This window comes from Kribbella sp. NPDC000426 (assembly GCF_040300265.1).
Lineage (GTDB): Bacteria > Actinomycetota > Actinomycetes > Propionibacteriales > Kribbellaceae > Kribbella.
This window is the reverse complement of record NZ_JBEPDK010000004.1, coordinates 776,780-832,250: the sequence shown is the minus strand read 5'-3', so window position 1 is coordinate 832,250 and position 55,471 is coordinate 776,780. Positions and strand designations below refer to the sequence as shown.

At 68.0% G+C, this 55,471-nt stretch carries 54 protein-coding genes, 7 tRNA genes and 1 riboswitch (2 of these 62 cut by a window edge); of the genes, 28 read left to right on the top strand and 33 right to left on the bottom strand.

Going from position 1 to position 55,471, the window contains the following annotated elements; all coding sequences use genetic code 11:
• On the bottom strand, window positions 1-65 hold the 5' portion of the coding sequence (locus ABT313_RS23265; RefSeq protein WP_350857380.1) for a GbsR/MarR family transcriptional regulator. 406 nt of this gene lie to the left of the window's left edge; the window shows 65 of its 471 coding nt (coding positions 1-65); it begins with the start codon at window positions 63-65; the stop codon falls past the left edge of the window.
• Window positions 66-127: 62 nt separating this feature from the next.
• On the opposite strand from ABT313_RS23265, the gene ABT313_RS23260 reads away from it, so the two are divergent.
• Window positions 128-1,675: a DHA2 family efflux MFS transporter permease subunit gene (locus tag ABT313_RS23260; protein ID WP_350857378.1), complete on the top strand. Its 1,548-nt coding sequence runs from the start codon at window positions 128-130 to the stop codon at window positions 1,673-1,675.
• On the opposite strand, the gene ABT313_RS23255 is transcribed toward ABT313_RS23260, so the two are convergent.
• From ABT313_RS23255 to ABT313_RS23235, 5 genes are all read right to left on the bottom strand, one after another.
• Window positions 1,668-3,116 carry a glycine hydroxymethyltransferase gene (locus ABT313_RS23255; RefSeq protein WP_350857375.1) on the bottom strand — a complete coding sequence of 483 codons (1,449 nt, stop codon included), beginning with the start codon at window positions 3,114-3,116 and terminating at the stop codon, window positions 1,668-1,670. The genes ABT313_RS23260 and ABT313_RS23255 overlap by 8 nt on opposite strands.
• A gap of 28 nt (window positions 3,117-3,144) precedes the next feature.
• Window positions 3,145-3,227: riboswitch (ZMP/ZTP riboswitch) on the bottom strand.
• 42 nt (window positions 3,228-3,269) lie between these two features.
• Window positions 3,270-4,466 carry an ABC transporter permease gene (locus ABT313_RS23250; protein WP_350857372.1) on the bottom strand — a complete coding sequence of 399 codons (1,197 nt, stop codon included), beginning with the start codon at window positions 4,464-4,466 and terminating at the stop codon, window positions 3,270-3,272.
• Window positions 4,450-5,154 (bottom strand): ABC transporter ATP-binding protein, encoded by a 705-nt coding sequence (locus ABT313_RS23245; RefSeq protein ID WP_350857369.1) that lies wholly within the window; start codon window positions 5,152-5,154, stop codon window positions 4,450-4,452. Before ABT313_RS23245 ends, ABT313_RS23250 begins: the two co-directional genes overlap by 17 nt.
• Window positions 5,151-6,239 carry a peptidoglycan-binding protein gene (locus tag ABT313_RS23240; protein WP_350857365.1) on the bottom strand — a complete coding sequence of 363 codons (1,089 nt, stop codon included), beginning with the start codon at window positions 6,237-6,239 and terminating at the stop codon, window positions 5,151-5,153. Before ABT313_RS23240 ends, ABT313_RS23245 begins: the two co-directional genes overlap by 4 nt.
• Window positions 6,236-6,817 (bottom strand): hypothetical protein, encoded by a 582-nt coding sequence (locus ABT313_RS23235; protein ID WP_350857362.1) that lies wholly within the window; start codon window positions 6,815-6,817, stop codon window positions 6,236-6,238. The genes ABT313_RS23240 and ABT313_RS23235 overlap by 4 nt, the downstream gene beginning before the upstream one ends.
• Before the next feature lie 124 nt (window positions 6,818-6,941).
• On the opposite strand from ABT313_RS23235, the gene ABT313_RS23230 reads away from it, so the two are divergent.
• Entirely contained in the window at window positions 6,942-7,592 is a 651-nt protein-coding gene (locus ABT313_RS23230; protein ID WP_350857359.1) for a response regulator transcription factor, read from the top strand.
• A complete protein-coding gene (locus ABT313_RS23225) occupies window positions 7,589-8,902 on the top strand; it encodes a sensor histidine kinase (RefSeq protein ID WP_350857356.1) in 1,314 nt (437 codons plus the stop codon). Before ABT313_RS23230 ends, ABT313_RS23225 begins: the two co-directional genes overlap by 4 nt.
• Here the strand turns inward: ABT313_RS23225 and ABT313_RS23220 are convergent.
• The gene (locus tag ABT313_RS23220; RefSeq protein WP_350857353.1) at window positions 8,883-10,496 is read right to left on the bottom strand and encodes an acyl-CoA dehydrogenase family protein; all 1,614 of its coding nucleotides are present in this window, start codon (window positions 10,494-10,496) and stop codon (window positions 8,883-8,885) included. The genes ABT313_RS23225 and ABT313_RS23220 overlap by 20 nt on opposite strands.
• Window positions 10,497-10,559: 63 nt before the next feature.
• Here ABT313_RS23220 and ABT313_RS23215 point away from each other — a divergent pair, with 63 nt between their 5' ends.
• The 4 genes from ABT313_RS23215 (at window position 10,560) to ABT313_RS23200 (ending at window position 14,779) form a co-directional block, all read left to right on the top strand.
• On the top strand, window positions 10,560-11,807 hold the full coding sequence (locus ABT313_RS23215) for a YihY/virulence factor BrkB family protein (protein WP_350857350.1): 1,248 nt from the start codon (window positions 10,560-10,562) through the stop codon (window positions 11,805-11,807).
• Between the two features lie 148 nt (window positions 11,808-11,955).
• On the top strand, window positions 11,956-13,023 hold the full coding sequence (rsgA, locus tag ABT313_RS23210) for a ribosome small subunit-dependent GTPase A (protein ID WP_350857347.1): 1,068 nt from the start codon (window positions 11,956-11,958) through the stop codon (window positions 13,021-13,023).
• Between the two features lie 16 nt (window positions 13,024-13,039).
• Entirely contained in the window at window positions 13,040-13,783 is a 744-nt protein-coding gene (locus ABT313_RS23205; RefSeq protein WP_350857344.1) for an SDR family NAD(P)-dependent oxidoreductase, read from the top strand.
• A gap of 204 nt (window positions 13,784-13,987) precedes the next feature.
• On the top strand, window positions 13,988-14,779 hold the full coding sequence (locus ABT313_RS23200; RefSeq protein ID WP_350857341.1) for an EamA family transporter: 792 nt from the start codon (window positions 13,988-13,990) through the stop codon (window positions 14,777-14,779).
• Window positions 14,780-15,348: 569 nt separating this feature from the next.
• Here ABT313_RS23200 and ABT313_RS23195 read toward each other — a convergent pair.
• The 4 genes from ABT313_RS23195 to ABT313_RS23180 form a co-directional block, all read right to left on the bottom strand.
• Window positions 15,349-15,420, bottom strand: a tRNA-Val gene (locus ABT313_RS23195).
• A gap of 26 nt (window positions 15,421-15,446) precedes the next feature.
• Window positions 15,447-15,517, bottom strand: a tRNA-Cys gene (locus tag ABT313_RS23190).
• A 29-nt stretch (window positions 15,518-15,546) separates the two neighbouring features.
• A tRNA-Gly gene (locus ABT313_RS23185) sits at window positions 15,547-15,619 on the bottom strand.
• 166 nt (window positions 15,620-15,785) lie between these two features.
• Window positions 15,786-16,655: a sigma-70 family RNA polymerase sigma factor gene (locus ABT313_RS23180; protein ID WP_350857338.1), complete on the bottom strand. Its 870-nt coding sequence runs from the start codon at window positions 16,653-16,655 to the stop codon at window positions 15,786-15,788.
• Between the two features lie 102 nt (window positions 16,656-16,757).
• On the opposite strand from ABT313_RS23180, the gene ABT313_RS23175 reads away from it, so the two are divergent.
• Window positions 16,758-17,198, top strand: a complete 441-nt coding sequence (locus ABT313_RS23175) for a pyridoxamine 5'-phosphate oxidase family protein (RefSeq protein WP_350857335.1) — start codon at window positions 16,758-16,760, stop codon at window positions 17,196-17,198.
• 1 nt (window position 17,199) lies between these two features.
• On the opposite strand, the gene ABT313_RS23170 is transcribed toward ABT313_RS23175, so the two are convergent.
• Window positions 17,200-18,123 carry a hypothetical protein gene (locus ABT313_RS23170; RefSeq protein WP_350857332.1) on the bottom strand — a complete coding sequence of 308 codons (924 nt, stop codon included), beginning with the start codon at window positions 18,121-18,123 and terminating at the stop codon, window positions 17,200-17,202.
• A gap of 59 nt (window positions 18,124-18,182) precedes the next feature.
• Between ABT313_RS23170 and ABT313_RS23165 the strand changes: the two genes are divergently transcribed.
• A complete protein-coding gene (locus ABT313_RS23165; RefSeq protein ID WP_350857329.1) occupies window positions 18,183-19,148 on the top strand; it encodes an aldo/keto reductase in 966 nt (321 codons plus the stop codon).
• 30 nt (window positions 19,149-19,178) lie between these two features.
• Here ABT313_RS23165 and ABT313_RS23160 read toward each other — a convergent pair whose 3' ends face one another.
• From ABT313_RS23160 to ABT313_RS23135, 6 genes are all read right to left on the bottom strand, one after another.
• Window positions 19,179-19,742 (bottom strand): hypothetical protein, encoded by a 564-nt coding sequence (locus ABT313_RS23160; protein WP_350857326.1) that lies wholly within the window; start codon window positions 19,740-19,742, stop codon window positions 19,179-19,181.
• A gap of 192 nt (window positions 19,743-19,934) precedes the next feature.
• Entirely contained in the window at window positions 19,935-20,561 is a 627-nt protein-coding gene (locus ABT313_RS23155; RefSeq protein ID WP_350857324.1) for a hypothetical protein, read from the bottom strand.
• A 25-nt stretch (window positions 20,562-20,586) separates the two neighbouring features.
• Window positions 20,587-22,044, bottom strand: coding sequence for a hypothetical protein (locus tag ABT313_RS23150; RefSeq protein WP_350857321.1), 1,458 nt, complete (start codon window positions 22,042-22,044; stop codon window positions 20,587-20,589).
• A 13-nt stretch (window positions 22,045-22,057) separates the two neighbouring features.
• Complete coding sequence (locus tag ABT313_RS23145; protein ID WP_350857318.1) at window positions 22,058-24,463, bottom strand: ATP-binding protein; 2,406 nt, start codon at window positions 24,461-24,463, stop codon at window positions 22,058-22,060.
• Window positions 24,464-26,203 (bottom strand): ThiF family adenylyltransferase, encoded by a 1,740-nt coding sequence (locus ABT313_RS23140; RefSeq protein WP_350857315.1) that lies wholly within the window; start codon window positions 26,201-26,203, stop codon window positions 24,464-24,466.
• Between the two features lie 7 nt (window positions 26,204-26,210).
• Window positions 26,211-26,753: a hypothetical protein gene (locus ABT313_RS23135; protein WP_350857312.1), complete on the bottom strand. Its 543-nt coding sequence runs from the start codon at window positions 26,751-26,753 to the stop codon at window positions 26,211-26,213.
• Window positions 26,754-27,457: 704 nt separating this feature from the next.
• On the opposite strand from ABT313_RS23135, the gene ABT313_RS23130 reads away from it, so the two are divergent.
• On the top strand, window positions 27,458-27,610 hold the full coding sequence (locus ABT313_RS23130; protein WP_350857310.1) for a hypothetical protein: 153 nt from the start codon (window positions 27,458-27,460) through the stop codon (window positions 27,608-27,610).
• 152 nt (window positions 27,611-27,762) lie between these two features.
• Here the strand turns inward: ABT313_RS23130 and ABT313_RS23125 are convergent.
• Window positions 27,763-27,834: transfer RNA gene (locus tag ABT313_RS23125), tRNA-Val, on the bottom strand.
• 124 nt (window positions 27,835-27,958) lie between these two features.
• Here ABT313_RS23125 and ABT313_RS23120 point away from each other — a divergent pair.
• Window positions 27,959-28,525 (top strand): CGNR zinc finger domain-containing protein, encoded by a 567-nt coding sequence (locus ABT313_RS23120; protein ID WP_350857307.1) that lies wholly within the window; start codon window positions 27,959-27,961, stop codon window positions 28,523-28,525.
• A gap of 188 nt (window positions 28,526-28,713) precedes the next feature.
• Here ABT313_RS23120 and ABT313_RS23115 read toward each other — a convergent pair whose 3' ends face one another.
• Window positions 28,714-29,526, bottom strand: coding sequence for an aminotransferase class IV (locus tag ABT313_RS23115; RefSeq protein ID WP_350857304.1), 813 nt, complete (start codon window positions 29,524-29,526; stop codon window positions 28,714-28,716).
• Between the two features lie 166 nt (window positions 29,527-29,692).
• Here ABT313_RS23115 and ABT313_RS23110 point away from each other — a divergent pair.
• From ABT313_RS23110 to ABT313_RS23100, 3 genes are all read left to right on the top strand, one after another.
• Window positions 29,693-29,765 (top strand) — tRNA-Gly (locus ABT313_RS23110).
• Window positions 29,766-29,826: 61 nt separating this feature from the next.
• Window positions 29,827-29,897 (top strand) — tRNA-Cys (locus ABT313_RS23105).
• Window positions 29,898-29,929: 32 nt separating this feature from the next.
• Window positions 29,930-30,001, top strand: a tRNA-Val gene (locus tag ABT313_RS23100).
• A 616-nt stretch (window positions 30,002-30,617) separates the two neighbouring features.
• Here ABT313_RS23100 and ABT313_RS23095 read toward each other — a convergent pair.
• The gene (locus ABT313_RS23095) at window positions 30,618-31,124 is read right to left on the bottom strand and encodes a GNAT family N-acetyltransferase (RefSeq protein WP_350857301.1); all 507 of its coding nucleotides are present in this window, start codon (window positions 31,122-31,124) and stop codon (window positions 30,618-30,620) included.
• A 164-nt stretch (window positions 31,125-31,288) separates the two neighbouring features.
• Here ABT313_RS23095 and ABT313_RS23090 point away from each other — a divergent pair, with 164 nt between their 5' ends.
• Window positions 31,289-32,194, top strand: a complete 906-nt coding sequence (locus tag ABT313_RS23090) for a zinc-binding dehydrogenase (protein ID WP_350857843.1) — start codon at window positions 31,289-31,291, stop codon at window positions 32,192-32,194.
• Here the strand turns inward: ABT313_RS23090 and ABT313_RS23085 are convergent.
• The 3 genes from ABT313_RS23085 to ABT313_RS23075 are packed head-to-tail and all read right to left on the bottom strand — an operon-like array spanning window position 32,184 to window position 34,732.
• Complete coding sequence (locus tag ABT313_RS23085) at window positions 32,184-32,786, bottom strand: formylglycine-generating enzyme family protein (RefSeq protein ID WP_350857298.1); 603 nt, start codon at window positions 32,784-32,786, stop codon at window positions 32,184-32,186. The two genes, ABT313_RS23090 and ABT313_RS23085, sit on opposite strands and share 11 nt — an antisense overlap.
• Complete coding sequence (locus tag ABT313_RS23080; RefSeq protein WP_350857296.1) at window positions 32,786-34,237, bottom strand: ArnT family glycosyltransferase; 1,452 nt, start codon at window positions 34,235-34,237, stop codon at window positions 32,786-32,788. Before ABT313_RS23080 ends, ABT313_RS23085 begins: the two co-directional genes overlap by 1 nt.
• 12 nt (window positions 34,238-34,249) lie before the next feature.
• The gene (locus ABT313_RS23075) at window positions 34,250-34,732 is read right to left on the bottom strand and encodes an SDR family NAD(P)-dependent oxidoreductase (RefSeq protein WP_350857291.1); all 483 of its coding nucleotides are present in this window, start codon (window positions 34,730-34,732) and stop codon (window positions 34,250-34,252) included.
• 79 nt (window positions 34,733-34,811) lie between these two features.
• Between ABT313_RS23075 and ABT313_RS23070 the strand changes: the two genes are divergently transcribed.
• The 4 genes from ABT313_RS23070 (at window position 34,812) to ABT313_RS23055 (ending at window position 39,903) form a co-directional block, all read left to right on the top strand.
• The gene (locus ABT313_RS23070; RefSeq protein ID WP_350857288.1) at window positions 34,812-35,894 is read left to right on the top strand and encodes a GntR family transcriptional regulator; all 1,083 of its coding nucleotides are present in this window, start codon (window positions 34,812-34,814) and stop codon (window positions 35,892-35,894) included.
• A 34-nt stretch (window positions 35,895-35,928) separates the two neighbouring features.
• Window positions 35,929-37,485 carry a sensor histidine kinase gene (locus ABT313_RS23065; protein ID WP_350857285.1) on the top strand — a complete coding sequence of 519 codons (1,557 nt, stop codon included), beginning with the start codon at window positions 35,929-35,931 and terminating at the stop codon, window positions 37,483-37,485.
• Entirely contained in the window at window positions 37,482-38,147 is a 666-nt protein-coding gene (locus ABT313_RS23060) for a response regulator transcription factor (RefSeq protein ID WP_350857282.1), read from the top strand. The genes ABT313_RS23065 and ABT313_RS23060 overlap by 4 nt, the downstream gene beginning before the upstream one ends.
• A 190-nt stretch (window positions 38,148-38,337) precedes the next feature.
• On the top strand, window positions 38,338-39,903 hold the full coding sequence (locus tag ABT313_RS23055; protein WP_350857279.1) for a MinD/ParA family ATP-binding protein: 1,566 nt from the start codon (window positions 38,338-38,340) through the stop codon (window positions 39,901-39,903).
• On the opposite strand, the gene ABT313_RS23050 is transcribed toward ABT313_RS23055, so the two are convergent.
• Entirely contained in the window at window positions 39,887-40,747 is an 861-nt protein-coding gene (locus ABT313_RS23050) for a sigma-70 family RNA polymerase sigma factor (protein WP_350857275.1), read from the bottom strand. The two genes, ABT313_RS23055 and ABT313_RS23050, sit on opposite strands and share 17 nt — an antisense overlap.
• Window positions 40,748-40,812: 65 nt before the next feature.
• On the opposite strand from ABT313_RS23050, the gene ABT313_RS23045 reads away from it, so the two are divergent.
• On the top strand, window positions 40,813-41,475 hold the full coding sequence (locus ABT313_RS23045; protein ID WP_350857272.1) for an FMN-dependent NADH-azoreductase: 663 nt from the start codon (window positions 40,813-40,815) through the stop codon (window positions 41,473-41,475).
• Here the strand turns inward: ABT313_RS23045 and ABT313_RS23040 are convergent.
• From ABT313_RS23040 to ABT313_RS23030, 3 genes are read right to left on the bottom strand one after another with little or no spacing between them, the layout of a single operon-like run.
• Window positions 41,434-42,177, bottom strand: coding sequence for an ABC transporter permease (locus ABT313_RS23040; protein WP_350857269.1), 744 nt, complete (start codon window positions 42,175-42,177; stop codon window positions 41,434-41,436). The genes ABT313_RS23045 and ABT313_RS23040 overlap by 42 nt on opposite strands.
• Window positions 42,174-42,821, bottom strand: coding sequence for a DedA family protein (locus ABT313_RS23035; RefSeq protein ID WP_350857266.1), 648 nt, complete (start codon window positions 42,819-42,821; stop codon window positions 42,174-42,176). The genes ABT313_RS23040 and ABT313_RS23035 overlap by 4 nt, the downstream gene beginning before the upstream one ends.
• On the bottom strand, window positions 42,818-43,729 hold the full coding sequence (locus ABT313_RS23030) for an ATP-binding cassette domain-containing protein (RefSeq protein ID WP_350857263.1): 912 nt from the start codon (window positions 43,727-43,729) through the stop codon (window positions 42,818-42,820). Before ABT313_RS23030 ends, ABT313_RS23035 begins: the two co-directional genes overlap by 4 nt.
• Before the next feature lie 176 nt (window positions 43,730-43,905).
• Here ABT313_RS23030 and thrS point away from each other — a divergent pair, with 176 nt between their 5' ends.
• Window positions 43,906-45,927, top strand: coding sequence for a threonine--tRNA ligase (gene thrS / locus ABT313_RS23025; protein WP_350857260.1), 2,022 nt, complete (start codon window positions 43,906-43,908; stop codon window positions 45,925-45,927).
• Window positions 45,924-46,496, top strand: a complete 573-nt coding sequence (locus tag ABT313_RS23020; RefSeq protein WP_350857257.1) for an HIT family protein — start codon at window positions 45,924-45,926, stop codon at window positions 46,494-46,496. The genes thrS and ABT313_RS23020 overlap by 4 nt, the downstream gene beginning before the upstream one ends.
• Before the next feature lie 26 nt (window positions 46,497-46,522).
• Here the strand turns inward: ABT313_RS23020 and ABT313_RS23015 are convergent, their stop codons facing one another.
• The 3 genes from ABT313_RS23015 to ABT313_RS23005 form a co-directional block, all read right to left on the bottom strand.
• On the bottom strand, window positions 46,523-47,446 hold the full coding sequence (locus tag ABT313_RS23015; protein ID WP_350857255.1) for a hypothetical protein: 924 nt from the start codon (window positions 47,444-47,446) through the stop codon (window positions 46,523-46,525).
• Between the two features lie 13 nt (window positions 47,447-47,459).
• Window positions 47,460-48,386 (bottom strand): hypothetical protein, encoded by a 927-nt coding sequence (locus ABT313_RS23010; protein ID WP_350857253.1) that lies wholly within the window; start codon window positions 48,384-48,386, stop codon window positions 47,460-47,462.
• Window positions 48,387-48,447: 61 nt separating this feature from the next.
• Window positions 48,448-49,425, bottom strand: coding sequence for a hypothetical protein (locus ABT313_RS23005; RefSeq protein WP_350857250.1), 978 nt, complete (start codon window positions 49,423-49,425; stop codon window positions 48,448-48,450).
• A 109-nt stretch (window positions 49,426-49,534) separates the two neighbouring features.
• On the opposite strand from ABT313_RS23005, the gene pgsA reads away from it, so the two are divergent.
• From pgsA to ABT313_RS22990, 3 genes are read left to right on the top strand one after another with little or no spacing between them, the layout of a single operon-like run.
• Complete coding sequence (pgsA, locus tag ABT313_RS23000) at window positions 49,535-50,197, top strand: phosphatidylinositol phosphate synthase (RefSeq protein WP_350857247.1); 663 nt, start codon at window positions 49,535-49,537, stop codon at window positions 50,195-50,197.
• Window positions 50,197-51,069 carry a phosphatidylinositol mannoside acyltransferase gene (locus ABT313_RS22995; RefSeq protein ID WP_350857244.1) on the top strand — a complete coding sequence of 291 codons (873 nt, stop codon included), beginning with the start codon at window positions 50,197-50,199 and terminating at the stop codon, window positions 51,067-51,069. Before pgsA ends, ABT313_RS22995 begins: the two co-directional genes overlap by 1 nt.
• A gap of 10 nt (window positions 51,070-51,079) precedes the next feature.
• Complete coding sequence (locus ABT313_RS22990; RefSeq protein ID WP_350857242.1) at window positions 51,080-52,180, top strand: glycosyltransferase family 4 protein; 1,101 nt, start codon at window positions 51,080-51,082, stop codon at window positions 52,178-52,180.
• Here ABT313_RS22990 and ABT313_RS22985 read toward each other — a convergent pair.
• Entirely contained in the window at window positions 52,156-53,118 is a 963-nt protein-coding gene (locus ABT313_RS22985) for a helix-turn-helix transcriptional regulator (protein ID WP_350857239.1), read from the bottom strand. The genes ABT313_RS22990 and ABT313_RS22985 overlap by 25 nt on opposite strands.
• Window positions 53,119-53,180: 62 nt before the next feature.
• Between ABT313_RS22985 and ABT313_RS22980 the strand changes: the two genes are divergently transcribed.
• Window positions 53,181-54,323 carry an epoxide hydrolase family protein gene (locus ABT313_RS22980; protein ID WP_350857236.1) on the top strand — a complete coding sequence of 381 codons (1,143 nt, stop codon included), beginning with the start codon at window positions 53,181-53,183 and terminating at the stop codon, window positions 54,321-54,323.
• Here the strand turns inward: ABT313_RS22980 and ABT313_RS22975 are convergent.
• Window positions 54,316-54,720: an HIT family protein gene (locus ABT313_RS22975; protein WP_350857233.1), complete on the bottom strand. Its 405-nt coding sequence runs from the start codon at window positions 54,718-54,720 to the stop codon at window positions 54,316-54,318. The two genes, ABT313_RS22980 and ABT313_RS22975, sit on opposite strands and share 8 nt — an antisense overlap.
• Before the next feature lie 52 nt (window positions 54,721-54,772).
• Here ABT313_RS22975 and ABT313_RS22970 point away from each other — a divergent pair, with 52 nt between their 5' ends.
• Together ABT313_RS22970 and ABT313_RS22965 are read left to right on the top strand one after the other, a co-directional pair.
• On the top strand, window positions 54,773-55,207 hold the full coding sequence (locus ABT313_RS22970; protein WP_350857230.1) for a hypothetical protein: 435 nt from the start codon (window positions 54,773-54,775) through the stop codon (window positions 55,205-55,207).
• Window positions 55,204-55,471: the beginning of a tetratricopeptide repeat protein gene (locus ABT313_RS22965; protein ID WP_350857227.1), read on the top strand. 608 nt of this gene lie beyond the right edge of the window; the window shows 268 of its 876 coding nt (coding positions 1-268); the start codon lies at window positions 55,204-55,206; its stop codon lies off the right edge, out of view. The genes ABT313_RS22970 and ABT313_RS22965 overlap by 4 nt, the downstream gene beginning before the upstream one ends.

Below are 55,471 nucleotides of genomic sequence, written 5' to 3'. Positions count from 1 at the left end.
GCCAGCACGCCCGCGAACCGCTCGACGAACTGACTCACGGCCTCCGGGCTCGGTTCCTCCGCCATGGTTGAAGCTTACAGTAATCTGATCTATCGCAACTATCACAAAATTCTGATAATTTGAATCCATGACCTCGACCATCGACACCGGGGCGCCGACGCTTACCGGCGGCCGCCGCTTCGGCGTACTCATCGCTTTGTGTCTCGCCGTCCTCGTGCTCGGCCTCGACACGACCGTGCTCAATGTCGCGCTGCCGACGCTCGCGAAGGACCTGGACGCGTCGACCAGCCAGCTGCAATGGATGGCGAACAGCTACAACCTCGTCCTCGCGGCGCTCCTGCTGCCGGCCGGTCTGCTCGGTGACCGGTACGGGCGGCGCAAGATCATCGCGATCGCGCTCACCTTGTTCGGCCTGGCGTCGCTGGCCTGTGCGCTGTCCGACTCGGCCGGCCAGCTGATCGCGGCCCGCGCGTTCCTCGGGATCGGGGCGGCGATGATCGTCCCGGTCGCGCTGTCGCTGATCACCGTGCTGTTCCGCACCGAGGAGGACCGGAAGAAGGCGATCGGGTTCTTCGTCGTTGCCAACAGCATCGGTATGCCGCTCGGCCCGATCGTCGGCGGCCTGCTGCTCGATCACGCCGGCTGGCAGTGGATCTTCCTGATGAACGTGCCGATCGCCTTCGTCGCGGCGCTCGCGGTCACGCTGCTCGTCCCGGAGACACGCAGCTCGAACCGGCCGGCGATCGACTGGCTCGGCATCGTGCTGTCGAGCACCGGTCTCGCGGCCCTCGTGTACGGCGTGACCAAAGCCGGCGAATCGTCCTGGTCCGACGCCGTCACGATCGTGTTCCTCGGGCTGGCCGTCGTACTGATCGCCGGGTTCCTCGTCTGGCAGCGGCGTAACCGTGAGCCGTTGATCGAGCTCCGGCTGTTCGGCGAGCGGGTGTTCACCGGCGGCGCCGTACTGCTGACGGTGTCGGTGTTCGCGATCTTCGGGTTGCTGTTCACGATGCCGCAGTACTTCCAGGGCATCAACGGATCGGATGCGTTGCACACCGGACTGAAGCTGCTGCCGTTCATCGGCGGGATGACGATCGGCGCGAAGCTGGCGTCTCCGGTCGAGTCGAAGGTCGGCACCCGGCTGGTGGTGATGACCGGGTTCGTGGTGATGGCGGCCGGGTTCGCGCTCGGCGCCTTCACCGATCTCGGCACCGGGTACGGGTACACGGCGATCTGGTTCGTGGTGGTCGGCTTCGGGCTCGGGTGTTCGATGCCGCAGGCAATGAACGCGGCGCTCGGCGTACTCGATCCGGAGCGGGCCGGGACGGGATCAGGACTGCTGCAGGCGTTCCGTCAGGTCGGCGGCACGGTCGGCGTCGCCGTACTCGGGACCGTTCTCAACTCCGTCTACCGCCACAACATCGACACCACCGGCCTGCCCGCGCAGGTCGCTGAAGCGGCCGAGAAGAGCCTGGGCGGCGGACTCGCCGTCGCCGCCCAGGCCGGCTCCCCGGACCTGCTCGCCAACGTCCGCGACGCCTTCATGACCAGCCTGAACACCACGATGTGGGTGTCGACCGGCATCGCGATCGCCGGTGCCGTGCTCGCCGCAGTACTGATGCCGAAGAAGCAGGCTGCCCGCCCCCGGGAGGACGGGCAGCCGGTGATCAGTTGAGCTCGAGGCCCGGGTACAGCGGGTGCTTGTCGAGGATCTCGGCCGAGGCGGCGCGGGTCTTGTCGGCGACGCCGTCGGCGAGGACGTACTTCGCCTTCGAGGGGGCGCCCGCGGACGTGGTCGTCGGGGTGGTCGCGGACAGCACGTCCACGATCAGCTCGGCGACCCGGTCGAACTCGTCGGCGCCGAACCCGCGCGTGGTGAGGGCCGGCGTACCGATCCGGACGCCCGAGGTGTACCAGGCGCCGTTCGGGTCGCGCGGTACGGCGTTGCGGTTGGTGACGATGCCCGCGTCGAGCAGCGCGGACTCGGCCTGCCGGCCGGTGATGCCGTACGACGAGACGTCGAGCAGCACCAGGTGGTTCTCGGTGCCGTCCGTCACGAGCTTCACGCCGCGCTTCATCAGGCCCTCGGCCAGGACGACGGCGTTGTCCGCGACCGCCTGCGCGTACTCCTGGAACGACGGCTGACGTGCCTCGGCCAGCGCGACGGCCTTCGCGGCCATCGTCTGGCTGAGCGGCCCGCCCAGCACCATCGGGCAGCCGCGGTCGACGGACTCGGCGTACTCCGGCTGGCACAGCACCATGCCGCCGCGCGGACCGCGCAGCGACTTGTGGGTCGTGGTCGTGGTGACGTGGGCGTGCGGGACCGGATCGAAGTCGCCGGTGAAGACCTTGCCCGCGACCAGGCCGGCGAAGTGCGCCATGTCGACCATCAGCGTCGCGCCGACCTCGTCGGCGATCTCGCGCATCTTGGCGAAGTTCACCTTGCGCGGGTACGCCGAGTAGCCGGCGATCAGGATCAGCGGCTTGAACTCACGCGCCTTGCGGGCGACCTCGTCGTAGTCGAGCAGGCCGGTCTCCGGGTCGGTGCCGTAGGAATGCTGGTTGAACATCTTGCCGGAAATGTTCGGCCGGAAGCCGTGGGTCAGGTGACCGCCGGCGTCCAGCGACATACCGAGCATCTTCTGGTCGCCGAGCGCCTTGCGGAGCTTGGTCCAGTCGTCCTCGGACAGGTCGTTGACGTGCTTCGCGCCGGCCTCGGCGAGCGCCGGGGACTCGATCCGCTGCGCGAGGATCGCCCAGAAGGCGACCAGGTTCGCGTCGATGCCGGAGTGCGGCTGGACGTACGCGTGCGGCGCGTCGAACAGCGCCCGCGCGTGGTCCGCGGCGGTCTGCTCGACCGTGTCGACGTTCTGGCAGCCGGCGTAGAAGCGGTGCCCGATCGTGCCCTCGGCGTACTTGTCCGAGAGCCAGTTGCCCATCGTGAGGAGCGTGGCGGGGGAGGCGTAGTTCTCGCTCGCGATCAGCTTCAGCGAGGACCGCTGGTCGGCCAGCTCGGCCTTGATCGCGCCGGCGATCGTCGGTTCGACCGCGGCAATCACCTGCAGCGCGTTGTTGTACGCGGCCGACGCCGCGGCCGCATCGAAGGGTTGAGTCATCGTTGTCTCTCCTGCGGTTGCAGTGGGTCGAAGGCACCCAGGCGCACGGTGCCGACGGGTTTCGCTCCCCGGTGGTTCTCCACCTTCAGCGCGCCAGTCGCGACGCCCTCACCCTAGCGTGTGCGGGCACCCCTGGTGTGCGCGGTACACGGGTCAACCTGCGATCCGCAGAGCCGCCGCCGGAGCCAGTTGGGCCGCTCGCAGCGCCGGGTACAGGCCTGCGATCAGCCCGACCAGCACAGAGGCTGCCAGTCCGAGTCCCACTGGCAGCAGCGGGACCTGTACGGCGACGGCCTGGCTCATCGCGGCGACCCACGTGACCGCCAGCCCGGCGATGCCTCCTGCCAGTGCTCCGGACAGGCAGAGCAGCGTGGACTCGATCAGGATCAGACCGCCTACGAAGCCCCGGCCGGCGCCCAGCGCGCGGCGCAGACCGATCTCCGATCGCCGCTCGAGCACCGACACCACCATGGCGTTCGCCACCCCGACACCACCGACGAGTAGAGCCACCGCGCCGAGACCGAAGGCGAGATCGTTCAAGGCGTTCTGTGCCGTGAGGCGAGCGGCCAGGAGGTCGGACGGGCGGCCGACCTGCACGGCACCGGGGTCCTCGGGCGAGGTGGTCGCCGCGAGCAGCGCATGCACCGGCCCGACCTTGTCCGGATCGGCACGCAGGTAGATGCGGCTCGGGCCGCCGCCAGCGTCGAGCCTGGTGTGTGCGGCGCGGTCACCGATCAGCACGGCGCTGTCGAGTTCCGGCGCGAGCGGTGCGTCGGCCAGGATGCCGAGAACGGTCGCGACGACAGTACGGCGCCCATCCGCCGTACTCAGCGTGACCAGCCGGTTCGGTCCGGCCGTGCTCATTCCGAGCGCTCGGGCCGCGCCGGAGCCGAGTACGACGGCCGGGTAGCGGCTGGTGGCCGCGTCGAGGAAGGCGCCATGCGTCACGTGCAGGTCGAGGGTGGCGGTCAGGTCCGCCGAGACGGCGATCACCGCAAGCCCGTTCGTGTCGGCCACCGGTACGAATGGGGTACGCCGGGCGATCCAGCCGGACTGATACGCGACAGGTGACAGCTGCTGCACACCCGGGATGCGCCGGAGCATCGCAGGCGACTGGGAGGGCAGCGGCGCCGGCTGGTTGTCGATGGTGTTACCCGAGCTGACTGTCAGCAGGTTCCCGTCCTGACCGAGCTGGTTGAGCAAAGCCTGCCGAGTCGTTGCGGGGATCGCCACAACGGCGACCATCGCCGCCATACCGAGAGCGATGCCACCGGCGCACAAGGCACTGCGTAGCGGCCGGGCCCGCAGACCGCGGACAGCCTCACCGACGAGATCAAGAGTGCGAGACATGACGCACCCCCTGGGCGCTGTCGCGACGGAGTACGCCGTCGCGCAGCTCGACCTGGCGCTGCGCGGCCGCGGCAACCTCGCGGTCGTGAGTGATGACGATCAGCGTGGTGCCGGCCGAGTTGAGCTCGCGGAGCAGGCCGAGGATCTGACCACCGGTCGCGCTGTCGAGGTTGCCGGTCGGCTCATCGGCCAGGATGAGGGTCGGAGACCCGACCAGAGCGCGGGCGATCGCGACGCGTTGGCACTCGCCGCCCGAGAGCTGGCCTGGCAGATGGTGCCGGCGGTCACCGAGGCCGACGCGCTCACAGGCCTCCGCGGCGGCCGCCCGGCGGCTGCGGGCGGTCATCGAGCGGTAGAGCAGCGCATGCGCGATGTTCGCGAGCACGTCGCGATGGGGGAGCAGGAAGAACTGCTGGAACACGAAGCCGAGGTGCCGTGCACGGAATCCGGCCAGCGCAGTGTCCGAGAGCCGGCGGGTGTCCGAGCCGGCGATGTGGACCGCTCCGGTGGTCGGCCGTTCCAACGTCCCGGCGATCTGCAGCAGGGTGCTCTTTCCCGATCCGGACGGTCCGACCACGGCAACGAGCTCGCCGGGATCCACCCGGAGCGTGAGATCGCGCAGCGCGGTCGTCTCGGGGTTGCCGGCGTACGTCTTGGTGACTCCGATCAGCTCCAGTGCGGACGTCATGAGGCCGCCACCACGACCTGGGTGCCGGCGGTGATTCCAGCGCCGGCCACCTGCACCATCGTGTCCGTCGAGACCCCGCACTGCACCGCGACATCGCCGCGGTTCACCACGGTGACCGCGAAACCTCCGTCCGGCCGGGCCAGCAACGCCGTGATCGGCACTGCGAGCGCGTCCTTCACCTCGTCGAGCGTGATCGCGACCTGAACCGGTGCCGAGCTGTACGCCGCCGCGAGCGACGGTCGCTCCAGCCGGACCGTGGCGTTGACCACCGCGGTCTGCGGCCCGCCGTTGCGGGAGTCCGGCGCGTCGGACTCCGGCAGCGTCGCGACGCGGTCCACCGCGCTGACGGTGCCCGGTGCCCTGGTCACCGCATCGGGCAGCGTCACGGTCACCGATGCGCCACGGTGCAGGAGGTAGGCCTGGTCGACCGGAACCGGTACTTCGACGAGCAGTACCGGTGACGTTGCCGACAGCAACGGCATACCTGGTTGGACCGGCGCTCCCAGGTTGGCCTGGACGGCGCTCACCCGGAGCGGAACGGCGGCGAACACGAGCTGGCCGAGGTCGACGGTCCCGGTGCGCGGGAGGTGGTGTGCACGCTGCCAACGGCGTACTGCGGTCTCCGTACGCCAGGTGTACTGCGAACTGCCGCTGACCGCGGGGTGGTACCCGAGCCGGGCGAGTGCCGTGTTGAGTTGGGACACGTCCGGACCGCGGAGCCCTCGGCGGAGTGTCCGCCACAACGGACGGGCACCGGCCAGAACTGGGATCGCGCGACCGTCGGCCTCGTACAACGTGCCGTCCGCCGGGATCACGGCGCCTGGCGTGGGCAGCCAGGTGAACGCCTGGGCGGAGGTGGTGGCGACCAGGTCGACTGTCGGACCGTAGCTGATGGTTCCGTAGTACTGCCTGGTGGTCCGCAAGTTCGTGCGGACCACTGCAGCCGTAGAGAGCTTCGCCGATTGCGGCACTCCAGCGGCGGGCTCGGTATGGAACGGGGTCCGTTGCGAAGCCCAGCCGCCCGCGATGCCGGCAACGACCGAGAGGCTGACGCCGACCAGCACGGTCCGGCGTGAGGTGCTCACTGGCCCGCCAGCTTGTTCAGCTGGGACGCTTCGATCTCGTCGTCGAGCAGCGTGCGGCAGGCACGGAACGCCTGCTGGACAACGGCTGTCTGTTTGTCGGCCCCCGGCGGCAACTCGTCCGCGCTCAGCCCGAACCCGTGTCCGGGTACGTATGCCGTCCGGGCGTTCGGGTCCTTCATCTTCGGCAAGCCGTTCTGCCGCAGGCAGCGTGCAGCCTTCACTCCGGCGGCGATCAGTGTGGCCGGCGCAGGTGGCTGGGTCTGCGGGTTCCAGGTCGCAGCGCGCAGTTGCTGTTCGCAGTCCGACAAGGCGCTGCGCAGTACTCCGCTCGCCGCGTCTTGGAGCGGACGGTAATCGGTGAACACCTGGCCGGTCGCACCGAGCACCGGGTCGGTGAAGTTCTGGATGCCGTGCGAGCGGACGCACTGCGCCGCGGTGTGCAGTTTGGCGATCCGATCCGCCGAGGTGTCGGTGGTGGTGCCGATGTCCTTGAGGTTCGGCTTGCTGCATCCGGTCAGCAGGAGCGCGGCGACTGCCGCGGCCACGCAGGCCGATCCGAGTGGACGTGTGTGGGTCATGACAGCTCCTTGCCCGACGATGATTGGGACCAGGAGTACGCGGAAGGCCGTGACACCGGGCTAACAACGAGTCGTTATGCCGGTGTCACACCGCGGCGGGGACACTGCGACCGGAGGTGCCGACGTGAGATTGCTGGTGGTCGAGGACGAGGCCGTGCTGGCGCGGAACCTTGCCGACGGTCTGCGGGACGCGGGATTCGCGGTCGATGTCGCGCTGGACGGCTCCGATGCCCTCGGCAAGGTCGCCGTGACCACGTACGACGTAGTGGTGCTGGACCGGGATCTGCCGGGCGTGCCGGGGGACGACGTCTGCCGGACGCTGGTCGGCAACCGGTCACGCAGCCGCATCCTGATGCTGACCGCGGCCGCGGAGGTGGACGACCGGATCGCCGGCCTGGGGCTCGGGGCGGACGACTACCTGGGGAAGCCGTTCGCGTTCGCCGAGCTGCTCGCCCGGGTGCGCGCCCTGAGCCGGCGCTCGCCGTCACTGGCGCCGGTGGTCAGCCGGCAGGACCTGGAGATCGATCTCGGGCGCAGAACGGTACAGCGGGCCGGCGAGCCGGTACTGCTGACCCGGAAGGAGTTCGGCGTGCTGGAAGCGCTGGTGCTCGCAGACGGGGCAGTGGTGAGTGCCGAGGAACTGCTCGACCAGGTCTGGGACGAGAACCTCGATCCGTTCAGCAACGTGGTCGCGGTGACGCTGGGCCGGCTCCGCCGCAAGCTCGGACGTCCGCCGCTGATCGAGACCGTCGTCGGCACGGGGTACCGGCTGTGACCGCCCGTCGGCAGGGCACGTCGCCGCTGCGGTGGCCGCGGCCGTCCTGGACCTGGCCGGCGCCGGCGCGGATACCGCTGCAGACCCGGCTGACGCTGCTGCTCGCCGTCGTCTTCGTGGTCGGCGGCGCGTTGCTCGTCGTACTCAGCACGTCGCTGGCCAACCAGAGCATCGCGGCCGCGAACGCCGCGTCCGCGCCGGCGGCGGCCGAGCTGCAGCGACAGCTGGGCGACATCCTCAGCCAGGCGGACCAGACGCAGAAGCCGAAGGCCGGATCGACCCCTCCGCCGGACGGCAAGCCGACGGAGGAGCAGCGGAAGCAGTCGGCGGATCTGAAGCAGAAGCTTCTCGCGGCCAACAACGAGTACGCGGCCGCGACCAAGACCGACGCGGTGGCCCAGCTGGTCGGCAAGTCGGCGATCGGCCTCGTGGTCATGGTCCCGCTGGCCGGTCTGCTCGCCTGGTACCTGGCCGGCCGGTCCTTGCGGCCGGTGCGATCCATCACCGCGGCCGCCCGCCGTACCTCGGCGGACCGGTTGTCCGAGCGGCTGGCGCTGTCCGGGCCGAAGGACGAGATCACCGAGCTCGCCGCCACCTTTGACGCGATGATGGATCGGCTGGAACGCGCGTTCGAGGCGCAGCGCAGGTTCGTCGCGGACGCCTCGCACGAGTTGCGTACGCCGATCGCGGTGGCCGCGACCTCGATCGACGTCGTGCTGGCGAAGCCGGACCGGACACCCCAGCAGCTCGAGGCGATGGCTCACGACGTCCGCGGAGCGCTGACCAGGGTGGAGCGACTGGTCGACAGTCTGCTCGCGCTGACTCGCAGCGAGCAGCTCGACCGGGCCCGCGAGCCGGTCGATCTGGCCGTCCTCGCCGAGGACGCCCTGGATGCGCACAGCGCGGAGGTGCGGGCGTGCGGACTGACCGTCGAGGTCGACCTGGCGAAAGCCCGGATCGCCGGCGACCCCGCGCTCCTCGATCGGATGACCGGCAATCTCGTCGACAACGCCATCCGCCACAACGTCAGCGGCGGCCACGTCCGCGTCGTCACCGCGGCGACCGCGGCTGGTGTCAGGCTGACGGTCTCCAACTCCGGCGCTGTCATCCCTGCGACGGCCGTCGAGCAGCTGCGAAGGCCGTTCCACCGGCTCAGCGGCCGGGCCCGGACCGAGGATCACGGTCTGGGCCTCGGCCTGGCCATCGCGGACGCCGTCTGCCGGGCGCACGGCGGAACGCTGACGCTCGAGGCAAATCCCTCGGGTGGACTGGACGTGCGCGCAGACCTGCCTACAGGCTCCGCTGGATGATCTGCCCGAAGGGCGTGGTTCGCGGCAAGGTCCCGAACACGCCACCCCAGTCGTTGGCCAGTCGCGACGCCACGAAGGCGTCCGCGACCGCAGGTGTGGAGTGCCTGACGAGCAACGACGCCTGCAGGCACAGAGCCATCAACGCGGCCAGCCTGCGGGCGCCGGCCTCTGCGTTCTCGACGTCGGCCAGTGACTGCAGTACGTCGTTCACGGCCGCGTCGAGTCTGGCGTCGGCGCCTTGTACGGCGGCCATCTCGGTCAGCCAGGCGTCGAGGGACTCCGGCCGTCGCAGTGCACGCAGTACGTCGAGCGCGTTGACGTTGCCCGATCCTTCCCAGATCGAGTTCAGCGGCGACTCCCGGTAGAGCAGCGGCAGACCGGACTCCTCGACGTACCCGTTCCCGCCCAGGCACTCGAGTGCCTCCGCGACCATGAACGGGGTCCGCTTGCACACCCAGAACTTGGCCAGCGGCAGGGCGATCCTGCGGAACGCCGCTTGCTGAGAGTCCGTGGAGTCGACGGCGGCCGCGAGGCGCATGGCGAGGGCTGTTGCTGCTTCGCTCTCGATCGCGAGGTCGGCCAGGACGTTCTGCATCGCGGGCTTGTCGGCGAGCAAACCGCCGAAGGCATTGCGGTGCCGGGTGTGCCAGATGGCCTCGACGAGGGCTCGGCGTTGGAGGGCGGCCGAGCCGAGTACGCAGTCCAGCCGGGTCGCGGCGACCATCTCGATGATCGTCCGGACCCCGGCGCCCTCGTCGCCCAGCCGGTAGCCGATTGTCCCGTGGAACTCGACCTCCGACGACGCGTTCGAGCGATTGCCGAGCTTGTCCTTCAGCCGCTGCAGAGCGAACGGGTTCCGGTTGCCGTCGGCAAGCACCCGCGGTACGACGAAACAGCTCAGCCCGTCCGGCGCCTGCGCCAGCACCAGGAACACGTCGACCTGCGGTGCCGAGCAGAACCACTTGTGCCCGTTCAGCTGGTACTCGCCGTCGCCCACAGGAGTCGCGGTCGTGAGGTTCGCCCGTACGTCGGACCCGCCCTGCTTCTCGGTCATCCCCATCCCGGCGAGCACACCGCTCTTCGCGGCGACCGGAAGACGGCGTACGTCGTACTCCGTCGACGCCAACTGCGGGACCCACTCCTTCGCGAGGCGCTCGTCCGCCCGCAGTGCCGGCACCGCGGCGTACGTCATCGAGATCGGGCAGCCGTGCCCGGGCTCGACCTGGGACCACAGGTAGAAGCCGGCCGCCCGGGCCAGGTGCGGCGACGGGCGGTCGCTGGTCCACGGCGCGGCCTGTAGCCCGAACCCGACCGCCTGCTCCATCAGCCAGTGCCACGAGGGGTGGAACTCGACCTCGTCGATGCGGTTCCCGTAGCGGTCGTGGGTGCGCAGTACCGGCGGGTTCTGGTTCGCCGGGAGAGCGTGCGCACGGGCCTCCTCGGACCCCGCCAGCTCGCCGATCCGGTGCAGACCGGGATCGTCGACCAGCTCGGCATACGGACGCAGAGCGTCACCGAGAGCCGCATCCTGGGTGAAGAAGTTCACGCCCCGCAGTGGGGGAGCCTGATTCGTTACCGCGAATGGGTCCGCCATGTCAGTACGGTAAGCGGTATGGCACGTATCGGGGCAGGACCCACTGGTGGGAGCTCCCTCTCATTGGCATGGGTTCGCCGGATCCCCGCGACGACCTGGAGTCTGCTGACGCAGACCGTCGGGGTGTGCTTGCGGTACCGCGTCACCGGGCTCGCGGCCGAGGGGGCGTTCTTCGCGATCCTCTCGCTGCCGCCGCTGATCTTCGGACTTGCCGGCTCGCTGGGTTACATCGCGAGCAAGTGGTTCGAGGTCGAGACGATCAACGACATCAAGCAGCAGATCGTCGACCTGGCCGCCCGCGCGCTGACCGACGACTCGATCAAGAGCGTGATCTCGCCGACCCTCGACCAGGTCCTGAACGGCGGCCGGCCGGACGTCATCTCGATCGGTTTCGTGCTGTCGCTGTGGTCCGGCAGCCGCGCGCTGAACGTGTTCGTCGACACGATCACGATCATGTACGGGATGGGCGGCAAACGCGGCATCGTCCGGACCCGCGCGCTGTCCTTCAGCTTGTACTGCGCCGCACTCATCATCGGCGTCATCGTCCTGCCGCTGGTGCTGGCCGGTCCGGACGCGGTCCAGGCGCTCCTGCCGCACCGGCTCGACTTCCTGAACCAGCTGTACTGGCCGGTCGTCACCATCCTGTCCGCAGGCTTCTTGAACACGCTGTACCACCTGTCCGTGCCGATCCGCACCCCGTGGGTCTCAGACCTGCCCGGGTCGTTCCTGGCGCTGTCGATCTGGATCCTGGGCAGCTTCGTACTGCGCTGGGTCCTGCAGAGCACGGTCGGCGGTACGTCGATCTACGGTCCGCTGGCCGCGCCCATCGCCGTACTGATGTGGCTGTACATGACAGCTATCGCGGTACTGATCGGTGCTGCGTTGAACGCTGTGGTGGACCGGCTGTGGCCGCACAAGCAGCATGTCGCCGAAGTGAAGGCCCAGGCTGCCGAGGACGACGAGGTCGAGCCGGTGATGAAGGCGGAGCCTGAGCGGCACCATGAGCAAACGCGGACGCCGCTGAACTCTGACGAGCGTCCGGAGGCGCAGGCGGCGCGCAGGGTCGAGGAGCTTGCTGAGCGACCGCTGAAGTCGGCACCTGCGGCGGCTGCTGCACCTGCTGCTACACCTGCTGCACCTGCTGTGGCGCCCGGGAAGCCGGCGCCTGGGAAGCCTGCTGCCGAGCCGCCTGCTGAGGCTGCTGGTGGGCCTCGTGCAGAGTCTTCTGCAGAGGCTCCGGCTGAGCCTGTGCGGCGGACTGCTTCCGTCGGAAAATCCGGTGCGCAGGGTGACACCGACGACCTAGTCTGACCACATCAGACGGTCCCTGGCTCGGGACCGACCGGACCGGAGGGAGGCAGCCGCCATGAGCTACTACCAGGCCCAACGGCCTGCTGTCTCCGACACTGTCCGTCCGCTGAGCTGAGCTCGCGGCCGGGCCCTCTGAAAGGTTCGCCGCATGTCAGCCACACTCCAGGCCCTGGGACTCGACAGCTCCACGGCCGACTTCCTGCAATCCGTCCCGGAAGAGCTGGTCCCGGGACGCGTCGCCCGGGTCGACAAGGGCCTGGCGACGGTCTTCACCGCGGACGGCCCGGTCCGCGCGAGCTGGTCCGGCGCACTGCTCACCGCGATCGCCTCCGACGCCCAGGCCGGCCCATGTACAGGGGACTGGGTCTTGCTGCGCTCCTGGCCGGACGACCGCATCACGGTGGATTCGGTGCTCCCACGCCGTACTGCGATCGTCCGCGCGGAGGTCGGCGGGTCGTCCCGCGGGCAGGTACTCGCGTCGAACGTCGATGTGATCGCCATCGTCGTCGGACTGGTCCCGGAGCCGAACATCGTGCGTATCGAGCGCTTCATGGCGCTGGCGTGGGAGAGCGGCGCGCGGCCGGTCGTCGTACTCACCAAGTCCGACCTGGTCGGGGACGCCGACTCAGTTGCTGAGGACGTGGCGCTGGCCGCGCCAGGAGCCGAAGTACTGGTGTGCAGTGCGACCACTGGCGCGGGGATGGACGGCGTACGCGGACTGCTGGACGGGAACGCCACAGTGGCGTTGCTGGGTTCCAGTGGGGCGGGCAAGTCGTCGCTGGTGAACGCACTGGCCGGTGTGGAGCTGCTGGACGTCCAGGACATCCGCGAGGACGGCAAGGGGCGTCACACGTCGGTGCGGCGTGAGCTGATCGTGCTGCCGACCGGTGGGGTCGTCATCGACACGCCCGGGCTGCGGGGGATCGGTCTGCAGGAGTCAGGGGAGGGGCTGGCGGCGGCGTTCCCGGACATCACCGCGCTGGCGGAGCAGTGCAAGTTCAAGGACTGCTCACACGTGATGGAGCCTGACTGTGCGGTGCGGGCAGCTCTGGACGACGGTTCGTTGCCGTACCGCCGGTACGACAGCTGGGTGAAGCTGCAGCGGGAGGCGGCATACATGGCACGTCGTGCGGACATCCGGCTCCGCAGCGAGGCGAAGAAGGAGTGGGCCCGCGCCAGCAAGTCCTACCGCCGCGACCACAAGCCACGACCCTGATGAAATGATTGGTTGCGTGAACCGATCAGTGCTGGTGACTGGGGCATCGCGGGGGATCGGAGCGGCGACGGCGCGTGCGTTCGCCGCAGCGGGGGATCAGGTGGCAGTGCATTACAGCGCTTCGGCGGATGCTGCCGCCCAGGTGTTGAAGGAGCTGCCTGGCACGGGGCACGTGATGGTGCAGGCCAACCTGGCTGATCCGGCGGCGATCGAGTCGATGGTCGAGGACGCTGCCCGGGCGCTGGGCGGCATCGACGTACTCGTGAACAACGCCGGGCTCTACGTGCCGCACCGGATCCGCGAGACGACGTACGCCGAGTGGCAGCAAGCGTGGAACGACACCCTCGCGGTCAACCTCGTCGGCCCGTCCAACGTCACCTGGTGCGCGGTCCAGCACATGGGCCGCGGCGGCCGCATCGTCAACGTCTCGTCCCGCGGCGCCTTTCGTGGCGAGCCGAACCAGCCTGCGTACGGCGCATCGAAGGCCGCGATCGTCTCGTTCACCCAGTCCCTCGCCCGCGCGCTCGGCCCGGAAGGCATCGCCGTCACCGCCATCGCTCCCGGCTGGACAGTCACCGATATGGCTGCCGTCAACCTCGCGGGCGAAGGCTACGACCGTCGCCGCCTCGAAAGCCCTCTGGAGCGAGTGGCCGACCCTTCCGAGGTAGCTGCCGCAATCCTTTACCTGGCGTCTCCCGAGGCTGAGTTCGCCACCGGCACTGTCCTCGACTTCAACGGCGGCTCGTACCTCCGCATGTAAACCAGTCGCCGGTCCCCGGTGGACTGGCTAAGGTCCATCTCGTGCATCGCATCATCTGCCCGCCGGCCGCCGCTTAGCGGACGGCTTCCTCGCGCCCGGTCGATCTGACCGCCGGGCTTCTTCGGGCTGTTCGCAGACGCCCCGATCACCAGTTGCGAACATCCGGAGTGTCCGATGCACCGTCTTTCGACCAGACGTGCCTTCGTGTACGTCGTTCTCGCCGGCCTCGCCTGGGGCACCGGCGGCCCCACCGGCGCGCTGTTGTCCCAGTACGCCGGCCTGACGCCGACCGCCACGTCCTTCTGGCGCCTCACCGCAGCCGCCCTCTGGCTGGCCCTGGCCCGCAAAGCCCTCCGCCGCCCCTCGATCCGCTCAGTCATCGCCGCGAACCCGCTCCGCCACGTCCTGAGTGGTATCGGCCTGGCCGTCTGCCAACTCGGCTACTTCGCCGCCATCCCACGAGTAGGCGTAGGAATCGCCACGGTCATAGCCCTAGGCGCCGGCCCCGTCCTCATCACCCTGGCAACCAGAGAACGCCTGACCCCCGCCATCGCGGTCGCCCTGCTCGGCCTCACCCTCCTAACCGCAGACACAGGCTCAGCCAACGCGTTAGGCATAGCCGCAGCCCTACTCTCAGCCGCCGGCTACGCCACCACAACCATCCTCAACCGCAACACCACAGACCCTCTGACCAACGCATTCCTAGGCTTCGCCGTAGGAGCCGTCCTCCTCCTACCGTTCGCCGCCCTCCCCACCACCCCCACAGGCTGGCTCCTAATCACCTACTTCGGCCTAGTCCCCACAGCCCTCGCCTACACCCTCTTCTACAAGGCCCTAACCACCCTCACCCCCGCAACAGCATCAGTAACAGCCCTCGTAGAACCCATAGCAGCCACAGCCCTAGCCATCACCTTCTTCCACGAACACCCCACCCCCGTCTCCACCGCAGGAGCCGCCCTACTCCTCCTAGCCATAACAACCCAACCCCGCCGCTAACCCACGCCGGGCGCCTGACTGACCTGCGAACCTGACCCGGGCGGGTGAGCGACCTACGAACCCGGCCCGGGCGGGTGAGCGACCTACGAACCCGGCCCGGGCGGGTGAGCCACCTGCGTTCCCCGCCCGGGCGAGGAGCGAGCTGCGATCTCACCCCGGCGGGTGAGCGAGGCGAGAACCCAGCCCGGGGCCGGTGAGCGAACTGCGAGCTCAACCCGGGCCGGTGAGCGAACTGCAAACCCGGCCCGGGCAAGTGAGCGAATTGCAAACCCTGCCCGGACCCGTGAGCGAACTGCAAACTCAGCCGACGCCGGCGAGTGAGCTGCAAACGCAACCAGGGCGGTGAGTGAACTGCGAACCCAGCCGACGCCGGTGAACGAACTGCTTAACCCAACCCAAGCAGGTGAGTTAACTGCACACCCGACCACCGCCGCCGAGCGCAGCGAAGGCACAAGGGGGTGCGGGTGGCGAAGCCCCCGCTCCGCGGCGAGCGAAGCGAAGCCGCACAAATGACGAAGGCGAGGCGGTCAGCGCAGAACCTGCGCGACACACCTCGCCTATCGGCTTCGTGGACGATACTGGGATCGAACCAGTGACCTCTTCCGTGTCAGGGAAGCGCGCTACCGCTGCGCCAATCGTCCGGGAATCTCAACAATACTGAGGTTCGAGGTGGAGACGGGATTCGAACCCGTGTACACGGCTTTGCAGGCCGTTGCCTCGCCTCTCGGCCACTCCACCAGTGAGAAAGCTGGGCCGAACCCTCTCCGAGCGGACGACCGGGTTCGAACCGGCGACCTCAACCTTGGCAAGGTTGCGCTCTACCAACTGAGCTACGTCCGCATCACCCCGAGCATTTTCCCTCGGTGCGAGAGCAGAACAGTAGCGCACTTTCCGCCCGGACAAAAACCGGATTCCACCCTGTTGTCATTCGGGTACGGCGAGCGTGAATCGCACCTCATCCGTCACACGAGTCACAGCGATCGTGTCCACTCGCCACGCCGTCCGATCAGGACGCCAACACCTCGAGATCGACGGTTTGCAGGTAGTCGGCATCGCCGCGGAGGTTGATGGTCGCGACACGCCCGTCGACGACCGTGAAAGAGAACACAACGACCGGTTCGCCGCGCTGCATCCACACCAGCCCGGGCATCCCGTCGACGAGCATGAGTTTCGCCGCCTGTGCCCGTCCGTTGAAGGCCCGGGCGACGCGGTCGTGCCCGACGATGCTCGCCGCGATCCCGCGTTCGGATGCGCCGGCGTCGGCCCGTACGACGACTTCCGGATCAAGCACCTCGAGCAGGGCCGAGAAGTCCGCGTTGCGGGCGGCGGCCAGGAATGCGCTGACCACTTCCTGCTGCCGGACGACGTCGACGCTGGACGGTTCCGGCGTACCGCGGACTCTGCGGCGAGCCCGGCTCGCGATCTGCCGCGCGGCCGCCGGCGACTTGCCGATGATCGGCGCGATGTCTTCGAACGGTACGGCGAAGAGGTCGTGCAGTACGAACGCGAGCCGTTCCGCCGGCGACAGTGTCTCGAGTACGACAAGGAGCGCGAGCCCGACCGAGTCCGCCTGGACTGCTTCGAGCTCGGGATCGGGTACGACGCCGTCCGCGAGCACGGGGGAGTGGTCGCTGACCGGCAGCTCGGGCCGGCCGCGGCGGGTGCGCAGCATGTCGAGGCAGATCCGCCCGACGACGGTGGTCAACCAGCCGCCGAGGTTGTCGATGGTGGCGGTGTCGCTGCGGCTGAGCCGGATCCAGGTCTCCTGGACGGCGTCCTCGGCCTCCGGTTCAGAGCCTAGGATCCGGTACGCGACAGCCCGCAGGCGGTCCCGGTTCTGCTCGAACCGTGTCGCGAGCCAGTCGTCCGCGTCCATGTCCATCACCATTCCACGTGTCACACCACCCGGCCCAGCGCCGTCATCCCGATGACGTAGTACCGGGACCACATGTGACATCAGAACGAAGAGGAGCACGCCATGACGGCACCACCGCGCCCGCTGCCCGTACGCAAGCAGGACATGTTGCGCCGCTTCGACCAGGACGTCGACGCCTGGGTGTCAACAGCCTCGCTGGACGGTACGCCGTACCTGATGCCCCTGTCGTTCCTGTGGTCCGACGACACCCTGCTGCTCTCCACCACCGTCACCAACCCCACGGCCCGCAATCTGCAGACCAATCCCAAGGTCCAGCTGACGATCGGCCAAGTCCGCGACGTCATCCACATCACCGGCACCGCCGCCGTCACAGACGCCACCGAAGCCGAGGCCGAGTCCTTCGCCACCAAAGCCGGCTTCGACCCGCGCCCCCTCCCGAACTACCCCTTCTTTCGCGTCACCCCCACGAAAATCCAAGCCTGGCGCGAAGTGAACGAACTCAAAGATCGCGTGCTGATGGACAAGGGCGTCTGGCTCGTCTAACTCACCAAAGGAACGACAACTCAGACAAGCTGACATGCGGCCGCTCGGCCAACCACCTGTCGAGGCAGCCGCGTACGTCTTCCTCTGACCCGGCCAGGCCGAGTACGACGGCGTCCGCAGCTGCAGCTGCATGCTGGTGTGCTTCCGGCGACCCGTGGGAGCACTCCGAGCACATCAGCCGGATCCCGGACCACTCGTCGACCCCAAGCCCCGCTGGGCCGGCGAGGTCGGCCAGGGCTTCCTTGTCGTCGGCGTCGGCCCCGACCACTTGCGCCTGCCAGGTCGACAGGCCCGACTCCTCCAGCCGTGCGAGCTCGTCGAACACCGGCACGTCGTTCCGGTGCCCCTTCGGCTCGCCGTCATGCAGTACCACGTCCCTGAACCGGTGACCGCTGTCCGGTAAGGGCACGTTCGAAATCACTGCATGCGCAGGGCTGCGGCGCCAGCACCACACCACCTCGGTGTCGCCGTACGCCGGAACGACCTGATGTGTCAGGCTCGGCCGGTCCGGATTGAGCCGGATCGGCGTCAGCCCGAAGTGTTGGTCGATCGGCCCTGCGCCAGGCTCGATCGTGTCGATGCCGTACTCCGCCCAGGCCCACCGAGCGGTCGCCCAGTCGCCGAGAGCGGTCGCAGCGATCCCGAGATTCCACGCGGCCGGGTTTGCGCCTCCGAACTCGCGCCGCTCCGCATCGGTGATCAGTTCTGCCGCCCGCCGATTCCGTGCCGCCGAATCCGCCCACTCCTGCCGCGCCTTCGAGTACATCCCCGCCTCGAACCACGCACCGAACGAGCGCGGCAGCACCTCGGTCAGCTCCTTTGCCAGCCGACCCGCTCGTTCGGCGTCCCCGGGTTGTACGGCCTCAGCAAACTCCTGCGCCACCTGACGAGGATCACGCCCGCCGCCGCGCCTGAAGATCTTCATCGCGACATTGTGCCGGGTGGGTTGACCTCGAGCGCGCTCCAGGAAGCAGGCTGGAGGGCATGTTGTCTCGAACTCTTGGGAATGGACGGAGTGTCAGTGCGCTCTGCTTGGGCGCGATGAATTTCGGTACGTCGACGCCGAGCGACACCGCGATCGCGATTCTGGATCGGTTCGTGGAGGCGGGCGGGACGTTCATCGACACGTCGAACAACTACAACCAGTGGCACGGGCACGGCGGTGACAGCGAGGAGCTGCTCGGGCGGTGGATGCGGGAGCGCGGCAACCGCGACGAGTTGTTCATCGCCACGAAGTGCGGTGCGCGGACGACCGTCCCCGGCGATCCCGGTGACGCTCACTGGGAAGGGCTCGGTTCGTCTGCGATCAGCGACGCGGTCAAGGGCAGTCTTGCCAGGCTAGGTGTGGAGCAAATCGATTTGTACTACGCGCACATCGACGACCGCGGTACGCCGCTGGACGAGACCGTCGCCGCCGTCGGCCGCCTGGCCGCGGACGGGCTCGTCGACTCGATCGGCTGCAGCAACACGGCCACGTGGCGCCTCGACCGCGCTCGGCAAACCGCTGCCGCACAGGGCGTCGCGCAGTACTCCGTCATCCAGCAGCACTCCAGCTACCTCTGGCCAAACCCGCCCTCGCTCCAGGGCCAGCGTCGCCACGGCACTCCGCACTACCAACACGCAGGCATCGAGCACTTCGACTACCTGTCAGAGCACCCGGACGTCACGCTGGTGGCCTACCAGCCTCTCCTGGCCGGCTCATACACACGCCCCGACCGACCCTTCGAGCCCCGCTACGCCCACCCCACGGCGTACGCCCGCTACCAAGCCCTCCGCCAAGCCGCCCGCACCCTCGACGCGACACCAAACCAGGTCGTCCTGGCCTGGCTCCTACACCACAACGTCGTCCCCCTCTTCGGCGCATCCTCCCTCAACCAACTCGAAGAGGCACTAGCCGCGACCGAACTCCAACTCGACGCCGACCTGATGGATCAGTTGGACAACGCCTGATCGCGTTCGGGCAGCCTCGGCGCTACTGGTTTAGCAAGCCACCATCCAGCACGCGGCAATCCTTTGGGCGCCGGAGAGGCGGGCCATCGAGGCGACGGTCAGCGAGCCGCCTCGAAACGAGCCGTAAGCGATGATTCCGTCGGTCACGTCGATCGATCGGGGGACCCGGGCAGCAAGGAGGCCCGAGCAGGCAGTCCGTGGGACATTCCTCGAGCCGATCGCGGCGCAGTTCATGCCGGGGACGACTCGCTGAGTCGTCTTCTTGCCCAGATTGAGCGGTGTAGCCGGGCCGAGGCTCGGATACGCAATATACGACTTGCCTCCGATCCTCGCCTTGATGTGGTTGGGGTTGCTGTCGTTGCCGGGATAGAGGAAGTAGACATGCGGGGCTGTCTGCGGCTTTGTAAGGTCGCCCTTTTGTGACAGGTAGACAGTCGCGACGACCGCGGTCGAGCTGGAGAGGTTGATCGCAGACCAGGAGTTGACCGCGATCGCCTCCGTCTTGCTGCCGCTGGATGCTGAGTTGTGCGTCGGCAGGTGGTTCAGAGCGCCTTGAAGGGTATCCGGCGGATTTCCCCAACCGAGGACCGGCATCGCGGTGAGTAGGAGCGGGAGCGTCAGTACGACCGCGAGGACCACCCCTACGATCCAGAACCGCGTCCGACGCGGTTGGTCCCCGGCTGGTGGCGTTCGGGGACCGCCGTCGCGGAACGCGGCGCGGATTGCGCTGAGGTTCGGTGCGTCACTCACGTTCATCAACCCCCTGCTCGGCCGGTTCCTGATGGATCAGCCACTCGCCTGTTCGCCTGCAGACTCGCCCGCTTCGGCGTCGTCCTGAGCTGTGTCTGCGGAGGCCTCGTCGGTTTCGACGCCGTTCCAGCCGTCCACGGCATCGATGACGTCGCTCAGTGAGTAGATCTCGTCGGGCGCGTTGGACTCGAGAGAACCGTCGGGTTCCACCCCGTAGCGCGCCAGGGTGTCGCTGGGTACGTCGACCTGGAACACTTCCTTGCCGACTTGATCGTCGCCGTGACCGATCTGGTCAGGCTCGATGTCGAGCTGTGTGTCGCGCGAGCGGTCGGCGACCCAGTTGTCGTCGTTCTGGCGGCCGTCGACGGTTCGACTCATGTACGGCGCGTGGTAGTCACCCCAGGCGATTGTCTTGTCCTCGGCGACATGGACGCGGTCGTCGGTGTCACTGAGGTACATCGCGTCGATACCCTGCGGTTTGGACTCGGGAGTGTGCTGGTCCAGGTGATGTCCGCCGTCGACCGCCTCGATGAAACCGTCCACGACGGCTTCGCCGAACTCGCCGGCATCGCGCCTGGCGTCGGCCTGGTTGCCGGAGTCGATCAGGCCGGCGAGATGGTCGTACTGGTCGCGGAGTGATCCCGGATCCGGTGTGTCAGTCATCGCCTCGGCCCTTCTGGCTGATCGTCTAGACCTCGACGACGATCGTCGGCGAGGTGTCCTTGGTGAGAACGGTCAACGAGTTGAGCAGTCGCGCGAGTCTGGCCGCCTGGTCGTCGACCACCCGAGTGCTGGACACCGACGAAACGCGCACGATGCTCTTGTCGGGCTGATCGCTGATATCGAGCGCGATCTCCGTGGCCGTGACTCCACCGATATATCCAACGATGTCGGTGACGACGGCGATCTTGTCGGGCCGGTCGACCACGATAAGTACGTCCAGCAAGCGCCCACCGGAGAGCGTCGTGTCCGAGTTCCGAAGACCTTCGCGCGCGCCGGACTCTGCATGTGCGACGACGATCGTCAGCTCGCGGGTTTCGTTCCAGATCACGGCCGGCGCGACGCCGACGACCGGGATCTCGGGAATGACGAGGTCCAGCCGCCGCTGCACCGATGGCTCGACGTTCCACCTGGGACCGGTGGCCTTCGGCTCGAGCTGGGAGGTGGCTTCCTGGCTCGAGTCCATGCCGGCATTCTGCGCTGCGCTGCTTGTGCCTGTTGTGGACGGTGTGGTCAATCCGCCGGTGGCCAGTTGCGCGAGCACATCACGAGGATCTTCGTCGAACAACTCGGCGAACAGTGGAAGCACGTCCGAGTACTCCGTCAGCAGATTCGAGAGCAGCTGCTGATGCCGCTCACGCTCCGCCGCGTACTGGTCCGGGAAGGCGACCGCCCAGGCCGGGATCCCGTACATCTCTCCTACCAGACGGTCGGTGTCTGCCGCAGAGAGTGCCTGCCTCGAACCGATGTCGTTGGCGAGTTCGGCACGCGCGATCGCGAGACCTCGCTGCAGGCTGAACAGGTCGGCCTCCGCCCTGGCTTGGGCTGCCTCGATCTCGAACTGTCGTTCGAGATCCTCGAGCGCTACGACTTGCGCGTCTCGTGTAAAGCGGATGTCGAGGACTTCGAGCACCTGCATCACTCCTCGTTCACCCCCTGGGCGCAGCGTGTCGCGGGCGTCGCGGCCTGCGTGCAGTGTGGCGTGCTCCTCACCATCGACAGCGGCGCGGAGGAGCGCCCTGAAATCAGCCTGCAGGGAGGCGGTCGCAGCAGCAACGTAGGCTGTTGTGTTGAGGCCGTAGGTCCGGACTATCTCCAGGAGCTGAGCAGGATTGGACGCCCAGACCGGTTGCGCGAGGATGTCGGCGACCGCTTCTACGCGGGCGCCGTCGGCAAGCCGGACATCGTTCTCGACTACAGTCACAGCTACCGGCGAGGCCTGAAACAGCAGGTACTGGACGTTGCCGACAGCGGGCAGGGCGCGTCCTCGGTTGAAGAGCATGGACCATACCCCGCCGGTCCGGCCGGGAGTTCGGACGTCCCACGCCTTGCCGTTCAGCAAGACGACCGCGAACGTCGCCTCCGGTACATCGAAGGTTCTCTGGTCCAGCGGGTACGGTCCGGTGACAAGCGTCGTAATGTCCATTGTCGGTTCCTGTTCACGAGCTCACGCGGGGCGCGTTCGGATGGGCACGGCGATGCGTTAGTGATGCGGAAATGCCGTCCGCGACTGATCGTGCGACGTCCTGGCTCTGGCGCGCTTGGCTGTCGCTGTACGACGTCAGCAGCGTCAGACCACGCGACAAGGTGCAGTACAACCTCACGCGCACCGCTGCCTCCGAGAGGTCCTCTGAACGCGTCGAGATCTCCGGGAGCACGAGGAGCTTGCGAGCGATCCGTATCGCTCGGTCCTGCAAGCTGTCGGTCGTCGCCCCGACCTCACCGGCCAACACCTTCGGCAGGACGTCGAGCCACTGTGTGCCAGTGCACGGCGCAGGACACCGCGAGCACCAAATGCGCTCTGGGGGAGTGGCTTCGACAACGTCCCGACGAACCCAGGCCGGTGCTGGTTCATGCTCGTTCACCGGTCGGTCGATGATCAGCCGGGTCCCCTGGAAGTACCCGTTGGCGTTGACAACGAGGGCTTCACCGCAGCGGAGGCCGGCGATTTCACTGGGATCCGTCACACCCATTGCGGCAGCGACCCTGTCCAGACCCTCGCCGGCTGCCAGGCGGTGCGTCAACCGGCTGGGGAACAGATCGAAGACGAGATCGGGCAGGTGGCGCGGTACCTGACTGACCAGGATGTAGGCCTGACCGAGACTTCGTTGTGTGGCAAGGGCTTCGGCTACCGCCGATGCCGCGGATTCGTTCGACGAGCCGAGCACCATGTGCGCTTCCTCCAGCACCGCAACATGACTGGCAGGCGGCGCAGGGTGCCGACGTCGATATGCGATCAGCCCGGCCAGGATGAATGCGAACGCTGTGGACCTCGACGTGTTGTCGTCGTAAGCCCCGAGACTTAGGACGGTCGGAATCGACAGCAGTTCCTCCCAGCGGATGCCTGCGGTCGGGCCGCCGGACAAGATGTCGGCGTTGGCCCCGGTGAGAAGACTCTCGATCCGGCTCGTGAGCGAGAGGCGGAGCGCATTCGCTGTCTCGGTGTGGGTTGTTTCCTTGTGCACCTCCGCCAGAACCTCGGCGTACAGATGTGCGAGTGTTGGCCATCCCTGGCTTTCCCCGCTCGCCGCCCATTTCGAGTACAGGTTCTGGACCGCGTTCCGAAGTACGGCGAGGCCGAGCGGGAAGGTCTCCGACAGGCGTGTAGCGCTGTCGAAGCACTCGACCAGGACGCTCGCGAACGAGGCGGAATCAACACCGTCCGGGACCGCCAGAGGGTTGATCCGAAGCCCGTTGTTCCCGAGATCCATCCGACGGACACGACGTCGCGTTCCCGATGCCGGATCGCCGGTCGGCGCGGAGAGGACCATGTCGGCGTAGTCGTCCTTCAGCGGGTCGACAACCAGGAAGGGAACTCCTAAGTCGTCCCATAGTTGCTGCAGCATTGACCTGACAGTCGTCGACTTGCCGAATCCAGTGAGTCCGGTGACCAGCAGATGCTGCGCCAAGTCCTGCACGGGGAACCGGAATGCTTCGCCGGCATCTGTACGACCCAGCAGGAGCGAGCCGGCGGCCCGTACGTGCGGTGTGTAGGCGTTGCGCGTGATGGACCGACGTGCAACCTGGAGAGGCTGTGCCGAAGAGAGCACCGGTATCGGGACGAGAGTGGACATCGTGCGGGAGTTGACGATGTCGCCGGCCAGCAGTGCTCTGATCCGCTGTTCGGTCGGCGCGGCGATTTCATCCCGATCACCCGGAACGCTCGTGCGAGCGAAGTACTGCCCCTGACAGTCGGCGGTCGCAGCTCCTTGCAGTGCGACTGCGAGCAGAGCTGCCTTGTTCTGCGAGCCTCGTAGCAGCATCTGAACCTGTACCAGCCCGACGGATTCACGCAGTCCCTGGAGGGCCGTGCGTACCTCGGGTGCCGAGTGCCCCTCTCGTTGGGAGATCCGTTCGAGCCGACGCTGCGCCATGGTCAGGTCCGTGCGACTCACACTTGTCTTCCGGAGCCGGACCGTCAACTCGAGAGCTTCGTTGCCCATGGCAAGGCGAGGCGCGATCGCGCTCCAGAACCCGGACAACGCCGGCCAGCGGCCGATCGTCGAGTCGCGACGCCCTGAGCCTTGAACCTGTATCTGCAGTCGCGTGGCTCCTGCTGTGGATGGCTTCACCGTCGGTTCCCAGGGTTCGAGGCCGACATGACGCTGCAATCCTTGGAACGAACGCCGCACCGTGTCGGGATCGATGCTGTCGGATTCGACCGATATGGACGAGTCCATCGTCCCGTTGCCGAAGTGACAGCTGACCTCGACAAGCGAGTCACTTGGCAAGTGCGCGACGCCGTCGGCGATGGCATCCAGTACACCGCCTTGGGCAGAGGCAAGACGCGCGTCGTCCAGAGAACCGATGTCCGGGTACCAGAAGACGTGGGATGTGAGTCGCATCTAGACCGGCCCGATCTCGTCGAGGACTGTCGGTCCTTTCTGCCGCTCGGCGAGAAGTGCCTGGAGAAGCGGCCCGCGGTCGACGGTTGAGGGTGTGCGTGACACGGACATCGGGTCGAGTCGATCGTCGAGGTCACCGCACGTCGAGCATTCGGGTCTGCTCTCGGCCTGCATCCAGATCGATTGAAACGCGAGCTGCCCCCAGGCCGACGACAGCGCTTCGGGGAATAACCAGTAGTTCGGCGCCATGCCCATCAGCAAATAGGTGAGTCGCTGGTCGATAGCTGCCTGCATCAATTGGCTGACCGACATTGACGGGTCATGTTCGAGCAGCCCGAGAGCGAGCTTGCACGCGGCCGAACTCAGGTGATGGATGTCTGCCAACAGTCCTGGCTCGGCTACGAGCCTGCCGGTCCCATAGTCCGTTGTCCGTGCCTCGCCGTTGCTCTCACGCACGCCAGCGGTCGAGCAGTCCCAACATGGACCGCCAGGAATCGAGAGGATCACCTCTCCACCGTGCGCGCCCCTGTAGAGCCCCGGATAGATAGACGGTGTTCCGGACCAGTAGGCGAGTTGGCTGGTCCGCAGTTGTGCGACATTGTCGTCCGTCGCTCCGACAACGAGGTCGCTTCTGCGGATCGCTGAGACAAGTAGGTCCGGATCGAGGTCGCTCAAGGCGGCGCGATGAACGTCCACCCGTGCAGACGCGTTGATCGCCGAGATTCGGCGGTGCAGTGCTGCCACTTTCGACAGACCGATGTCGCTGACCGAGTAGAGCGATCGTCCGAGGTTGCCGGGTTCGACGATATCGGGGTCGATCAGCGTCAGGCTCTCGACGCCGGCACGGACCAGGAGTTCAGCGACGTAGGAGCCGACCGAACCACAGCCTACGACCAGCACCTGCCGGTTCCGGAGATCTGTCGACAGAATGCCTCGCGATCGTGCGAAGAGGTCCCCGGCGGCTCGCATCGTCGTTCCGCCGGGCCGCTCTTTTTTTGGACCGGAGCGTTCCGTGAGGTGATTCCGGAGTGCAAGCCGCAGTCGCTCGGCACCGGGGGCCTGCAGATCCCAACTCAGCGAGAGAGGCCGATCGTCCTCGTCATAGATCAGCGGCGGTGAGGCAGGGTAGTCGAGTGGCAACATGACCGTGACGGAGCCGATACCAGGAAAATCGTACTGTCCACCGAGGTAGATCTGATCGCCGCTAGGCACCAGAACAGGCTCCGCAGTGAACGAGGCTCCGGCTGCCTCGAGCGACTCCGCCACCGGAATGACCTGCGGTTTGTCGGCCACGAGAGTGGCTTCATGAGTGAAGGACCGCTCGGCGCGAAAGAACGAGAAACGTGCCTGTCCCAGGAGGAACTCGTGCCTGGCAGGCGGCGTCGCCACGTCGTGCGTGACGATCGGTGCCACGTAGGCCGTCATCTGCGGATTGCTACGAAGTGTCTCCGTATACTCCCGCAGGTCTTGTGACGAGGGCTGAGGCACATAGTGCGGATGTGAGTGCACCACACCTTTGAAGGTTGCCGGCGTCACCGATTCGATGCGCTCGATCTCCGCGATGATCCACGGACTGTTGTGGTAGACGGACCCGGTGGTCTGGGCGCCAACATCGTGGACGAACGATGTCACGGTCGTGGATTCGGGTGGACCGAACAGTACACCGCCCTGTTCCGGCGGATTCTCGCCGAGGGCCTCGTTGATGCGGTGAACGGCGTAGTCAGTAATCCTGATCGTCATGCCGGCGTCAGAGGTTGTTCGCGGAGAACGGGAAGTCGTATCCGGCCATATGAAAATCCATGCCGTTGGCCCAGAGCACGGACTTGGAGTAGGCCTCTTCCAATGTCGGCTGGCCGTTCGCGCCGCCTTCGCGCAGGCAGATGTGTCCATTCGCATACAGATGCGCGTTGTGTGCGTTGTACTTTCCCTCGATCTCGGGGGAAAGTAGGAGAACGCGATACTCCGAGCCGTTGTTGTATGCCAGCATGCTGAACGGATTGCCGAGCTCGGTAGTTATCGTGTAGGCCCAGCCCTTCACACCTCCGGCCTCGATCCAGCGGGCGTTGGGTGGAAGTTTCTGTGAGGCGACCGTTGCGTCGCTGGGCGCCGAGGCGAAGGTTCCTTGCTGAACCTTGGACGTATGCACCGGGTCGTCGCCAAGCCCCATCTGGATGTGCCCGTTCCGCGTGACACTCACGGTCTTCGCCGGATCGGTCGGGTATGGGTTCTGCTCCCGCTGTGCCTCGATCATGGCACGGCGGATCTCGTTAAGGTCGACTTGCGTGGTCACGGTTTCCCCCCTGTGATCCTTCGAACGTCGTGGCGAGATGCTACCAATGCTTACCCCGGAATTGGCTAGACTCCCAGCCGCATCTTTCTGTGAAACGCGACGATCTCCAGCCGCTGCCGACAATCCTGAAATTCGATCCCGAATCGTTAACCAGGACATGTAACACGTGCCGAGAACGCATTTAAACGGCCGCTCCAAGCACCCGATTGCTACGGTCTCGAAGACCACCGTGGCGGAGGCCTAGGAGCTCATCCACAGCTCGAGCATCCGCAACTGTCCTTCCGGAACCCCGGATGGAAGGCGTGCAGGCACTCGGATGGTTCGCCACCCGCCATAGCGTCGGACTGTTCTCGACTGACTTCGCAGAACGTTGGTTGGTGGCGCGACTTCTGCCGGGACGGAGGCAGTGGAGACCGGGCACGGTGCAGCCAAGCTGCTGTCGCGCGACAGGGGGTCTTCGAGCTGTCGGGCTCCGCCAGCCGTTGAGCGGCCTCCACCATTACTGACCGACCCCAATCTTTGGGGGCGAAGACTCGCGCACAGACATGACCTGCGGACCGGCGGTCCATCGGCGTCGCCGTCCAGGGAGCGAGCGGTCTGGCGGTTCCTGGTGACGTGAGACAGGCCAGACCTCGTTGTGCGAGCGGCGACGACGTCGATGCGCCGGACGGCGGCTGGGTCGTCAGGGTGGACAGTCAATCAAGATGCGCGCGCAGGTCGTGACGGCGGTCTCTCGGCGAGCTGACGGCGGGTTGCCGTTCCACGATCTGCGGGACTCGTACGTGTCGTGGCTGATCACCTCGGGCGTCACGGTTCTCGACGTACAGCGGGTGATGGACGCGAGCGGGCGACGGTGACGCTGATGATCTGCACCCGTGTCCAGGGAGCCTCGCAGGAGCTGGTTCTCGGGCGTCCGCTGCCTTTTCGCTGCCAGATGAGGGGATGAAACGACGAGAGCGGGGACCCGGGCTGAGCCCGGGTCCCCGCTCTGATCTGCACTTACCCAACGTGGGCGATACTGGGTTCGAACCAGTGACCTCTTCGGTGTGAACGAAGCGCGCTACCACTGCGCCAATCGCCCGGATGGTGGTGCTGGTGTTTCTTGTGGGGTGGTGCGGGTGAAACCTTAGCGCATGATTGCAGCGACGATCTAATCGGGCCGGGCTACTCTTGCTGCAGGACGGAGATCCCGTCGCGTTGGAGACGTGATTGTGACTTTCTCGCACGACACCGAGCAGGCGCTCGGGACGCTGGTCCGGCTCGTCAACACCATGCCCGGACCGAACAGCCAGGTCGACTCGCTGGAGACGCTCGAGGAACTGGAGAAGTTCGTCCAGGAGCGGGAGTTCAGCGCGGTCGACACGTTGACGGACAAGGACCTGGCCGAGGTCCGTGATCTGCGGCCGCTGTTCGCGCCGGTGTTCACCACGGATTCCGACGCGTCCGCGGCGACGATGATCAACGCGATCATCGCCCGCGGCACGTCGACTCCGCGGCTGACCAACCACGACGGGCACCCGTGGCACATCCACTATTCCCGCGCCGGCGCGTCGCTGGCGTGCCGGATCACGGTGGAGTGCGGGATCGCGCTTGCCCAGGTGATCTCGGCCGGCGAGCGCGAACGCCTCCGCCGCTGCGAGGCGCCGGATTGCGACGACGCCCTGATCGACCTGTCACGGAACCGCTCCAAGCGGTACTGCGACGCCCGCACCTGCGGCAACCGTTTGCACGTAGCGGCCTACCGCGAGCGCCGTAAGGCCTCGGGGGAGTAGCCGGACCGCCACCACTCACCAAGCTCGCCACAACCGGCCGGCCGCCACCTGGCGACCGGCCGTTCGGCTTGCCGGCGTCAGGTTGGTGAGTGGTGGCGGTCCGGGGCGGATCCCCAGGCCAGCACAACGGCACAACGCCGGCGTCTGCTGGCGGCGGGCGACCGGACCGGGCTGATTGTGATGGCCGGTTACGGGTTGGGGTTTTCGGCGGAGCGTTCGGCGAAGATCTTGGCGACCTGGGCTGTGATCGTGCCCGGGGCGGGGAGGTCGCGGTCGTCAATGCGGTGGATGCCTTGGACGTCGCGGGTGGTCGATGTGAGGAAGATCTCCTCGGCCTTGAACAGCTGCTCCAGCGGTACGTCGCGTTCGGTGCCGCCGAACCATTCGAGGATCAGGCTGCGGGTCACGCCGGCCAGTGCGCCCGACTCCAGCGTCGGCGTGACGAGCTCGCCGTCGTACACGCAGAAGATGTTCGAGCCGGTGCCCTCGGCAAGGTTGCCGATCGTGTTGGCGAAGATCGCCTCGCTGCCGCCGCGCTCCTTCGCGTACGCGAGCGCGCGGACGTTCTCGGCGTACGACGTGGTCTTCAGGCCTGCGACCGCGCTGCGCTCGTTGCGGGTCCACGGGACGGTGACGATCGCGGACGTCGCCGACGGCCGCTTGATTTCCTGGGTCGCGAGCAGGATCGTCGGCCCCGACGTACCGCGATCGGACGACAACGGGGAGACACCGCCCGTGTACGTGACCCGCAGCCGCGCGAACTGCATCCCGGGCTCGACCACGGCCTCGATGCCGGTCTCGATCGCCGCGACGTCGGGAGTCGGCAGACCGAGCCCGACCGCGGAACGGACGAGTCGCTCGAGATGCCGTCGTACTGCGAACGGGCGGCCGTTCTCGACCTTGATCGTCTCGAAGACGCCGTCGCCGGTGGTCAGCCCGTGGTCGAGCGGCGAGACGGTCGCCTCGTCGTCCAGCAAGGCGCCGTTGAGCCAGATACGCATGTGGTGCTCCTTCCGCGCAACACCTTAGTGCGCAGGGGATCCGGTACTGCGAGGTGACCGGCTGATGACGGTACGTCGACCTGCCGGGGCACCCCGATTTTTGAAGTCGGCCCGGGATGGGCTAATGTTCTTTTCGCGCCGGGGGACACTGGAACCCGGTCGCAGCGCGGACGTAGCTCAGTTGGTAGAGCGCAACCTTGCCAAGGTTGAGGTCGCCGGTTCGAACCCGGTCGTCCGCTCGGAGAGGGTTCGGCGGGCCAACTTCTCAGTGCCAGCTTTCTCAAAGCCAGCTTACTCAGTGGTGGAGTGGCCGAGAGGCGAGGCAACGGCCTGCAAAGCCGTGTACACGGGTTCGAATCCCGTCTCCACCTCGAGAACCTCAGGTCAAACTGAGCGTTTCTTCGGACGATTGGCGCAGCGGTAGCGCGCTTCCCTGACACGGAAGAGGTCACTGGTTCGATCCCAGTATCGTCCACGAAGCCGATAGGCGAGGTGTGTCGCGCAGTTCCTGCGCTGACCGCCTCGCCTTCGTCATTTGTGCGGCTTCGCTGCGCTCGCCGCGAGCGGGGGCTCCGCCACCCGCACCCCCTGCGCCTTCGCTGCGCTCGGCGGCGGTGGTCGGGTGTGCAGTTAACTCACCGGCTTGGGTCGGGTTTGTGGGTCGGCTCACCCACGGGGGTGGGTGTGCAGCTCGCTCAGGGGCCCTGGTTGCGTTTGCGATTCGCTCCCCGGCCATGCGGGTTGAGTCGGTGCCGCGGGTCGGCTCACCAGGTGGGTTGAGTTGGCGCCGCGGGGCGGTTCACCCGCTGGGTTGGGTTTGCTGGGCTCGGCTCACCGTCGGGGGCGCTCGCTGGTTTGGGTTGGGTTTGCGGGTCGGCTCGTTCGCCGGGTTGGGTTTGCCTGGTTGGCTCACCCGCTGGGTTGGGTGTGTGGGTCGGCTTGCCGCCGGGTTTGTTGGGGGGGGTTGGCTCACGTGCCGGCCGGGGGCAGCGCCTCCGGATGGACCAGGCCCTGCCGGTGGAGCGACCCTCTGGAGCGGATGGCGTTGCCGGGGCTTTGGCGAGGCGGGTGAGATGGGGACCGGTTGGTGGTTAGTTGGTTTTGGGGGTGGAGAGGAAGCGGGGGCTGCCGTTTTGCGCGGGGGTGGTTGGGGTTAGGCCGGCGGTGAGCATTACGTGGGCTGAGGCGGTGTTGGTGGGGTGGCACTCGCCCCAGAGGGTGGGGATTGCCAGGTCCTGGTGACAGTAGGCGAGGGCCGCGCGGAGGGCCTCGGTGGCGTAGCCGTGGGATCTGTGGGCGGGGTGTACGGCGTAGCCGAAGCTCCAGGTGGCCAGGGGATCGATGCTGGCGCCCAGGCCGATCCAGCCGAGGACTTCGGCGTCGCTGCGGCGGGTGATGATCAGTTGGACGTGGGTGCCGTTGCCGGGGTTGCCGGCGTGGGTGTCGACCCATTCGCGGACGGCTTCGGGGGTCCGGGGGCCGTAGTCGTCCATGAAGCGGGCGACTCGTGGATCGGTCCACAGGGTGCACAGGGCGGTGTAGTCGGATTCGATCGGCCAGCGGAGTGCCAGACGGCTGGTCAGCACGGGAAGGGGCATCGCTTACCTCCTGGTGCCCGGAAGTTACCGGGGGAGCTTGGCCGGCTGCCAACGGTTAATGGTGGTGTTAGATTTGCGTCGAACAGATGTACGGTGCGGATCTAACAATTGGGAGGCATGTCGTGCGTGCGTTGGAGCAGGCTTCGGTGGGTGGGCCGGGGGATATGCGGGTGGTTGAGGTTGGGGTGCCGGTGGCCTCGGTGGGGGAAGTGTTGGTGCGGGTGGGGGCCGCGGGGGTGAACTTTGCGGATGTGATGCAGACGCGGGGGACGTACGACGGTGGGCCGCGGCCGCCTTACCTGGCCGGCTTCGAGGCGGCAGGTGAGGTTGTTGCTGTCGGGAGCGACGTCACCGGCGTGGCGGTGGGCGAGCATGTCATCGGGACCGGGTACGGCGCGTTCGCGGAGTACATGGTGATGAGCGACGTGGTGCCGGTCCCGACTGGTTGGACGGACGAGCAGTCGCTTGGTCTGGTGTTGAACTGGGCGACGGCGCTGGCTGCCCTTCGCCACCTGGGGCAGCTGACGACCGGCGACACGGTGCTGATCCACGCGGCCGCGGGTGGTGTCGGCCAAGCGGCGGTGCGGATTGCCAAGTACTACGGGGCGACGGTGATCGCCACGGCGTCCGCGGCGAAGCATGACGTCGTACGGCGGCTTGGGGCGGACCGCGTGATCGAGCTCGGCGAGCTGGACGCCGAGGTGAGTGGCGGCAGCGTTGATGTCGTACTCGAGTCGGTGGGTGGTGAGACGTTCCGGCGGAGTGTCGAGGTTGCCCGGCGCGTGACGGGGAAGGTCATCGTGATCGGCGCCGCGGCGGGGGAGTCGTCGATCAGCAACTGGGAGTTGAACTTCAAGCATCCGGTGCATGTGATCGGGCACCACCTCACCACGTTCATCCAGCACGCGCCGGACCTGTTCGCCGAGGTGATGGCCGAGCTGCAAAGGCTGATCGACGCGGGCGTGTACCCGCCCGGCAGGCCAACCGTCTACGACCTCGCCGACGGCCCGAAGGTGCTCGCCGAGCTAGAAGCCGGCGTCACCGTGGGCAAACTCGCGCTCAAGCCGTGATCGACTGGGCGACGCGGAAGCCCAGATCCTCGATCGCGAACGTCGGATGAGAGCGGCGGCGAACGGTCGAGCCGACGGAGCGTTCCGGGTCGTCGAACCCGCCGCCGCGGAAGATGCGGTAGGAACCGTAGGCGGAGGGATCGTACAGATCCCAGCACCACTCCCACACGTTCCCGAGCATGTCGTGCAGCCCCCACGCGTTGGCCGCCTTCTGGCCCACACTGTGCACCCGCCCGCCGGAGTTCGCGGAGTACCATGCGATCTCGTCGAGCTCTCCATAGCGGTACGCCGGAACGCCCGCCGTGCAAGCCCATTGCCACTCCGCCTCAGTCGGTAACCGATACCCCGGTGAAGCCCGGTCCCAAGCGACGTCCGAGCCGGAGATCTCATAGGCGACAGGAAGCCCGGCATCGACCGACATCTCGTTGCACAGGGCAACAGCGTCGTACCAGCTGACGCCCGTGAGCGGTACGTCGGACGTCGCCACCGGACAACGCCCGAGACGAAACGCGGTCACGTCGACATGCCACCGACGGCCGACCCGATCGTCGCGGAGGAAGATCAGCCCGGCCGGAATCTCTACCAGATCCATCAGTAGAACCGGCGGAGCTTCGGCCACAGCGCGGACCACGGCTCCGCGGGCGACGCGCACACGAACAGCGTCGCGCCGTCCTCGTCGTTCGAGACGATGGCGTCGATGGTCCCGACCTGCTTGCAGTCCCGGAAGTCCGATGTCGGGTAAACGCCGACGAGTAGGACCGGGCCGGTGTTCGTGTCCGGCGGGCGCTCCCAATCGGCGAAGCTCATGTGGCCGGAGTACGCCGTGGGCAGACCATCTGAAGGTCCGTAGCGCCGCAGCGCGCCCGCTTCCCCGTAGTTGCTGGTGAAGATCGTTGCAGTCGACCGCTCCGTCGGCGGGATCTGCTCCCACGCCGTCGCGACCGACGCAGTGAACGCCGGCCAGCCGATCTGTTCGCCCTGCTCCTTGTTCACCGGGATGACGAAGTCGGCGGCGGACGCGGGCAGCACCGGCAGCGTGAACAGCGCCGAGGTCAACGCCGTCAGCACCAATCCGACGACAGCCTGGACGCGGTGCTTATCGACCCACCGGAGCGTCGGCTCGCAACCGGCCGCGACGAGGACGAGGAGGAGCGGCAGGGCGTAGTACGACTTCCCGCCGGCGATCAGGACGATCACGCAGAGCACGGGATAGGCGAGCGCGACCGAGCGCGCCCATTGGAGCTTCCGCCACAGCCGGAGGAAGCCGGCGATCCAGATCGGGACCAGGAAAGGCGACAGCTGCAGGATCTGCAGCGGGATGAACATGATCCGGTTCTCGGTGCCGTCGTCCTCGCTGATCCCGCCGGCGACGGTGAGCTGCGGCCAGCCGTGCTGGAACTGCCACAGCACGTTCGGCAGCGCGACCACCCCGGCCACGGCGACACCTGCGAGCAGCCACCACGAGCGCAGTACGCTGCGTGGTCCGACGATCAGTACGGACACGAGCAGGGCGCCGACCGGCAGCACCACGAGGTACTTGTTCTCCAAGGCGATGCCGGCCGTCAGTCCGAGCGCGAGCCACCAGCGGCCGTCGCCGGTGCGCAGCAGTTTCACCGCGAACAGCCCGATCAGCATCCAGGCGAGCAAGTCGTACGTCGCTGTGGACACCATGTGCCCGACGCCGAGCACGAACCCGGACACGGAAGCGCAGATCGCGGCCAGCACCTGCCCGCGCCGGGCACTGCCGAACTCGCGGGCGAGCAGCGCGATCACGATGATCGTCGCGACGCTGCTCAGCGTCGACAGCACCCGCAGCCCCATCACGGTGTCACCGAAGATGGCGGTGGAGATGCGCGCGATCAGCGGGGTCAGCGGCGGCTGGTCGATGTACCCCCAGCTGAGGTGCTTGCCGGCGACCATGAAGTACAGCTCGTCGCGGTGGTAGCCGTAGCGACCTGAGAGCGCGGTCAGCACGACACCGACGAGCAACGCCACGCCCACCACGGGCCGCGCAGCGAAGGGATGCACCGGAGGGCGGGTCATGGCCGAATGTTGTCAGGCGGACAGGGTCGCCGCTAGTAATTCCGGAGCGGCGCCGCGATCCAGCCGGAGCACCCGTCCGGCGAGGGTCTCGTCCTCGACGAAACGGACCACGCCGTCGGTCACGGCCTCGAGCGGAACCAACGTCGTCGTCAGCCGGATCAGAGCCGCCTTGGCAGCGCTGTACTCCGGTGAGACGTGCGGCCCGAATCCCAACCCAGCAGTCGATCCCACGTTCACCACTGCGCCGCCGCATGCGTTGTTGACCAGGATCTGTGGTTGGCACGCCATCAGCTCGCCGACCGCGTCGTCGTCGCGCAGGTCGACCTGCACGAACCGCGCGGACGGCCCGATCAGCTCCGCCGTACGCCGGCCGTCCGCGGCGTCGAGGTCCGCGACCACCACCGACGCACCCGCCGCAGCGAGGCGCTGGGCGATCGCGCGGCCGATGCCGACCGCGGCTCCGGTAACTATTGCGACCTTTCCGGTGATGTCCATGCCCGAAGGCTGCCACGGGCCGCCGACAGTCCGGGATGATTGGATATGTCAACCAGACAACGGGCGAGGGGACACGCAGGTGGCACTGCTGTACGAGCGGATCTGCGCTCACGTCCTGGAGCAGCTCCGGCGTGGCGCCCTCCGGCCGGGGGACCGGGTGCCGTCGGAGATGGAGCTGGCGACCCAGTTCGGGGTCAGCCGGATCACCTCCAAGCGTGCCCTGGAGGTACTGCGTGAGGCCGGTCTGGTGGAGCGGATCCGCGGCAAGGGCACGTTCGTCGTACGCCGGCTACCGGATCTCACCGACCTGACCATCCCGCTCCGGCCGACGCCGCGGCGGGAGGCGCGCTCGATCGCGCTGATCGTCCCGGACATGTCCGAGGCGTACGGGCTGGACCTGCTCAACGCGATCGAGGAGCGCTGCGCGGAGTACAACGCCCACCTGGTCGTACGGCGTACCCACGGGCGCCAGTCCGACGAGGAGAAGGCTGTCGACTCGCTCGTAGCCACTGTGGACGGCCTGATCGTGTTCCCGGTGCACGGCGACTTCTACAACGCCAGTCTGCTCCGTCAGGTCCTGGACGGGTTCCCCGTGGTTCTCGTGGACAGACACCTGGCCGGCATCCCCGTAGCCGCCGTACACACGGACAACGTGGCGGCTGCACGCGCACTGACAACCCGCCTGCTCGACCAGGGCCATGAACACATTGCCTTCGTCTCGCCACCGCCAGTGAACACCTCCTCCATCGAGGACCGTCTGGATGGCTTTCGCGCAGCCTTCACCGGCCACGGACATGCGTACGAGCTGACCGACCTCCGCAGCACACTGCCCGGCTCGACGACGCCGGAAAGCGTGCGCGCCGACCTGGACGTCATCCGGGCGTTCCGCGACCGCATGCCGCAGGTGACGGCGTACTTCGCATGTGAGTACAACCTGGCTCGTATGGTCGACCGCGTCCTCGGCGATCGGGTCGTCGCCTGTTTCGACTCGCCCGGCGACTCCATCGGCGGACCGCCGTACCTGCACATCCGCCAGAACCAGACCGAGATGGGACGTCGCGCCGTCGACCTCTTGCTGGCCCAGCTCCGCGGCGAGACGGTGCCGAACCTCTCGCTGGTGCCGTTCGAGATCGTCGAGGCCGCACCTGACTTTCGGCAGTAGGGCGAGCTTCTCGCGACTGTGTAGCGTCTACGGCATGAAGTGGCGGCGCCTGGGGGACGTGGGACTGTGGGCCGCGTTCAGCTTCATGGTGCTCGGAGAGAGCGGCGCACGGCACGATCCGTACTGGTTCCGCGCTGCGTGCATCGCAGTACTGGCGTTCGCCGTCTACAGCCGGCGAAGGTGGCCGCTCGCTGCGTTGGCTGCGGTGGCGTGGGCCGAGATCGTCATCCTGGCGCTCGCCCTCGGTACGACGAACGGCGTGCAGATCGCGCTCGTACCGGCGATCAGCGTGCTGAGCTATCTGGCCGGCCGGCGCGAGACACAGCTCAAGCACTTCGTCATGCTGTGCAGCTGGTCGCTGCTCGGCATGCTGATCCTCGCTCTGACCGTACGCCGGGGCGCCCAGGCCACCGAAGCCGTTCTGACGTGGCTGTTGATGCTCCTGCTCGCTCTGCTGCTCGTCGTACTGCCCTGGCTGATCGGGCGGTACCGCGCCCAGCAGGCGCTGTTGGCAACCGCCGGCTGGGAGCGGGCCGAGCGGATCGAGCGCGAGCAGCAGATGGAGATCGACCAGGAGCGCCTGCGTGAACGGTCGCGGATCGCCGAGGACATGCATGACTCGGTAGGCCACGAGCTCAGCCTGATCGCACTGCGTGCTGCGGCGCTCGAGCTCGACCCGTCGCTGCCCGACGCGCACCGTCAGGCAGCGGGGGAGTTGCGTGAGTCAGCAGCCACCGCCACCGAACGGCTCGGTGAGATCGTCGGCGTACTGCGTGATCAGGGCGCACCGACCATGCCCCACGACGAAACCGTGCGGGCGCTGGTGGAGCGCGCCGCAGCCTCCGGACTGTCGGTCGAGCTGACCGAGGATGTCGACGGTGAGCTGTCGCCGATGGTGGATCGCGCAGTACACCGCGTGGTTCAGGAGTCGCTGACAAACGCGAGCAAGCACGCACCCGGTGCATCCGTGACAGTCAACGTGACCACCAACGACCAGGACGTGCAGGTCGAGGTCAGAGACTCCGGCGCGGCGAGACCGGTGGCTGCACCATCCGGTGGGCGAGGATTGGACGGCCTACGAGAGAGGGTCCGGCTCGCAGGTGGCGCACTGACAGCCGGTCCGCGACCAGATGGCGGCTTCGCAGTCAGTGCGACCATGCCCAGAGCGGGCGGTCGACCGGAGCCACCAACAGCAGCAGTAGAGCGAGCCACGGTACGGCGGAGCGCCCAGCGCGGCCTGATCACTGCCATCGCCGCGCCACTGCTGCTGGGAGCGGTAGTAGGTGCGGTTGCCCTTGGCTACTACCTCGTGGCCGGTTACAGCGCGATCCTGCGGCCAGCGCAGTACGACCGGCTCACCATCGGTCAGCCCGAGCCGGAGGTGGCGAAGGTGCTGCCACGGATGCAAATGATCGACGCACCGTCGGAGGGATACACGCCGCCGGCCGGCTGGAGCTGCCGGTACTACCGCCCGGCCGCTCCGTTCTCCACCAACTACGTCTACCGCCTGTGCTTCGCCGACGGCGCACTGGTCGCGAAAGCGGTCGTGGCGAGCGGATCGGTCGCACCAACCCCGGAGGGGAACGGATGATCAGGGTGATGCTCGCCGACGACGAGGCGATGGTGCGGGCCGGGGTCCGCGCGATCCTCGGTACCGACGACGAGATCGAGGTCGTTGCCGAGGCAGCTGACGGCGTCGAGGCCGTGGAAGCGGTACGGCGGTATCGGCCGGACGTCGCCGTACTGGACATCCGGATGCCGCGGATGGACGGACTCGCTGCCGGCGCAGAGATCCGGAGGACCGTGCCGGAGACCGCGGTCGTCATCCTCACCACGTTCTCGGAGGACGCCTACATCGCCCGTGCGCTCGGCGACGGCGCGAGCGGCTTCCTACTCAAGTCAGGAGACCCCCGCGAGCTCATCGCCGGTCTGAAGGCAGTGGCCGACGGGGCGGCGTACCTGTCACCCAAGGTCGCCCAGCGGGTGATCGCGGAGCTGAGTGCCGGCTCCGGTGGTGGCGCGATGGCCCGGGCGGCGGCAGCGAAGGAGCAGGTCGCCATCCTGAGTCCACGGGAGCTGGACGTGCTCGGACTGGTCGGTGCGGGACTGTCGAACGCAGAGATCGCGGCCCGGCTGTACCTGGTCGAGGGGACGGTGAAGGCCTACGTCAGCGCCGTACTGCTGCGGCTCGGTGTGAAGAACCGGGTCCAGGCCGCGATCGTCGCCCACGAGGCCGGACTGGTCACCTCCTGACCGGTTCGGGTCAGGCCGATGCATGCTCCTCGCCAGTCGGGATACTGGTCACGGAACGCTCCGGGTGGTGACGTGGTGAGGACACCCGGTCATGGGATAGTGGTGCCTCCCGGAGCCCTCACCCTCCGGGGGACCACCCAGCAAGCCTCCAGGGGCCACCCGCCCCCTCACAGAATCGGGGATCCAGGTCGTGACCGACTCGCACAACTCCGGACAGCACAAGGACCGGGAAGCGGCGGCGGCCGAGGTCCGGAGAATGTGGCAGCCGACCCCCTCCTGGACCCAGCCGGACCCTAACGACACCGAGCCGGCCGAGGAGAAGGACGAGCAGCCCGACGCGCTGTCCGAGGACTTCCAAGGCGACTCCTGGTCCACACCGGCCGCCGACCAGCCCGTCGACCAGCCCGCGCCGTGGGCCCAGCCCCAGACCACCCCGCCGCCCGCGCCCCCCACGCCGTCCTGGACGCAGCCGGTTGCTGATTCCGCAGCGGCGTCGTGGACGCAGCCGGAGGAGTACGACGAGGAGCCCGACGTCGAGGCGCACTCGACTGACGCCGCCGATCCGGCAGGCGACAACCCGGACCGGGCCCCGGCCGGCCCGAACAGCCCGGTCTTCGGCGGTTCGTCGTTCCACGGCTCAGGGGCCGGCTTCGGCCCCGAGCAGGGCGCCGCCCCGGCTCAGCCGGGTCAGGGTGGCCAGCCCGCTCAAGGCGGCCCGCAGCGTGGTCAGGGTGGTCAGGGCGGTCAGCCGCTGTCCCCGGCGGCGCAGCACTTCTTCCCGCAGGGCATCCCCGGCCAGCAGCCGCCGCAGCCCCCGCAGAACCTCTCCTTCCGGACGGACGACCTGATCCAGGCGCTGCCGTTGCCGCGGGAAGCTCCGGCCGAGCGTGGTGTCCGCAGCATGCTGAAGCTCCGTCCGGGCAGCTCGGAGCGCTCTGAGCGGATCGCCCGGGCGACCGCCGCGACGGCCTTCCGGCGTCCGGTGACGATCGTCGTGGCCAACCCGAAGGGCGGCTCCGGCAAGACGCCGACCACGCTGTTGCTGTCGGGTGCGCTCGGTCAGGCCCGTGGCGGCGGTGTCGTCGCGTGGGACAACAACGAGCTGCGCGGCAACATGCACCTGCGCACCCACGACACGAACTCCCGGTCCACCGTGACCGACATGCTGCAGGCGATGCCGATGCTGACCCAGCCGGATGCCCGGCTCGGCGACGTCGCGGCGTACCTGCGGCACCAGGTGTCGGGTCAGTACGACGTGCTGACCTCGGCGACCACGACGTACGCGCAGATCGAGGCGAACGACTTCGACCTGATCCACCGGTTGCTGAGCCGGTTCTACAAGGTGCTGGTGATCGACACCGGGAACAACGAAGGCTCCAGCAACTGGCGTGAGGCGATGAAGGCGGCGGATGCCCTCGTCATCCCGATCAAGTGGAAGAGCCTGTCCTGCGCGGCCGCCGTCCAGATGCTCGAGGAGCTCGACAACCAGGGTCCCGAGGCGCAGCGGCTGATCCGCCGCGCGGTGATCGCGGTCTCGAACGGCCCCGGCGACGTCAACAAGGAGGTCGAGAAGCAGCTCCGCCCGTACTTCGAGTCGCGCGCGGCCGCCGTCGTCGACATCCCGACCGACATGCACATCGCCGCCGAAGGCCCGCTGGACCACTCCGCCCTGCAGCCCGCCACCCGGCGCGCTGCGCTGGAGCTGGCCGCCCGGGTGTCGGAGCAGGTGACGATCGCCCTCAACGCTCCGCGCTGAGGACAGCAAGACTCAACTGGCCGAGGCGGTCCGGATCGCCGACAACGTCGTACGACGTGATCCGGTCCGCCTGGCTGGTGAAGGTGATCGCGAGCAGCAGCCGCCCGTGAGGTGCCAGGACCAGTCCGACCTCGCCGTTGACCAGAGCGAGTTCGGCCAGGTCGGAGCGGCGCGACAGCAGGACAGTGCCCTCCGCCACGGCCTGCGCACCGCGCACCTCGGCAGCCATGCCGGGGGACAGCACCGTGGCGTCGACGCGGCGGACGACGTCCGGGTCCAGCACCGCCAGAATCGCGTGGAGGTCACCCGCTCGGGCTGCGTCCAGGAACGCGGACACCACGCGACGCTGCCGGGCTAGCTCGACGGCGGGCACCGACGGCGTGCCCTGCACCTTCTGACGTGCCCGGCTGGCCAGCTTCTTCGTCGTGACCGGGTTCCGCTCGACGATCGGTGCGATCTGCGCGAACGGTACGGCGAACATGTCGTGCAGCACGAACGCGATCCGCTCCGCCGGCTCCAACGTGTCCAGTACGACGAGCAGAGCCCGGCTGACCGAGTCCGCGACGAGCGCCTCGTCCTCAGGTGTACGGCGTACCTCCGGCAACTGCTCCAGCTCGTCGGGATCCTCCGCCGGCGCCTTGCGACCCCGCAGCATGTCCAAGCAGATCCGTGTCACCACCGTGCGCAGCCAACCACCCAGATTGTCGATGCCGTCCGTGCGGTCGAGGCGGATCCAAGCCTCCTGCACGGCGTCCTCGGCCTCACTGCGCGAGCCCAGCAGCCGGTACGCGACCGCCTCCAGCTTGCTGCGCTCGGCTTCGAAAGCCTCGGTCAGCTCGTCCACTTGGTCACCTTTCCGCGCTACTCGCCGTCACCCAGTCTGACGACCCCGAGACGACGAAGGTGACCATGCTGTTGCATCTGGATTCCAGCGCCAATCGCTCCCACGAGTCGGTGACACGGAGGCTGACCGGGCTGTTCGCGGACCGCTGGCGGGCCGAGCACGACTCTGCGGAGTACCGCTATCGCGACCTCGCTGCGGAGCCGGTCCCCCCGATCGACACGGCGTACTGCCAGCTCGGCCGGCGCTCCGAACGGGAGGGCGTCGTACCACTCGACCTGGTCGGTGCTCTTGTCGAGAGCTCCGCAGAGGCCGATGCCTGGGCGCTGACCGAGCCGCTGATCAGGGAGGTACTGGCAAGCAACACCATCCTGATCGGGGCGCCGCTCTACAACTTCTCGCTGCCTGCTGCGCTCAAGGCGTGGGTCGACCGCATCACCTTTCCCGGCGCGCTGGCGCTACGCGACACCGAGGTAGTAGTGATCAGCAGCCGCGGCGGTGCTTACGGCCCGGGGACGCCGCGGGAGGGTTGGGACTACGAGCTGCCGTATCTGCGCGCGTACTTCACCAACTACGGCGTTCTCGACGACAACATCCGCTTCATCAGCGCCGAACTCAATCTGGCCGCGGTCTCCCCGCATCTCGCACATCTGCAACCGCTGGCCGAGCAGTCCCTGGCCGAAGCGATCTCAAGCATCGCGGCGGGTCAGCACGCGGCTGCCGAGCGCTAGACCGCCCAGAGCCCACAGCACCAGGACAGCCGCGCTCAGTGCCGGCGACAGCGGGTCGGTGGTGCCGGTCAGGTAGTTCTGCCCGGCACCACCCGGCAGCAGAGCAGCGACCCAGACCAGTGCGCGCAAGGAGCTCTGGCCGAGCATCAGCGGCACGACCAGGAGCAGCAAGAAGGCAGCGGTCAGCGTTCCTGCCGTACTGCGAACCACCCAGGCGATTCCGGCGACGAACAGACCGGCCAGGGTCACGTAGAAGCCGACCGACAACAGGTCGACGACGAGCCCGCTCGAGCTCCAGTCAGCCCAGGACCCCGCAGCGAGACCCCCGGTCACAGAGGCGATCGCGGCGAGCAGAATCCCGTATGCGAACAGGACCGGCGCCAGTACGACAGCCTTCGCGAGCACGACGTTCCGGCGTACCGGCGTCCATTGCAGGGTCGAGCGGATGCTGCCTGTGGCGTACTCGGACGTGACGGTCAGCAGTGCGAAGGCGGCCACGACTACCTGCACGATCAGGATCACCGAGGCGCCGAACTGACCCACCGGCCGCGATGTGGCGTGGGAGCTGTGGGAGCTGTCGTAGGCGAGGCTGAAGCCGTACTGCGCTCCCAGCAGCGCTGTCAGTAGGACGGCCGAAGCGATGTTCAGCCAGCTCGACCGGACCGTCCACAGCTTCGTCCATTCCGACCGGACCGTGTTCACCGTTTCCCTGCTTCCACTGGTTGAGGCTCTACCTGAACTTGAGGTTTACGCTTGCGCAGCCGATGCCGGACCACCTCGACGATCAGCGTCACGAGCAGCGCGAGGCCGATGCCGAGGACGACGCCCTTGAGCGGGTTGTCCTCGAAGGCCTTGCCGCCGATGTAGCCGACGAGCGTGCAGTACGCGCCCCAGCTGACGGCGGCGAGGGCGGCGTACGGCGTGAAGCTCCGGAGCGGGTAGCGCACCGAGCCCATGGTCAGCGTGACCGCGGTACGGCCGCCGGGCACGTAGCGGGCCACGACGAGGACCAGTCCGCCGCGTTCCTCCAGTGAGCTTCGGGCCCACTGGATCGCCGCATGCCGTTTGGTGCCTGGCTTGACCCGGTCCAGCAGCCGCCCGCCGGCGCCGCGGCCGAGTGCGTACGAGACGTGGTCGCCGATGAAGGCGCCGATCGCGGCGACCACGATCACGGCGTACAGGTTGGGCTCACCGGTCGACGCGGCGAACACGCCGGCCGTGACGACCAGCGTCTCGCTCGGGATCGCCGGGAAGAACCCGTCCAGCGCGGCGAACCCCCACAGCGCCAGGTAGATCCACCACGACGACATGAGCTCGTCGGCGAAGTGCAGGATCGCGTCGCTCATGACGCCACCCCGTACTCGACACTGTCGGCGGTCAGCTCCATGTACGCCTCCTCGAGCGACGCCCGCTCGGTATGGAGCTCGTGCAGCCGTACGCCAAGCTCGTACGCCAGATCGCCGATCCGCTCCGCGGGTACGCCGGTCACGGTCAGCTTGTCGCCGGCGGACTCCACCCGGTCCGCCTCGGCCGCCAGCCGTTCCCGCAGTACTGCGTGGTCCCGCCGATCGGGAACCCGGACGGCGACCGTGCTGCGGGATGCCCCCGCGATCACCTCCGCGACCGGCGCGTCCGCGATCAGCCGGCCCCGTCCGATCACGACCAGCTGGTCGGCAGTCAGCTGCATCTCGCTCATCAGGTGGCTGGACACGAACACCGTCCGGCCCTCGGCCGCGAGCGACCGCATCAGCTCGCGGACCCAGCGGACGCCGTCCGGATCGAGGCCGTTCACGGGCTCGTCGAACATCAGCAGCTCGGGATCCCCGAGCAGCGCGCCGGCGATCCCGAGCCGCTGGCCCATGCCGAGCGAGAACTGTCCGGCGCGCTTGCGGGCGACCGGATCCAGGCCGACGGTCGACAGCACCGCGTCGACACGGCTGACCGGGATGCCGTTGCTGCGCGCCATCGCGATCAGGTGGTTGCGGGCGGTCCGGCGCGGGTGCAGGGCCTTGGCGTCGAGCAGGGCGCCGACCTTCGTCAGCGGGCTCGGCCATTCGGCGTACGGGCGGCCGTCGACGAGCGCGACGCCCGCGGTCGGGGCGTCGAGCCCGAGAATCATCCGCATCGTGGTCGACTTGCCGGCGCCGTTCGGGCCGAGGAAGCCGGTCACCCGGCCGGCGGAGACGGTCAGGTCGAGCGAGTCCACCGCGCGTGTCCCGGCGTAGATCTTGGTGAGTCCTTCGAGGCTGATCACGCTGTCGAACCTACGAATCCGGCCACCCCCGGCACATCGGACCAACGGCGGGCCCGACCCCCGACTTTCGTCAGGTACGGCGGGCCTGTGGATACGCCGTCAGGCCGGCGTCGCGGAGTCGATACCATCTGTGCCATGACCGGACCGGCCGGTCAGGAATCTCCCGAGGAGTGAACGTGTCGGAAGTCAAGGTCCATCTGGTCGGCATCGAGGGCGAGGCCGAGCGGAGTGTGACCGAGACGACGACGATCGGGGAGCTGTTCGCCGAGATCTTCGGCCAGGACCGCTCCGCCATCGCCGCCCGGGTCAACGGCGAGCTGCGCGACCTGTCCCGGGTCGTCGCCGACGGCGACGAGATCGAGCCGGTCAAGGCGGCCTCCGAGGACGGCCGCGCGATCATCCGGCACTCGACCGCGCACGTGCTCGCCCAGGCGGTGCAGGACCTGTTCCCGGACGCCAAGCTCGGCATCGGCCCGCCGGTGGAGAACGGGTTCTACTACGACTTCGACGTCGCGACGCCGTTCACGCCGGAGGACCTGACCAAGCTCGAGAAGAAGATGCAGCAGATCATCAAGGAGCGGCAGCGGTTCAGCCGCCGGGTGGTCAGCGACGACGACGCCCGCGCGGAGCTCGCGAGCGAGCCGTACAAGCTCGAGCTGATCGGCATCAAGGGTTCTGCGGCCGACGCCGCGGAGGGCGCGAGCGTCGAGGTCGGCGGCGGCGAGCTGACGATCTACGACAACGTCCGGCGGGACGACAGCGTCGCGTGGAAGGACCTGTGCCGCGGCCCGCACGTCCCGGCCACCGGCTACCTCGGCAACTTCAAGCTGATGCGGACGGCGGCGGCGTACTGGCGGGGCAGCGAGAAGAACCCGCAGCTCCAGCGCATCTACGGCACCGCGTGGGAGTCCCGCGACGAGCTGAAGGCGTACCTGACCAGGCTCGAGGAGGCTGCCAAGCGCGACCACCGCAAGCTCGGCACCGAGCTCGACCTGTTCAGCTTCCCCGACGAGATCGGCTCCGGCCTCGCGGTCTTCCACCCCAAGGGCGGCGTACTGCGGAAGGTGATGGAGGACTACTCCCGCCAGCGGCACGTCGAGGACGACTACGAGTTCGTCTACTCGCCGCACATCACCAAGGCGCAGCTGTTCGAGACCTCCGGCCACCTCGACTGGTACGCCGACGGCATGTATCCGCCCATGCACCTGGACGAGGAGCGTGGCGCGGACGGGCAGATCCGTAAGCAGGGCCAGGACTACTACCTGAAGCCGATGAACTGCCCGATGCACAACCTGATCTTCGCGGCCCGCGGCCGGTCGTACCGGGAGCTGCCGCTGCGGCTGTTCGAGTTCGGCACGGTCTACCGGCTGGAGAAGTCCGGTGTCGTGCACGGCATGACCCGCGCCCGCGGCTTCACCCAGGACGACGCGCACATCTACTGCACCCGTGAGCAGATGCGCGACGAGCTGCGCAACCTGCTGACGTTCGTGCTCGGCCTGCTCGCCGACTACGGTCTGGACGACTTCTACCTCGAGCTGTCGACGAAGAACCCGGACAAGTTCGTCGGCTCCGACGAGGTCTGGGAAGAGGCCACCGCGACGCTGCGGGAAGTTGCCGAGGGCTCCGGTCTCGAGCTGGTCCCGGACCCGGGCGGCGCGGCCTTCTACGGCCCGAAGATCTCGGTCCAGGCCAAGGACGCGATCGGCCGGACCTGGCAGATGTCGACGATCCAGCTGGACTTCAACCTGCCCGAGCGGTTCGAGCTCGAGTACACCGCTCCGGACGGCTCGCGGCAGCGGCCGGTGATGATCCACCGGGCCCTGTTCGGCTCGATCGAGCGGTTCGTCGCCGTACTGACCGAGCACTACGCCGGCGCCTTCCCTCCGTGGCTGGCCCCGGTCCAGGTCATCGGCATCCCGATCACCGACGGGCATGTCGACTACCTGTTCGAGGTCGCCAAGCAGCTGAAGGCACAGGGCATCCGGGTCGAGATCGACGCGTCCGACGACCGGATGCAGAAGAAGATCCGCAACGCGCAGAAGTCCAAGGTGCCGTACATGCTCATTGCCGGCGACGACGACATGGCGGCCGGCTCGGTGTCGTTCCGGTACCGCGACGGCGAGCAGAAGAACGGCGTACCGATCGCGGACGCCGTGGCCGAGATCGTCGAGGCCGTCAAGAAGCGCGTACAGGTATGACCGACGACCGCCCCGCCTCGCCGTACGAGCCCGAGGAGCTGGTGCGGCAGGACGGGGTCGGGGAGCCGGACGCGTTCATGCGGCTGTGGACGCCGCATCGGATGGCCTACATCGAGGGCGAGAACAAGCCGACGAGTTCCGAGGCGGGCTCGGGGTGCCCGTTCTGCCGGCTGCCGAGTCTGCCCGACGCGGACGGACTGATCGTGCACCGCGGCGACGCGGCGTACGCCGTCCTGAACCTGTACCCGTACAACCCCGGTCACCTGATGGTCGTGCCCTACCGGCACGTGGCCGACTACACCGAGCTGACCGACGCCGAGGTCACCGACGTCGCGGAGCTGACCCGGCAGGCGATGCAGGCAGTCCGCACGGTGTCGGGTGCACAAGGTTTCAACATCGGCATGAACCAGGGCGAGATTGCTGGTGCAGGCATCGCTGCGCACCTGCACCAGCACGTCGTCCCGAGGTGGTCCGGCGACATGAACTTCATGCCCGTGATCGCCGGCACCAAGGTCCTCCCACAGCTCCTGGCCGACACCAGGGCCCTACTCGCAAAGTCCTGGCCCTAGTGTTCCGTAAGCGATGTAACTTGACACTAGTCGCCGGCCAGCCGCTCCCCGCTGAACAGCTGCCAGTGGAAGTAGACCGGGTCGCCGAACGTCCCCGCCACCTTGCGGATCAGCTTGATCGTGGTGGCTGCACCGTTGGCGTGCCCTACTGAATACAGGTACGCGGACTTGGTGTCCTTGTCGATGCCGAGCAGCAGTACGCCGCTCCCGCAGGCTGCCGCTACCAGTGATTCGAACCCTTGCCAGGTCGAGCCCCGCACCTGCTTCACCACGCCCGGGATGATCTGACCGCCGGCCAACGGCAACCGCGCCGTGTAGAGCTTGCCCGACGTCAGCGTCATCAGGAACGTGTCGTACGTCGCCGTCTGGCTGATCAGCGTCATCGCCTTCACGCCCTTGTACCCGGACTGCCACCCGGTGATCCGCCGGCTCGGCACACCGTCCTTGTACGTGACGCTGCGGCGATAGAGCGTGCCGTCGGTGTGCAACGAGTACTCCGTGTCCCGCTGCGCCGTGGCCGTGACGTACGTCGACCGGTCCAGACTGCGGTACACCTGCCAGCCCGGCCCGACCCGGGTGACCTTCTTCTGCGAGACCGCCCCGGTGCCGTCCGCTGTCAGGTAGCTGGTGTCGTACATCGTCGACCCCATGATCACCGGCCCCTGATGAGCCATCCCGCCGACCTCGGCCGGCCCGTACCGGACCGTCGCGCTCAGCCGCACCTGCCCGTCCGGATAGATGTCCTTGGCAACGATCCGGTCGTCGACCCGAACGCCTTCGGCCTGGATCGTCTGCATCCGGTGATCCCCGCCGGCAGTCACCGAGCCGAGGTTCAGCAGGCACTCACTCGGCGTGCTGCTCGGCCGTGCCACTGCTGTCCCGGTCGCCAGTGTCGCGGCGACGAGGGCTCCCGCAGAAAGAAGACCCCCGTACTTACCCCATCTGTTCATGACTTCCCCCAGTTCATTCGCCCGCCGGCGGCGGGTCGGTGTACTTGCGCCAACTGAAGTACGCCGGGTCCGTGAAGCTGCCCGGTACCTTGCCGAGTCCCTTGATCACGGTCGCCAAACCGTTGGCGTGCCCAACGGAGTACAGGTAACCGGCGCCGGTGTCCTTGTCGATCGCGAGAACGGTCGAGCCCTGACCGCAGGGCGCCGAGACGAGCGTCTCGAAGACCTGCCAGGTCGACATCCGGATCGGCTTCACCGTCGACTGCATGATGTGCCCGCCCGCCACCGGGAACCGCGCCGTGTACAGCCGGCCGGTGCTGTGCGTCATCAGGAATGTGTCGTACGTCGCCGTCTGGCTGATCAGCGCCAGCCCCTTCACCCCGCGGAAGTTCGACTGCCACCCGTCGTAGTGCCGGTACAGGTGACCGTTGGCGTCGGTCTTGACCGTCCGGCGTTCCATCGTGCCGTCGTTGCGCAGCGACCACTCGGTCGTCCGGCTGCCGTAGGCCGACCGGTCGAGACTGCGATAGTTCTGCCATCCCGGGCCGACGCGGGTGAGCACCTTCTGCGACACGGTTCCGCCGCCGGCGGGCGTGCGGTACGAGAAGTCGTAGAGGACCGATCCCACCACCGTCTGACCGGTGTGCAGCTCCGACCCTTCCCCGAGGCCGTACCGGACAGCTGCGCTGAGTCCTGTCTGGCCGTCGGCGAAGATGTCCTTCCCGACGATCTTGTCGGACTGTTTCGTCACCGGTGCGGTCGCCGAGAACGTCTGCATCCGGTGATCCCCGCCGGCCGTGACCGAGCCGACCGAGATCGTGCACGGCGCCATGATCCTGCTCTGCCCCGCCGTCGCCGTTACGGCCGTGAGCAGTCCCGTGGTGAGCACTCCGGCGGCCATCAATCCGCCGTACTTCCCGAGCGTGCGCAATACCACCACCCCCTGTGATGATCGTTGGTGGTGGGACGCCGGCCTGGACCGGAAAGTTCTCAGTGTCTTCTCAGCGCAGGAACAACGGAAGCATCGGGTCGACAATGTTCGTCAGCGCGTCGAGCGTGACCTCGCGCGGCGGGTTCGTCAGCGCGGACACGCGGACCACGCGCCTGCCCTGCCGGAACACGAGTTCACCCGCCTCGGGCAGGTAGTAGCCCGGCTGGCCGAGCGGCGCGAAGCGGGGCGGCGGGACGCGCTGGGACTCCGGGATCGTCGCCTGGTCGAACGCCTCGACGATCGAGACGGTCGCGTCGAACGTCCCCCAGATGCACGTCAACGCACCCTTCACCCGATAGTCGCGCCGCAGCTGGACCTGCAGCTGCACGAACCGCTCGGCCGCCGAGTTGGACAGCTGGCACGTCTCGTCCGCCTGCCGGGCCGGCCGCAGGTTCTTCGGTACGGCGTCCCGCGCAGCCAGCGCGATCGCGACGGACTTGATCCGGTCGATCCCGGCCGCGGTGGTCCGGTCGATCCCGCCGGCCGGGGCGACCCGGACCGCCCGGTCGCCGACCCGGAAGACCAGCCGCGACTCGCTGATCAGTGCGTCGGGGCCCAGCTCCGGCAGCTGCTCGACGATCCCGGCTCCGTCCATCAGCCGGTTGAGCGAGTCGGGCTGGCTCGGCAGGGCACTGACGCCGATCGTGACCGCGCGCCCCTCGAGCATCAGCGTGCACAGGTCCATGGCCGGCAGGCCGCCGTCGTTCCAGGCGTTCGGCTTCGCGGTGACCGCGATCCGGAGTTTCGCGGTCAGTGTGCGGGTGATCGCCGTACAGACCTGCGGCCCGGGGGCGCCCGCCGTACCGTCCAGGCCCTCGGCCTGCGGGGGAGCGATCACCGTGGGAATCACCGCGGTCGGGGGCCCGGACGGTACTGCGGGCGGACGCGAATCGTTTGCGCGCTGGGCGACCGTGCAGCCACTGGCCGCCGCCAGCACCGAGAGCAGCACCGACAGCGGCACCGCCAGCGTGCCCACGCGCAGACGCATGCCGACCTCCTCACCTGTCACCAGCATGGCGCGGAAAAGCCCGACTCGCAGGTGCAATCGGGTGGCATGTCATCAGACGGTGGTCCGTCTGGACTACGATCGCGTCGCCATGCTTAACAGATTCCGGCAGTTCTGGACCAAGGTGATCACGCCGATCGCCACCCTCCTGCTCAAGCTCGGCGTGACGGCCGACATGGTCACGCTGGTGGGGACCATCGGCGTGTCCGCCGGTGCGCTGATCTTCTTCCCACGCGGCCAGCTCTGGATCGGCGTGCTGGTGATCACGGCCTTCGTGTTCTCCGACCTCATCGACGGCTACATGGCCCGGACCTCGGGGACGTCGTCGAAGTGGGGCTCGTTCCTCGACTCGACGCTGGACCGGATCGCCGACGGCGCGGTCTACGGCGGCCTGGTGATGTACTACGCGAACTCGCGCGCGGGCGACTCGACGCTGATGGCCGCCGTGACGCTGTGGGCGCTGGTGATGGGCGCGGTGACGTCGTACGCGCGGGCCAAGGCGGAGAGCCTCGGGCTGAAGGCGAGCGGCGGTCTGGCCGAGCGGGCCGACCGGCTGGTGTTCACGCTGATCCTGGCGTTCTTCTCCGACCTGTTCAACCTGCCGATCCTGCTGGAGATCGTGATCTGGTACGTCGCCGCTGCGAGCACGATCACCGTCGTCCAGCGGTCGCTCTCGGTGCGTAAGCAGGTCCTGGCCGACCCGGCCAACGCCGGTCTGGACACCCCGCCGCCGGCGGAGCCCAAGAACGACTGATGATGGAGGGTCTCCGGCAGCGGGCCGTCGACGCCGCCTTCGCGCTCGCCTGGACCCTGGTACGACGCCTGCCCGAGCGCACCGTCACGTGGCTGTTCCGGCAGGCCGCCGACCGCACGGTCCGCCGCAACGGCCGCGGCGTACGGCGCTTGCGGGGCAACCTGGCCGTCGTACGGCCGGACGCGACCGAGGTCGAGCTGGACGCGCTCGTGCAGGCCGGAATGCGCTCGTACCTGCGCTACTGGCAAGAGACGTTCCGGCTGCCGGAGTGGTCCGACGAGGAGATCGTCAACAGCGTCCGCACGGTCAACGAGAAGCTCCTCCGCGACGCACACGCGGCCGGCCGCGGCGTGATCTGCGCGCTCCCGCACCTGGCGAACTACGACCACGCGGGCGCCTGGGCCGGCCTGACCGGGATGCCGGTCTCGACCGTGGCCGAGCGCCTGCAGCCCGAGTCGCTCTTCGACCGCTTCATCGAGTACCGCAAGAAGCTCGGCATGGAGGTCCTGCCGCTGACCGGCGGTGACGACGACGTGACCGCCGTACTCGCGGACCGCCTGCGCGCCGGCGGGTTCGTCTGCCTCGTCGCCGACCGCGACCTGTCCGAACGCGGAGTCCCGGTCACGTTCTTCGGCCGCCCGTCCCGGATGCCCGTCGGCCCGGCCGCGCTCAGCCTGAAGACCGGCGCGCCGCTGATCCCGGCCACGCTCCACTACGACGGCCCGGACCTCGTGATCACCTTCCACGACGCGATCGAGCCCGACGGCGGCGCGGCCGCGATGACCCAGCGCTGCGCTGATGCGTTCGCCGTCGGCATCGCCGCTCACCCCCAGGACTGGCACATGCTGCAGAGGATTTTCCTGCAGGGGTGAGAATCATCCTGTGAGGATCGGCGTGGTGTGCCCGTACTCGCTGGGCACGCCCGGCGGAGTGCAGAACCATGTCCGCGATCTCGCCGACGCGTTGCTCTCGCTCGGGCACGAGATCTCGGTGCTGGCGCCGGTGGACGACTTCGACACGGTCCCGCCGTACGTCGTCTCGTCGGGGCGCGCTGTCGGTGTGCCCTACAACGGATCCGTGGCGCGGGTGACGTTCGGCCCGCGGACCGCGGCGCGGGTGAAGGGCTGGCTCGCGGACGGCGACTTCGACGTGGTCCATGTGCACGAGCCGACCACGCCGAGCGCGTCGATCATCGCGCTCTGGTCGGCCGAAGGGCCGTTCGTCGCCACGTTCCACACCTGGCAGGTCCGCTCGCGCGCGATGAGTGTCGCGTCGAGCCTGCTCCGCCCGGCGCTGGAGAAGATCGACGCTCGGATCGCGGTGTCGGAGAACGCCCGCTCGATGATGGTCCAGCACGTCGGCGGCGAGGCGGTCGTGATCCCCAACGGCCTGTACACCGCGCGGTTCAAGGGCAGCCCGCGCGCGGACTGGATGGGCCCGGACGGCACGATCAGCTTCCTCGGCCGGCTGGATGAGCCGCGCAAGGGCCTCGCCGTACTGCTGGACGCCGTACCGCTGCTGCTCGCCGAACGCCCGCGCCTGAAGGTGCTCGTCGCCGGATCGGGTCAGGCCGACGAGGCACGCCGCTCACTGCCGCCGCGCTATCGGGAGAACGTCCTCTTCCTCGGGGCGATCGACGACGAGGCCCGCGCCGACATGCTCGCCGGCTCGGACGTCTACGTCGCACCCCACCTCGGCGGAGAGTCCTTCGGCATCGTGCTGCTCGAGGCGATGGCCGCGGGCGCACCGGTCCTGGCGAGCGACCTGGCCGCCTTCCGCCAGGTCCTGGGCGGTGGCCGCCTGGGGGAGCTGTTCGAGCCAGGCAACTCCGCCGAGCTCGCGGCCGGCATCTTGCGGCTGCTCAGTCGCCCCGACGAGCGCGAGCGCCTCCGCTCGGCAGGTCTCGTCGCCGTACCGCAGTACGACTGGTCGGTGCTGCTCCCGGAGCTCCTGTCCGTCTACGAGCTCGTCGCCCGCCGATAGCGCTCCGCTAGCCGCTCCAGGTACGCCGTGAGCTCTGGCGGGCCCTCGCGTACGACGAAGTCCGCGTCGAGCAGGCTGAGATGAACTGCCAGCGCCTGCACGCTGTCAGCACCGGTCTGCAGCAACGACCACTGCTCGTCGATCGGCTCAACCGCTCCGACAGCCGCCGTCAGCTGCTCAGCAAGCACTGAAGCCGGTACGGCGACCTCCACCGAGGCCCTGTACCGCCACGCTGCGCCCGACACTCCCCGGGACACGTACGCCGCCACATCACCACCGTCCGGCAGCTCCCGCGTCGCGAACCGCGGACCGGTGGGAATCCGCGGCTGCACCCGGTCCACCCGGAACGTCCGCCAGTCGTCCCTCTCCAGGTCGAACGCGACCAGGTACCAGCGGCGGCCCCAGTTGACCAGCCGGTGCGGTTCCACCCGTCGCAGCGTGGCCGAGCCGTCATGCGACAGGTAGTCGAACCGCAGCTGCTCCCGATCCCTGCACAGACCGGCCAGCTGACTCAGCAGCTCCGGGTCGACCACCGGGCCGGGCACGTCTGCCGGGACCTGCACCGTGTAGTTCGCCAGGGTGTTCACCCGGCGGCGCAGACGCGACGGCAGCACCTGCTCCAGCTTGGTCAGCGCCCGTAGCGACATCTCCTCGACACCCGCGAGGCCGGCCGCCTTGCGCAGCCCGATCACGACCGCCACGGCCTCGTCGTCGTCCAGCAGCAACGGCGGCAGTGCGGCCCCGGCGCCGAGCCGATAGCCGCCCACTGAGCCGCGCGTGGCATCCACCGGGTAGCCGAGCGAACGCAGCCGCTCGACGTCGGTGCGCACGGTCCGCGGACTCACCTGCAACTTCTCGGCGAGCTCGGCACCGGTCCAGTCACGGGGCGACTGCAGCAACGTCAGCAACTTCAGCAGCCGGGCGGAGGTCTCGATCATGCTGGAAAGTCTCCCAGATCATTAGGAAGCTAACCCGCCTAATGGACTTCTAGCGTGAAGACATGACGAACAGCACCGAGATCCGACCCTTCCGCATCGAGATCCCGCAGGCCGACCTCGACGACCTGCGCGACCGCCTGGCCCGCACCCGCTGGGCCAACCAGCTGGAGCTCGACTACACCGGCGCCGTCCAGACCGGACCGCTGCCGCCCGAATGGGAGTACGGCGTGCCGCTGTCCTACGTGAAGCGCCTGGCCGAGCAGTGGCTGACGTCGTACGACTGGCGGCAGTGGGAGGAGCGGCTCAACGCGTACCCGCAGTACGTGACCGAGATCGACGGGCAGAACGTGCACTTCTTCCACGTCCGCTCGACCGCGCCGGACGCGATCCCACTGATCCTCACCCACGGCTGGCCGAACACCTCGCTGGAGTACCTCGATCTGATCGAGCCGCTCACCAACCCGAAGGCCGGCGAGCAGGCGTTCCACCTGGTCATCCCGACCGTGCCCGGCTTCGGCTTCTCCGGCCACACCCGTGACCGCGGCTGGAACAGGTACCGGGTGGCTGCCGCCTGGGCCGAGCTGATGCGCCGGCTGGGCTACGAGCGGTACGGCGCCCACGGCAACGACGGTGGCTCGTACGTGTCACCCGAGGTCGGCCGGGTCGACCCGGACCACGTCATCGGCGTACACGTGACGCAGCTGTTCTCGTTCCCGGGCGGTGACCCGGCGGAGCTGGAGAACCTGACGGACGAGGAGCAGGGGTACGTGCAGTTCCTCCAGTACTTCAACGAGAATCTGGGCGCGTACGCGAAGCTGCAGGAGCAGGCGCCGCAGAACGTGGCGCACGGTCTGGCCGACTCACCGACCGGCCAGCTGGCGTGGATCGCCCAGCTCCTCAGCAGCTGCAGCGACGAGCACGTGCTGACCAACGCGACGATCTACTGGTTGACCAACACCGGTGCCTCGTCGGCGCGGTTCTACTTCGAGGACAAGCACGCCGACCACCCGAAGGAGCCGACCACCACGCCGACCGCGCTGGCCAGCTTCGCGTTCGACTTCCGGCCACTGCGGCGGTTCGCCGAGCGGGACCACGCGAACATCGTGTCGTGGCACGAGTTCGACCGCGGCAGCCACTGGGCGACCCAGGACGCCCCGGACCTGCTGGTCCAGGACCTCCGGGAGTTCTTCGGGATGCTCAGCTGAGCTTTGCGGCGGTCGCGTTGATCTCTTCCAGGTCTCCTGGCGTCGGGTGCCAGGGGAGCTGGAGGGGGTCGTCCTTGTAGCGGGGGATCACGTGCAGGTGGGTGTGGAACACCGACTGCCAGGCGTCGGCGCCGATGCAGCTGAGCAAGTTGGCGCCGTCGGCGTCGAGACGCTCGATCACGCGGCCGACCAGCGACTGGGCGAGCAGGGTCGCGGCCGTCAGATCCTCGGCGGACGCCTCCCGCAGATCGGTGGAGTGGGTCCGGGGGATCACCAGCAGGTGGCCGCGGGTCCCCGGGTTGATGTCCATGAACGCGATCGCCCGGTCGTCCGACGCCACCTGGGTCGACGGGATGGTTCCGGCCACGATCCCGCAGAAGATGCAGTTCTCGCTCATCGGCACAGGCTATACACTGCGCGAGCCTTCTAGATTCCACCCGAGGAGCCCGATGCCGGACGAACTTCTGCGCCCGACCATCGACACGGGTGTGGACATGTCCGTGCGCCCGTGGCGGCTGATGTCCCAGGCGTACGTCGCGTTCTTCGGCGGCGTGATCGCCTCGACGGCCGTCGCCTTCCTCAATGCGCGCCGCCTCGGCGTCGACGCGGCCAAGCGCCGCCTGATCCTGCTGACCGGACTCGTCGGCCTGATCGCCGTCGTTGCCGTGTTCGTCCTGCTCGACGGCGACAGCCTGCAGGTCAGCTCACGCGTGGTGGCAGTGCTGTGCTTCCTGGTCCAGCTCCGGCTGCAACGCCCGATGGACCGCGCGTTCCAGCTCCGCGGCACGGACTACGGATCGCTGTGGGTCGTGGGGATCGGCCTCACGATCGCCGGAGCCGTGACGGAAGCGCTGATCCTGCTCCTGGTGACGGTGATCCGGTGAACGAACCGAGCGAAGCGCGTCTGCAGATGGCGGCGCATTGGCTGCGGATCGGCCACCCGCAGCGCACCCTGGACGAGCTCCAGGGACTGACCGGCGAGACAGCCCTCGACTACCGCGCGTACCTCTTCCGCGGCGCCGCCCTGCACGCTCTCGACCGGAACGCCGAGGCCGTGGACGTACTGCGTGACGGCCTGTCGCAGCACGGCCCGTTCCCGGCGTTGCTACACGTGCTGGGCTCGGCCCTGCGCTCCGAAGGACGCCTGC

Excerpts from the sequence above, each read along its gene's own strand:
- ABT313_RS23170 (WP_350857332.1), bottom strand. The coding sequence starts at position 18,123 with ATGAAGATCTTCAGGCGCGGCGGCGGGCGTGATCCTCGTCAGGTGGCG.
- ABT313_RS23165 (WP_350857329.1), top strand. The coding sequence starts at position 18,183 with ATGTTGTCTCGAACTCTTGGGAATGGACGGAGTGTCAGTGCGCTCTGC.
- ABT313_RS22970 (WP_350857230.1), top strand. The coding sequence starts at position 54,773 with ATGCCGGACGAACTTCTGCGCCCGACCATCGACACGGGTGTGGACATG.
- ABT313_RS23065 (WP_350857285.1), top strand. The coding sequence starts at position 35,929 with ATGAAGTGGCGGCGCCTGGGGGACGTGGGACTGTGGGCCGCGTTCAGC.
- ABT313_RS23220 (WP_350857353.1), bottom strand. The coding sequence starts at position 10,496 with ATGGCGGACCCATTCGCGGTAACGAATCAGGCTCCCCCACTGCGGGGC.
- ABT313_RS23150 (WP_350857321.1), bottom strand. The coding sequence starts at position 22,044 with ATGGACATTACGACGCTTGTCACCGGACCGTACCCGCTGGACCAGAGA.
- ABT313_RS23075 (WP_350857291.1), bottom strand. The coding sequence starts at position 34,732 with ATGGACATCACCGGAAAGGTCGCAATAGTTACCGGAGCCGCGGTCGGC.
- ABT313_RS22985 (WP_350857239.1), bottom strand. The coding sequence starts at position 53,118 with ATGATCGAGACCTCCGCCCGGCTGCTGAAGTTGCTGACGTTGCTGCAG.
- ABT313_RS22995 (WP_350857244.1), top strand. The coding sequence starts at position 50,197 with ATGATGGAGGGTCTCCGGCAGCGGGCCGTCGACGCCGCCTTCGCGCTC.
- ABT313_RS23015 (WP_350857255.1), bottom strand. The coding sequence starts at position 47,446 with ATGAACAGATGGGGTAAGTACGGGGGTCTTCTTTCTGCGGGAGCCCTC.
- pgsA (WP_350857247.1), top strand. The coding sequence starts at position 49,535 with ATGCTTAACAGATTCCGGCAGTTCTGGACCAAGGTGATCACGCCGATC.
- ABT313_RS23085 (WP_350857298.1), bottom strand. The coding sequence starts at position 32,786 with ATGGATCTGGTAGAGATTCCGGCCGGGCTGATCTTCCTCCGCGACGAT.
- ABT313_RS23035 (WP_350857266.1), bottom strand. The coding sequence starts at position 42,821 with ATGAGCGACGCGATCCTGCACTTCGCCGACGAGCTCATGTCGTCGTGG.
- ABT313_RS23260 (WP_350857378.1), top strand. The coding sequence starts at position 128 with ATGACCTCGACCATCGACACCGGGGCGCCGACGCTTACCGGCGGCCGC.
- ABT313_RS22975 (WP_350857233.1), bottom strand. The coding sequence starts at position 54,720 with ATGAGCGAGAACTGCATCTTCTGCGGGATCGTGGCCGGAACCATCCCG.
- ABT313_RS23245 (WP_350857369.1), bottom strand. The coding sequence starts at position 5,154 with ATGACGTCCGCACTGGAGCTGATCGGAGTCACCAAGACGTACGCCGGC.
- rsgA (WP_350857347.1), top strand. The coding sequence starts at position 11,956 with ATGTCAGCCACACTCCAGGCCCTGGGACTCGACAGCTCCACGGCCGAC.
- ABT313_RS23005 (WP_350857250.1), bottom strand. The coding sequence starts at position 49,425 with ATGCGTCTGCGCGTGGGCACGCTGGCGGTGCCGCTGTCGGTGCTGCTC.
- ABT313_RS23175 (WP_350857335.1), top strand. The coding sequence starts at position 16,758 with ATGACGGCACCACCGCGCCCGCTGCCCGTACGCAAGCAGGACATGTTG.
- ABT313_RS23160 (WP_350857326.1), bottom strand. The coding sequence starts at position 19,742 with ATGCCGGTCCTCGGTTGGGGAAATCCGCCGGATACCCTTCAAGGCGCT.
- ABT313_RS23250 (WP_350857372.1), bottom strand. The coding sequence starts at position 4,466 with ATGTCTCGCACTCTTGATCTCGTCGGTGAGGCTGTCCGCGGTCTGCGG.
- ABT313_RS23130 (WP_350857310.1), top strand. The coding sequence starts at position 27,458 with ATGCGCGCGCAGGTCGTGACGGCGGTCTCTCGGCGAGCTGACGGCGGG.
- ABT313_RS23090 (WP_350857843.1), top strand. The coding sequence starts at position 31,289 with ATGCGGGTGGTTGAGGTTGGGGTGCCGGTGGCCTCGGTGGGGGAAGTG.
- ABT313_RS23140 (WP_350857315.1), bottom strand. The coding sequence starts at position 26,203 with ATGACGATCAGGATTACTGACTACGCCGTTCACCGCATCAACGAGGCC.
- ABT313_RS23095 (WP_350857301.1), bottom strand. The coding sequence starts at position 31,124 with ATGCCCCTTCCCGTGCTGACCAGCCGTCTGGCACTCCGCTGGCCGATC.
- ABT313_RS23145 (WP_350857318.1), bottom strand. The coding sequence starts at position 24,463 with ATGCGACTCACATCCCACGTCTTCTGGTACCCGGACATCGGTTCTCTG.
- ABT313_RS22980 (WP_350857236.1), top strand. The coding sequence starts at position 53,181 with ATGACGAACAGCACCGAGATCCGACCCTTCCGCATCGAGATCCCGCAG.
- ABT313_RS23180 (WP_350857338.1), bottom strand. The coding sequence starts at position 16,655 with ATGGACGCGGACGACTGGCTCGCGACACGGTTCGAGCAGAACCGGGAC.
- ABT313_RS23155 (WP_350857324.1), bottom strand. The coding sequence starts at position 20,561 with ATGACTGACACACCGGATCCGGGATCACTCCGCGACCAGTACGACCAT.
- ABT313_RS23235 (WP_350857362.1), bottom strand. The coding sequence starts at position 6,817 with ATGACCCACACACGTCCACTCGGATCGGCCTGCGTGGCCGCGGCAGTC.
- ABT313_RS23115 (WP_350857304.1), bottom strand. The coding sequence starts at position 29,526 with ATGCGTATCTGGCTCAACGGCGCCTTGCTGGACGACGAGGCGACCGTC.
- ABT313_RS23080 (WP_350857296.1), bottom strand. The coding sequence starts at position 34,237 with ATGACCCGCCCTCCGGTGCATCCCTTCGCTGCGCGGCCCGTGGTGGGC.
- ABT313_RS23060 (WP_350857282.1), top strand. The coding sequence starts at position 37,482 with ATGATCAGGGTGATGCTCGCCGACGACGAGGCGATGGTGCGGGCCGGG.
- ABT313_RS23045 (WP_350857272.1), top strand. The coding sequence starts at position 40,813 with ATGCTGTTGCATCTGGATTCCAGCGCCAATCGCTCCCACGAGTCGGTG.
- ABT313_RS23020 (WP_350857257.1), top strand. The coding sequence starts at position 45,924 with ATGACCGACGACCGCCCCGCCTCGCCGTACGAGCCCGAGGAGCTGGTG.
- ABT313_RS23255 (WP_350857375.1), bottom strand. The coding sequence starts at position 3,116 with ATGACTCAACCCTTCGATGCGGCCGCGGCGTCGGCCGCGTACAACAAC.